Annotated in this window: 51 protein-coding genes and 1 tRNA gene (1 of these 52 cut by a window edge); 28 read left to right on the forward strand and 24 right to left on the reverse strand. The window is 60.7% G+C overall.

Annotation, left to right across the window (positions count from 1 at the left end; all coding sequences use genetic code 11):
* Positions 1-76: 76 nt before the first annotated feature.
* Positions 77-1,276, reverse strand: coding sequence for a tyrosine--tRNA ligase (gene tyrS, locus ACK59H_RS11960; protein WP_060477496.1), 1,200 nt, complete (start codon positions 1,274-1,276; stop codon positions 77-79).
* A gap of 215 nt (positions 1,277-1,491) precedes the next feature.
* Here tyrS and ACK59H_RS11965 point away from each other — a divergent pair, with 215 nt between their 5' ends.
* The gene (locus tag ACK59H_RS11965; protein ID WP_060477495.1) at positions 1,492-2,910 is read left to right on the forward strand and encodes a peptidoglycan DD-metalloendopeptidase family protein; all 1,419 of its coding nucleotides are present in this window, start codon (positions 1,492-1,494) and stop codon (positions 2,908-2,910) included.
* A 3-nt stretch (positions 2,911-2,913) separates the two neighbouring features.
* Positions 2,914-4,005 (forward strand): anhydro-N-acetylmuramic acid kinase, encoded by a 1,092-nt coding sequence (locus tag ACK59H_RS11970; RefSeq protein WP_060477494.1) that lies wholly within the window; start codon positions 2,914-2,916, stop codon positions 4,003-4,005.
* Between the two features lie 55 nt (positions 4,006-4,060).
* On the opposite strand, the gene erpA is transcribed toward ACK59H_RS11970, so the two are convergent.
* Together erpA and argC are read right to left on the reverse strand one after the other, a co-directional pair.
* Entirely contained in the window at positions 4,061-4,411 is a 351-nt protein-coding gene (gene erpA, locus ACK59H_RS11975; RefSeq protein ID WP_015268740.1) for an iron-sulfur cluster insertion protein ErpA, read from the reverse strand.
* Positions 4,412-4,556: 145 nt separating this feature from the next.
* Positions 4,557-5,591 carry an N-acetyl-gamma-glutamyl-phosphate reductase gene (argC, locus tag ACK59H_RS11980; protein WP_060477493.1) on the reverse strand — a complete coding sequence of 345 codons (1,035 nt, stop codon included), beginning with the start codon at positions 5,589-5,591 and terminating at the stop codon, positions 4,557-4,559.
* A 142-nt stretch (positions 5,592-5,733) separates the two neighbouring features.
* Here argC and hemJ point away from each other — a divergent pair, with 142 nt between their 5' ends.
* The 5 genes from hemJ to ACK59H_RS12005 all read left to right on the forward strand — a co-directional run bounded on the left by hemJ (position 5,734) and on the right by ACK59H_RS12005 (position 9,203).
* The gene (gene hemJ / locus ACK59H_RS11985; protein ID WP_060477492.1) at positions 5,734-6,159 is read left to right on the forward strand and encodes a protoporphyrinogen oxidase HemJ; all 426 of its coding nucleotides are present in this window, start codon (positions 5,734-5,736) and stop codon (positions 6,157-6,159) included.
* A gap of 94 nt (positions 6,160-6,253) precedes the next feature.
* Complete coding sequence (locus ACK59H_RS11990) at positions 6,254-7,036, forward strand: SDR family oxidoreductase (protein WP_060477491.1); 783 nt, start codon at positions 6,254-6,256, stop codon at positions 7,034-7,036.
* 63 nt (positions 7,037-7,099) lie between these two features.
* Complete coding sequence (locus ACK59H_RS11995) at positions 7,100-7,438, forward strand: histidine triad nucleotide-binding protein (protein WP_012316537.1); 339 nt, start codon at positions 7,100-7,102, stop codon at positions 7,436-7,438.
* Positions 7,439-7,504: 66 nt separating this feature from the next.
* Positions 7,505-8,152 carry a 2-polyprenyl-3-methyl-6-methoxy-1,4-benzoquinone monooxygenase gene (gene coq7, locus ACK59H_RS12000; RefSeq protein WP_060477490.1) on the forward strand — a complete coding sequence of 216 codons (648 nt, stop codon included), beginning with the start codon at positions 7,505-7,507 and terminating at the stop codon, positions 8,150-8,152.
* A gap of 13 nt (positions 8,153-8,165) precedes the next feature.
* A complete protein-coding gene (locus ACK59H_RS12005) occupies positions 8,166-9,203 on the forward strand; it encodes a DUF2157 domain-containing protein (RefSeq protein WP_409264466.1) in 1,038 nt (345 codons plus the stop codon).
* Between the two features lie 39 nt (positions 9,204-9,242).
* Here ACK59H_RS12005 and ACK59H_RS12010 read toward each other — a convergent pair whose 3' ends face one another.
* The gene (locus tag ACK59H_RS12010) at positions 9,243-9,665 is read right to left on the reverse strand and encodes an OsmC family protein (protein ID WP_016715792.1); all 423 of its coding nucleotides are present in this window, start codon (positions 9,663-9,665) and stop codon (positions 9,243-9,245) included.
* A 191-nt stretch (positions 9,666-9,856) separates the two neighbouring features.
* On the opposite strand from ACK59H_RS12010, the gene crp reads away from it, so the two are divergent.
* On the forward strand, positions 9,857-10,501 hold the full coding sequence (gene crp, locus ACK59H_RS12015; RefSeq protein ID WP_060477498.1) for a cAMP-activated global transcriptional regulator CRP: 645 nt from the start codon (positions 9,857-9,859) through the stop codon (positions 10,499-10,501).
* On the opposite strand, the gene ACK59H_RS12020 is transcribed toward crp, so the two are convergent.
* From ACK59H_RS12020 to ACK59H_RS12035, 4 genes are all read right to left on the reverse strand, one after another.
* On the reverse strand, positions 10,498-11,202 hold the full coding sequence (locus ACK59H_RS12020; protein WP_060477488.1) for a lipoyl protein ligase domain-containing protein: 705 nt from the start codon (positions 11,200-11,202) through the stop codon (positions 10,498-10,500). The two genes, crp and ACK59H_RS12020, sit on opposite strands and share 4 nt — an antisense overlap.
* Before the next feature lie 66 nt (positions 11,203-11,268).
* Complete coding sequence (gene trpC, locus ACK59H_RS12025; RefSeq protein ID WP_060477487.1) at positions 11,269-12,102, reverse strand: indole-3-glycerol phosphate synthase TrpC; 834 nt, start codon at positions 12,100-12,102, stop codon at positions 11,269-11,271.
* Positions 12,099-13,148: an anthranilate phosphoribosyltransferase gene (gene trpD / locus ACK59H_RS12030; protein WP_060477486.1), complete on the reverse strand. Its 1,050-nt coding sequence runs from the start codon at positions 13,146-13,148 to the stop codon at positions 12,099-12,101. Before trpD ends, trpC begins: the two co-directional genes overlap by 4 nt.
* Positions 13,149-13,157: 9 nt before the next feature.
* Complete coding sequence (locus ACK59H_RS12035; protein WP_409264467.1) at positions 13,158-13,751, reverse strand: aminodeoxychorismate/anthranilate synthase component II; 594 nt, start codon at positions 13,749-13,751, stop codon at positions 13,158-13,160.
* A 374-nt stretch (positions 13,752-14,125) separates the two neighbouring features.
* On the opposite strand from ACK59H_RS12035, the gene estP reads away from it, so the two are divergent.
* A complete protein-coding gene (gene estP, locus ACK59H_RS12040; protein ID WP_409264468.1) occupies positions 14,126-16,027 on the forward strand; it encodes an esterase EstP in 1,902 nt (633 codons plus the stop codon).
* Between the two features lie 86 nt (positions 16,028-16,113).
* On the opposite strand, the gene trpE is transcribed toward estP, so the two are convergent.
* The 9 genes from trpE to ACK59H_RS12085 form a co-directional block, all read right to left on the reverse strand.
* A complete protein-coding gene (gene trpE / locus ACK59H_RS12045; protein WP_060477484.1) occupies positions 16,114-17,595 on the reverse strand; it encodes an anthranilate synthase component I in 1,482 nt (493 codons plus the stop codon).
* 70 nt (positions 17,596-17,665) lie between these two features.
* A complete protein-coding gene (locus ACK59H_RS12050; protein ID WP_060477483.1) occupies positions 17,666-18,484 on the reverse strand; it encodes a phosphoglycolate phosphatase in 819 nt (272 codons plus the stop codon).
* Positions 18,481-19,155 carry a ribulose-phosphate 3-epimerase gene (rpe, locus tag ACK59H_RS12055; protein ID WP_060477482.1) on the reverse strand — a complete coding sequence of 225 codons (675 nt, stop codon included), beginning with the start codon at positions 19,153-19,155 and terminating at the stop codon, positions 18,481-18,483. The genes ACK59H_RS12050 and rpe overlap by 4 nt, the downstream gene beginning before the upstream one ends.
* A 194-nt stretch (positions 19,156-19,349) precedes the next feature.
* Positions 19,350-20,177, reverse strand: a complete 828-nt coding sequence (locus ACK59H_RS12060) for an ABC transporter permease (RefSeq protein ID WP_060477481.1) — start codon at positions 20,175-20,177, stop codon at positions 19,350-19,352.
* Positions 20,178-20,188: 11 nt separating this feature from the next.
* Positions 20,189-21,436 carry an ABC transporter permease gene (locus tag ACK59H_RS12065; protein WP_186478648.1) on the reverse strand — a complete coding sequence of 416 codons (1,248 nt, stop codon included), beginning with the start codon at positions 21,434-21,436 and terminating at the stop codon, positions 20,189-20,191.
* Between the two features lie 60 nt (positions 21,437-21,496).
* Positions 21,497-22,531, reverse strand: a complete 1,035-nt coding sequence (locus tag ACK59H_RS12070; RefSeq protein WP_060477479.1) for an ABC transporter substrate-binding protein — start codon at positions 22,529-22,531, stop codon at positions 21,497-21,499.
* Positions 22,532-22,571: 40 nt separating this feature from the next.
* Positions 22,572-23,696 carry an ABC transporter ATP-binding protein gene (locus ACK59H_RS12075; protein ID WP_060477478.1) on the reverse strand — a complete coding sequence of 375 codons (1,125 nt, stop codon included), beginning with the start codon at positions 23,694-23,696 and terminating at the stop codon, positions 22,572-22,574.
* Between the two features lie 292 nt (positions 23,697-23,988).
* A complete protein-coding gene (locus ACK59H_RS12080; protein ID WP_060477477.1) occupies positions 23,989-24,618 on the reverse strand; it encodes a response regulator transcription factor in 630 nt (209 codons plus the stop codon).
* Between the two features lie 10 nt (positions 24,619-24,628).
* Positions 24,629-27,016: a sensor histidine kinase gene (locus ACK59H_RS12085; RefSeq protein ID WP_060477476.1), complete on the reverse strand. Its 2,388-nt coding sequence runs from the start codon at positions 27,014-27,016 to the stop codon at positions 24,629-24,631.
* A 95-nt stretch (positions 27,017-27,111) separates the two neighbouring features.
* Here ACK59H_RS12085 and ACK59H_RS12090 point away from each other — a divergent pair, with 95 nt between their 5' ends.
* Entirely contained in the window at positions 27,112-28,113 is a 1,002-nt protein-coding gene (locus ACK59H_RS12090) for an alpha/beta hydrolase family protein (RefSeq protein ID WP_060477475.1), read from the forward strand.
* A 27-nt stretch (positions 28,114-28,140) separates the two neighbouring features.
* Here the strand turns inward: ACK59H_RS12090 and ACK59H_RS12095 are convergent, their stop codons facing one another.
* From ACK59H_RS12095 to ACK59H_RS12105, 3 genes are read right to left on the reverse strand one after another with little or no spacing between them, the layout of a single operon-like run.
* Positions 28,141-28,905: a TerB family tellurite resistance protein gene (locus ACK59H_RS12095; RefSeq protein WP_060477474.1), complete on the reverse strand. Its 765-nt coding sequence runs from the start codon at positions 28,903-28,905 to the stop codon at positions 28,141-28,143.
* A gap of 1 nt (position 28,906) precedes the next feature.
* Entirely contained in the window at positions 28,907-29,578 is a 672-nt protein-coding gene (gene murU, locus ACK59H_RS12100) for an N-acetylmuramate alpha-1-phosphate uridylyltransferase MurU (protein WP_060477473.1), read from the reverse strand.
* Complete coding sequence (locus ACK59H_RS12105) at positions 29,575-30,594, reverse strand: phosphotransferase (RefSeq protein ID WP_060477472.1); 1,020 nt, start codon at positions 30,592-30,594, stop codon at positions 29,575-29,577. The genes murU and ACK59H_RS12105 overlap by 4 nt, the downstream gene beginning before the upstream one ends.
* 130 nt (positions 30,595-30,724) lie before the next feature.
* Between ACK59H_RS12105 and ACK59H_RS12110 the strand changes: the two genes are divergently transcribed.
* The 11 genes from ACK59H_RS12110 (at position 30,725) to ACK59H_RS12160 (ending at position 44,696) form a co-directional block, all read left to right on the forward strand.
* Positions 30,725-33,556 (forward strand): LPS-assembly protein LptD, encoded by a 2,832-nt coding sequence (locus ACK59H_RS12110; RefSeq protein ID WP_186478640.1) that lies wholly within the window; start codon positions 30,725-30,727, stop codon positions 33,554-33,556.
* Positions 33,537-34,856, forward strand: a complete 1,320-nt coding sequence (surA, locus tag ACK59H_RS12115; protein WP_060477470.1) for a peptidylprolyl isomerase SurA — start codon at positions 33,537-33,539, stop codon at positions 34,854-34,856. Before ACK59H_RS12110 ends, surA begins: the two co-directional genes overlap by 20 nt.
* Positions 34,853-35,842 (forward strand): 4-hydroxythreonine-4-phosphate dehydrogenase PdxA, encoded by a 990-nt coding sequence (pdxA, locus tag ACK59H_RS12120; RefSeq protein ID WP_060477469.1) that lies wholly within the window; start codon positions 34,853-34,855, stop codon positions 35,840-35,842. The genes surA and pdxA overlap by 4 nt, the downstream gene beginning before the upstream one ends.
* A complete protein-coding gene (gene rsmA / locus ACK59H_RS12125; RefSeq protein WP_060477468.1) occupies positions 35,839-36,639 on the forward strand; it encodes a 16S rRNA (adenine(1518)-N(6)/adenine(1519)-N(6))-dimethyltransferase RsmA in 801 nt (266 codons plus the stop codon). The genes pdxA and rsmA overlap by 4 nt, the downstream gene beginning before the upstream one ends.
* Positions 36,640-36,772: 133 nt before the next feature.
* Entirely contained in the window at positions 36,773-37,153 is a 381-nt protein-coding gene (gene apaG, locus ACK59H_RS12130; protein WP_060477467.1) for a Co2+/Mg2+ efflux protein ApaG, read from the forward strand.
* Positions 37,153-38,037 carry a symmetrical bis(5'-nucleosyl)-tetraphosphatase gene (locus ACK59H_RS12135; RefSeq protein WP_060477466.1) on the forward strand — a complete coding sequence of 295 codons (885 nt, stop codon included), beginning with the start codon at positions 37,153-37,155 and terminating at the stop codon, positions 38,035-38,037. Before apaG ends, ACK59H_RS12135 begins: the two co-directional genes overlap by 1 nt.
* Positions 38,034-38,363, forward strand: a complete 330-nt coding sequence (gene glpE, locus ACK59H_RS12140) for a thiosulfate sulfurtransferase GlpE (protein ID WP_186478637.1) — start codon at positions 38,034-38,036, stop codon at positions 38,361-38,363. The genes ACK59H_RS12135 and glpE overlap by 4 nt, the downstream gene beginning before the upstream one ends.
* 283 nt (positions 38,364-38,646) lie before the next feature.
* Positions 38,647-40,569, forward strand: a complete 1,923-nt coding sequence (locus ACK59H_RS12145) for a PrkA family serine protein kinase (RefSeq protein ID WP_060477464.1) — start codon at positions 38,647-38,649, stop codon at positions 40,567-40,569.
* Between the two features lie 141 nt (positions 40,570-40,710).
* Positions 40,711-41,982, forward strand: coding sequence for a YeaH/YhbH family protein (locus tag ACK59H_RS12150; RefSeq protein WP_060477463.1), 1,272 nt, complete (start codon positions 40,711-40,713; stop codon positions 41,980-41,982).
* Positions 41,979-43,547, forward strand: coding sequence for a SpoVR family protein (locus ACK59H_RS12155; RefSeq protein WP_060477462.1), 1,569 nt, complete (start codon positions 41,979-41,981; stop codon positions 43,545-43,547). Before ACK59H_RS12150 ends, ACK59H_RS12155 begins: the two co-directional genes overlap by 4 nt.
* Positions 43,548-43,601: 54 nt before the next feature.
* On the forward strand, positions 43,602-44,696 hold the full coding sequence (locus tag ACK59H_RS12160) for a multifunctional CCA addition/repair protein (protein ID WP_060477461.1): 1,095 nt from the start codon (positions 43,602-43,604) through the stop codon (positions 44,694-44,696).
* Positions 44,697-44,743: 47 nt separating this feature from the next.
* On the opposite strand, the gene folK is transcribed toward ACK59H_RS12160, so the two are convergent.
* Complete coding sequence (folK, locus tag ACK59H_RS12165) at positions 44,744-45,253, reverse strand: 2-amino-4-hydroxy-6-hydroxymethyldihydropteridine diphosphokinase (RefSeq protein ID WP_060477460.1); 510 nt, start codon at positions 45,251-45,253, stop codon at positions 44,744-44,746.
* Positions 45,244-45,600, reverse strand: a complete 357-nt coding sequence (gene folB / locus ACK59H_RS12170) for a dihydroneopterin aldolase (protein ID WP_060477459.1) — start codon at positions 45,598-45,600, stop codon at positions 45,244-45,246. The genes folK and folB overlap by 10 nt, the downstream gene beginning before the upstream one ends.
* Positions 45,601-45,674: 74 nt before the next feature.
* On the opposite strand from folB, the gene plsY reads away from it, so the two are divergent.
* Positions 45,675-46,244 (forward strand): glycerol-3-phosphate 1-O-acyltransferase PlsY, encoded by a 570-nt coding sequence (gene plsY / locus ACK59H_RS12175; RefSeq protein WP_060477458.1) that lies wholly within the window; start codon positions 45,675-45,677, stop codon positions 46,242-46,244.
* Between the two features lie 15 nt (positions 46,245-46,259).
* Here plsY and tsaD read toward each other — a convergent pair whose 3' ends face one another.
* On the reverse strand, positions 46,260-47,285 hold the full coding sequence (gene tsaD / locus ACK59H_RS12180) for a tRNA (adenosine(37)-N6)-threonylcarbamoyltransferase complex transferase subunit TsaD (protein ID WP_060477457.1): 1,026 nt from the start codon (positions 47,283-47,285) through the stop codon (positions 46,260-46,262).
* Between the two features lie 204 nt (positions 47,286-47,489).
* Here tsaD and rpsU point away from each other — a divergent pair, with 204 nt between their 5' ends.
* From rpsU to ACK59H_RS12205, 5 genes are all read left to right on the forward strand, one after another.
* On the forward strand, positions 47,490-47,705 hold the full coding sequence (gene rpsU, locus ACK59H_RS12185; RefSeq protein ID WP_003255575.1) for a 30S ribosomal protein S21: 216 nt from the start codon (positions 47,490-47,492) through the stop codon (positions 47,703-47,705).
* Between the two features lie 283 nt (positions 47,706-47,988).
* Positions 47,989-49,971 carry a DNA primase gene (gene dnaG, locus ACK59H_RS12190; protein ID WP_060477456.1) on the forward strand — a complete coding sequence of 661 codons (1,983 nt, stop codon included), beginning with the start codon at positions 47,989-47,991 and terminating at the stop codon, positions 49,969-49,971.
* A gap of 67 nt (positions 49,972-50,038) precedes the next feature.
* A complete protein-coding gene (gene rpoD / locus ACK59H_RS12195) occupies positions 50,039-51,886 on the forward strand; it encodes an RNA polymerase sigma factor RpoD (protein WP_060477455.1) in 1,848 nt (615 codons plus the stop codon).
* 118 nt (positions 51,887-52,004) lie between these two features.
* Positions 52,005-55,748: an EAL domain-containing protein gene (locus tag ACK59H_RS12200; protein WP_060477454.1), complete on the forward strand. Its 3,744-nt coding sequence runs from the start codon at positions 52,005-52,007 to the stop codon at positions 55,746-55,748.
* A 16-nt stretch (positions 55,749-55,764) separates the two neighbouring features.
* Positions 55,765-55,841 (forward strand) — tRNA-Ile (locus ACK59H_RS12205).
* 68 nt (positions 55,842-55,909) lie between these two features.
* Here ACK59H_RS12205 and ACK59H_RS12210 read toward each other — a convergent pair.
* Positions 55,910-56,593 (reverse strand): CatB-related O-acetyltransferase, encoded by a 684-nt coding sequence (locus tag ACK59H_RS12210; protein WP_081016611.1) that lies wholly within the window; start codon positions 56,591-56,593, stop codon positions 55,910-55,912.
* A 238-nt stretch (positions 56,594-56,831) separates the two neighbouring features.
* On the opposite strand from ACK59H_RS12210, the gene ACK59H_RS12215 reads away from it, so the two are divergent.
* Positions 56,832-56,878, forward strand: the 5' end (the start) of a protein-coding gene (locus ACK59H_RS12215; protein ID WP_060477453.1) for an Lrp/AsnC family transcriptional regulator. It continues 415 nt past the right edge of the window; only the first 47 of its 462 coding nucleotides appear in the window; its start codon is at positions 56,832-56,834; its stop codon lies beyond the right edge, outside the window.

The raw sequence follows: 56,878 nt of genomic DNA on the forward strand, positions 1-56,878 counted from the left end.
CAATAACCTTCAATAAAACGAAGCGGGGAGGCCTACTGGCCTCCCCGCTTCTATATATAGCTACGCCGCGTGGCAATCACTCAGCCTTCAAGGTTACCCGGCCAAACGACTTCTTGCCCGCCTGACACACATGAGTCGCACCAAGGACAAACATGAAATCCTTGTCGACCACCGCACCATCGACCTTGACAGCACCACCACTGAGCAAGTCGCGAGCCTGCGCCGAGTTTTTCACCAGGCCGGCTCGATTCAGAACGGCCGCGATCGGCAGATCCTCAGCTGCAGCCACTTCGATTTCAGGCAGATCCTCAGGCAGCTCACCATCCTTCATCCGGTTGCCCGCAGCACGGTGTGCATTGGCTGCTGCCTCTTCGCCATGGAAGCGAGCGACGATTTCTTCGGCCAGCTTGATCTTGATGTCACGCGGGTTCGCGCCATTGGCAACATCAGCCCGGAACTGCTCGATCTCTTCCATCGAACGGAAGCTGAGCAGCTCGAAATAACGCCACATCAGCGTGTCCGGGATCGACACCAGCTTGCTGTACATGACACCGGGCGCTTCTTGAATGCCGACATAGTTGCCCAGCGACTTGGACATCTTCTTCACGCCATCGAGGCCTTCGAGCAGCGGCATAGTGACGATGTTCTGCGCTTCCTGCCCATAGGCACGCTGCAGTTCGCGCCCCATCAGCAGATTGAATTTCTGGTCGGTACCGCCCAGCTCCACATCTGCCTTGAGCGCCACCGAATCATAGCCCTGCACCAGCGGGTAAAGGAACTCGTGAATGGCAATGGGCTGGTTGGTGGTGTAACGCTTGTCGAAGTCATCACGCTCGAGCATGCGCGCGACGGTGTACTGCGAGGCCAGACGAATGAAGTCGGCAGGTGTAAGCTTGTCCATCCAGGTGGAGTTGAAAGCAACCTCGGTCTTGGCTGGGTCGAGAATCTTGAACACCTGCTGCTTGTAGGTTTCGGCGTTGTCCAGCACCTGCTCGCGGGTCAGCGGCGGACGCGTGGCACTCTTCCCGCTTGGATCACCGATCATGCCCGTGAAGTCACCAATCAGAAAAATCACCTGGTGGCCAAGCTCCTGGAACTGACGCAGCTTGTTGATCAGCACCGTGTGTCCCAGATGCAGGTCAGGCGCAGTTGGGTCGAAGCCTGCCTTGATACGCAGAGGCTGGCCGCGCTTGAGCTTCTCGACCAGTTCCGACTCGACCAACACCTCTTCCGCGCCGCGCTTGATAAGCGCCAGCTGCTCTTCAACCGACTTCATAGAAAGACCCGCAAGGCTCAGATTCAAAGGGAGCCAACCATACAAGATCGGCCACCAATTACAAGTTTGGAAATGAATTGTGACCCGACCGAGGTGTCACAGCGTCTACGCGCCCTTGCGCGAAGATGGATTTGGTTATATTTTATACAGTTATTTCATCTTCATCATGTCATTCATCTTTTCCATATTCATTTTTCCTCAAAGTTACCCTATCTATGACCAACGAAACGCCTAAAGCGCCCCCGCTTTATCCGAAAAGCCATCTGTTGGCCGCCAGCGGCATCGCCGCCCTGCTCAGCCTGGCCCTCCTTGTATTCCCATCCAGCGAGGTCGAAGCCAAGAAAACGACCCTGAGCCTGGAACTGGAAAGCCCTGCCGATCAACTGAAGGACGAATCCAACGCAGCACCGCTGGTACAGGCTCAGGGTGATCAGGGTTCGCCCTTCGCCCAGATCGACGGTGCTGCCTCCGATACCGAACAAGCTGCACAGCAAGCGCCTGCCAATGATAAAACCGCCGAAGCCAAGGTGCCCGGCCACCGCGAGGTGACCGTAGCGCGTGGCGACACCCTGTCGACTCTCTTTGCCAAGGTGGGATTGCCAGCCAACGCGGTGCACGACCTGCTGGCCAGCAACAAGCAGGCCAAGCAATTCAGCCAGCTCAAGCATGGCCAAGTACTGCAGTTCGAACTCGACAAAGATGGCCAATTGACCAGCCTGCACAGCAAGGTCAGCAACCTTGAAACCATTCGCCTGACCAAGACCGCCAAGGGTTACTCGTTCGATCGCGAAATCAGCAAGCCGGTGGTTCGCTCCGCTTATGCACATGGGGTGATCAAAAGCTCGCTGTCGGCATCGGCTCAACGCGCCGGCCTTTCCCACAGCATGACCATGGATCTGGCCAAGGTACTGGGTTACGACATCGACTTCGCCCAGGACATTCGCCCTGGCGATGAGTTCGACGTGGTCTATGAACAGAAGGTCATGGACGGTAAGGTTGTCGGCACCGGCAATATCCTGTCCGCACGCTTCACCAACCGCGGCAAGACTTACACCGCCGTGCGCTACACCAACAAACAGGGCAATACCAGCTACTACACCGCAGACGGCAATAGCCTGCGCAAGGCGTTCATCCGTACCCCTGTCGACTTTGCCCGTATCAGCTCGCGCTTCTCCGCTGGCCGCAAGCATCCGATCCTCAACAAGATCCGTGCACACAAGGGTGTCGACTATGCAGCGCCACGCGGCACGCCGATCAAGGCAGCGGGGGATGGGCGCATCGAATTGGCTGGCCGCCGTGGCGGTTACGGCAACACTGTGATCATTGCCCACGGTAATAGCTACAAAACCCTTTACGGGCACATGCAGGGCTTCGCCAAAGGCATCAAGACCGGCAGTAACGTCAAACAGGGCCAGATCATCGGCTACATTGGCACTACCGGCCTGTCGACCGGCCCCCACTTGCACTACGAGTTCCAGGTCAACGGCGTACACGTAGACCCGCTGAGCCAGAAGGTGCCAATGGCTGACCCGATCGCCAAGAACGAACGCCAGCGGTTCCTGCAACAAAGCCAACCGCTGATCGCCCGCATGGACCAGGAAAAGGCCACCATGCTCGCGGCGAACAAGCGCTGAGCCATGGCGCTGTACCTTGGAGTGATGTCCGGTACCAGCCTCGATGGGCTGGACATCGCTTTAATCGAATCAGGCAAGCGAGTGGATCTGCTTGCCACATGCTATCTACCGATGCCGCCCGATCTACGTCAGGCGCTGCTGAACCTGTGTAGCAGTGGCCCCGACGAGATCGCCCGTGCCGCTATGGCTGAAAATCGCTGGGCTAGCCTGGCAGCTGAAGGCATACGGCAACTGCTCGACCAGCAGGGGCTGCAAGCCAACGCCATCCGTGCCATTGGCAGCCACGGGCAAACCATACGTCATGAACCCTCCTGCGGCTTCACCGTGCAAATTGGCAACCCGGCGCTTCTTGCCGAATTGACTGGCATTAGCGTGGTTGCCGACTTCCGTCGGCGAGATGTTGCTGCTGGCGGCCAAGGTGCGCCATTGGTACCGGCCTTCCATGAAACCCTGTTCGGTCACTTGGGGCAGCGTCTGGCAGTGCTCAATGTCGGCGGCTTCAGCAACCTGAGCCTTATCGAGCGCGACGCACCCGTGCAAGGGTTCGACTGCGGGCCCGGCAACGTGCTGCTGGACGCCTGGATAGAGCGCAAACGTGGTCACACCTACGACGCTGACGGTGCATGGGCTGCCAGCGGTCAGGTGAAGCACGACTTGCTGGCCAGCCTGCTGAGTGACCCATTCTTCGCCGGTAGCGGCCCCAAAAGCACCGGCCGCGAAGTATTCAACCTACCATGGCTGGATGGTCATCTGGCACGCCTGCCCGCCTACCGCGAAGAAGATGTCCAGGCCACGTTGCTGGAACTGACTGCGCGCAGCATCATCGAAGCGCTGCAGAACGCCCAGCACAACACTCAGGCGCTGCTGGTGTGTGGCGGTGGTGCTCGCAATGGCGCCTTGATGGCGCGGCTTGCCCAACTGCTGCCTCAGGCTCAGGTCAGCAGCACCGGCGCCCATGGCGTTGACCCGGACTGGGTCGAGGCGATGGCCTTTGCCTGGCTGGCCCACTGCTGCTTGGAGGGTATTGCTGCCAATCGCCCCAGCGTGACGGCGGCCAAAGGGCTGCGAGTACTCGGGGCGATCTACCCCAGGTAGACGAGGCAAAATGCAAAACGCCGCGCAAATGCGCGGCGTTTTCATTGAATCTGTTTTAGATAGAGAATGAAGAACCGCAACCGCAAGTAGTCGCGGCATTCGGGTTCTTGATCACGAAACGAGAACCCTCCAGGCCCTCCTGGTAGTCCACTTCGGCCCCGGCCAGGTACTGGAAACTCATCGGGTCGACCACCAGCGAAACGCCTTCGCGCTCGACGATGGTGTCGTCCTCGGCAACGTCCTCATCGAAGGTGAAACCGTACTGGAAGCCCGAGCAGCCACCGCCAGTGACGAAAACACGCAGTTTGAGGCGATCATTGCCTTCTTCGGAAACTAGATTCTTCACCTTCTGCGCGGCACCGTGGGTGAACTCCAAAGCCGTGGGGGTGAAGGTTTCGACGCTCATGTTGATTCTCCCGGCGCAGTAACCGCCATAAAACTCGATGAAGCGCATTATCCGCTTCTCCGAGAAAATTGGTCAAGAATTGTGCGGCTTTAGTCGTGACATACGAAAAGGCCCGCACTCGGCGGGCCTGTTGATCAGCGAACGCTTACGGCAGCAAGCCTGCGTGGGACAGGCCCATGCGCTCATCCAGCCCAAAGAGAATGTTGAGGTTCTGTACTGCCTGGCCCGAAGCGCCCTTGACCAAGTTATCGATGACCGACAACACCACCACCAGGTCGCCGCCCTGCGGGCGATGAACGGCAATACGGCAGACGTTGGCGCCTCGCACGCTGCGGGTTTCAGGGTGGCTGCCAGCCGGCATTACGTCGACGAACGGCTCATCGGCGTAACGCTTTTCGAACAAAGCCTGCAGGTCGACCGACGTATCCACCACATTTGCATAGAGCGTCGCGTGGATCCCACGGATCATTGGCGTCAGGTGCGGCACGAAGGTCAGGCCGATATCGGTGCCTGCGGCCAGGCGCAGGCCCTGGCTGATTTCGGGCAGGTGACGGTGACCTTTGACCGCGTAAGCCTTCATGCTTTCGCCAGCCTCGCAGAACAGCGAGCCGACCGCAGCACCACGGCCAGCACCGCTAACCCCCGACTTGCAGTCGGCAATCAGGCGGGAAGGGTCGGCCAAGCCAGCCTCGAGCAACGGCAGGAAGCCGAGCTGGGTGGCCGTCGGATAGCAACCCGGCACGGCAATCAGACGGGCCTGGCGAATCTTCTCGCGGTTGACCTCTGGCAGACCGTAGACGGCATCCTTGAGAAGCTCCGGTGCCCCATGAGGCTGACCATACCATTTGCCCCACTCGGCTGCGTCTTGCAGGCGGAAGTCTGCAGAGAGGTCGATGACCTTAGTCCCGGCGGCGAGCAACTCGCCAGCCAGTGCATGGGCAACACCGTGCGGGGTGGCAAAGAACACCACGTCGCACGCCCCAAGGGCTTTACTGTCGGGCACGCTGAACGCCAGGCCATCATAGTGGCCGCGCAGGTTCGGATACATGTCGGCTACCGCCACCCCCGCCTCGGAGCGCGAAGTAATGACCGCCACCTCGGCCTGTGGGTGCTGCGCCAGCAGACGCAACAGTTCGACGCCGGTGTAACCCGTGCCGCCGACGATACCGACCTTGATCATAACGCTTGCCCCTTCTCAACGAGCCGTCTGGAAAGCGCACGATAATAGGGGCGCGAAGCGCCTGTAACAACTCTTGGGGTGCCCCTTCGGCCCTCTGGGCTCTACTATCTGACGACCGTGATTAGCTCAAGGAACTCACTCCATGCTTTACCTATGGATCAAAGCGCTGCATATCGTCAGCGTGGTCTGCTGGTTCGCCGGCTTGTTCTACTTGCCCAGATTGTTCGTCTACCACGCCCAGAGCCAGGACCAGATCAGCCAGGAACGCTTCATCACCATGGAGCGCAAGCTGTACCGCGGCATCATGAACCCGGCAATGATCGCAACTTATGTCTTCGGCGCCTGGATGCTTTACCTCACCCCCGGATGGCTGAGTCAGGGCTGGCTGCACGCAAAGCTCACCTTGGTGCTTGTACTGACCGGCTACCATCACATCTGCGGGGCGCAGCGCAAACGCTTCGCTGCCGGCAACAACACCCGCAGCCACGTTTACTATCGCTGGTTCAACGAAGTGCCCGTGCTGCTCCTGCTAGCCATCGTAATACTGGTTGTAGTCAAGCCCTTCTGACGCCAAACCGGCGTCCCATGCCTTGTAGCAAAAGGCAACAACTCGCCCAGCCAGGCTGTACACTAGGCGCCCATTTGCGCCCCAGGAGCCTTGCATGACCCGTTACGCCATGATCACCGGAGCTTCCAGCGGGCTGGGCCTGGCCCTGGCGGAAGCCCTGGCGAGGCGTGGGCGCAGCTTGATACTGGTGGCACGCCATCGCGAAACCCTGGAGCCCGTTGCACTGGAGCTGGCCCAGCGCTTCGGCGTCGAAGTGCTGCTGCGCGCCTGCGACCTCAGCCAGCCCCTGCGCCTGTCAGGGTTTGTGCTGGAACTGGAAGAAGGTGAGCGACGCATCGACCTGCTGGTCAATTGCGCAGGGCAACGCACCTATGGGCCATTCCTGGCCCACGAGTGGGCCGATGAGCAAGATCTGCTCGAGGTCAATGTCCTTGCGCTAAGCCGCCTGTGCCATGCCATCGGCAACCTGATGGCCGTGCAAGGTGGAGGGCAGATTCTCAACGTCGCGGGCTTGGCGGCAGTGGCGCCTGGCCCAGCCATGGCCACTTACGCTGCCAGTAAGGCCTATGTCATGCATTTCAGCGAAGCCCTGCGCGAGGAGCTCAAGCCAGCCGGCATCAAGGTATCGGTCCTGTGCCCCGGCCCAGTGCGCTCAGCGCGACGCCCCATCCCCCGGCTTGAAAACCACAGCGGTTGCCTGAGCCCGGAAGAGGTGGCGCTGTATACCGTGCGTGCCTTGGCTCGAAACCGTGCAGTGATCATGCCGGTGCTTCGCAACCGCTGGCTGGCATTCACTACACGCCTGCTGCCACGCTGGTTGACCCGCAAGCTGGCCGGCTTCATTCACCGCCGATACTGCCCGGTCGGCGTGGAATAGCCACTGGGCGAGTGGCCCGCGGCTGAGTACACTCGGCCCGACACTCACCATGGAGAACGTGCTGTGGACGATTTATTCATCAAGATCATCAACCGGGAAATCCCGGCCAAGATCATTTACGAGGACGACCAGGTTCTGGCGTTCCACGACATCGCGCCGCAGGCGCCAGTGCATTTTCTGGTTATCCCGAAAAAGCACATCCGCACCCTCAACGACCTGACCGAAGAAGACAAAGGCCTGGCCGGTCATATCCTGTTCACTGCCCAGCGCCTGGCAAAAGAGCTGGGCTGCGAAGACGGTTTTCGTGTGGTCATGAACTGCAACGAGCAAGGCGGTCAAACCGTCTACCACATCCATATGCATGTACTGGGTCAGCGCCAGATGCATTGGCCACCGGGCTGACCCAAGGCAAGCCCCATCCGGACTATTGAGGTAAACTGTCGGGCATCACTTCAGCGGAGGTGCCCGATGGCCACCGAACGTCACTACTCGCCGCTCGACCGCTTGTTGCTGCAGGCCGATACCGCCATGCGCACCTTGCTGCCCTTCAGCGGCCAACCCTCCCGCCCGTCGCCAGCGATCATCCAACCGGATACTCAGCTCGATGACGACCAGACTCGCCACATCGCCGGCCTCATGCGCATCAACCACACAGGTGAAGTCTGCGCTCAGGCGTTGTATCAGGGCCAAGCCCTGACCGCCAAACTGCCGCAGGTACGCAAAGCGATGGAACAGGCGGCCGAGGAAGAAGTCGACCACCTGGCCTGGTGCGAACAACGCATCCGTCAGTTGGGCAGCCACCCCAGCGTGCTCAACCCGTTGTTCTATGGGATGTCGTTCGGCATCGGTGCCCTCGCCGGCTTGGTCAGCGACAAGGTCAGCCTGGGTTTTGTCGCTGCTACCGAACACCAAGTGTGCAAGCACCTGGACGAACACCTGGAGCAGTTGCCCGAACAGGACGAAAAATCACGCGCCATCCTCGAGCAAATGCGGGCGGATGAAGAACAGCACGCTGAAACTGCGCTCGAAGCGGGCGGCTATCGTTTCCCCAGGCCTGTACGGTTTGGCATGAGCCTGCTGGCGAAAGTCATGACCAAAAGTACCTACCGCATCTAAAGGCGCACAGACGATGGAACGTATCGACGCCAAGGATCTGGCGCGCGCCGTACAGGCAGGCATTCTCCAGCCTGGCCAGGACCAGGCCCTGCTGGCGTTCTTGCGCCAGCAGCCCTGCGCCCAGGGTAGCTTCCAGCTAGCCCATGTCGCTTTTTATTTCGGTGCACTGTTGATCATGGGCGCGATGGGCTGGCTGCTCACCGAAGCCTGGCTGTCGATCGGTGACGGCGCATTGCTGGCTGTCGCTGCGCTCTATGTCGCGGTCCTCACGTTGCTCGCCCTGAGGCTGCAGAGCCGTGCGCAAACCGTTGCTGCCGGGGTTCTGGCTGCCGTTGCCGTCAGCATCGTGCCGTTGGCGGTGTTCGCCATCGAACGGTTGATCGGCTGGTGGCCACTGGATGACGCTCAAGGGGACTACCACCAGTACTACACTTACGTACAGGGCGGGTGGCTGGCGATGGAGGCGGCGACCGTGATCGCTGGGCTACTGATGTTACGCCTGGTGCCCTACCCGTTCGTGGTGATGCCCATTGCCGTTGCTCTGTGGTTCATGTCAATGGACCTTAGCGAATGGGTTTACGGCTCGGCGTTTTCGTGGGAGCAAAGGCGCACCGTATCACTTTGGTTCGGGCTCGCCATGCTACTGGTCTGCCTGGTGGTCGACAGGCGAACTCGCCAGGACTACGCCCATTGGGGCTATTTGGCTGGCCTGGCAGCGTTCTGGGGTGGGCTGACGATGATGGAAAGTGACAGCGAGCTGGGCAAAGCGCTTTACTGCCTCATAAATCTAGGTTTGATGGGTGTAGCCGTGTTGTTACGCCGGCCTGTCTTCATGGTGTTCGGGGCGATGGGCGTAGCAGCTTACCTTGGGTATCTGTCTTACGAAGTATTTGCCGAGTCTTTGATGTTCCCAATCGTGCTTACCCTTATCGGCCTGGGCTTGATCGGCTTGGGAGTTGGATATCAGAAAAAGCGTGAGCAACTGAGCCAGGCGGCTAGGGACTGCCTGCCACAATGGTTGCTCAATGCCCTGCCGGCCTTGCGAGGCTGACCGGCGCCAGGGCTGCGATGCAGCCCTGATTCCCAACACTCAGCCCAGCTCTACGATTTCGTAACCGTGGGTGATTTCAACGCCGGCACGCTCGAGCATGATCGAGGCCGAGCAATACTTCTCGGCCGACAGCTCCACAGCCCGCTTGACTTGCGCTTCTTTCAAGGCGCGGCCTTTGACCACGAAATTCATATGGATCTTGGTGAACACTTTAGGGTCTTCACTGGCGCGCTCCGCTTCCAGAAACGCTTCGCAGCTTTCCACAGCCTGGCGTGACTTCTTCAGAATACTGACCACATCGAAACTGCTGCAGCCACCAAGGCCTAGCAAGAGCATTTCCATTGGCCGTACGCCCAGGTTGCGACCACCGGCCTCCGGAGGCCCGTCCATCACCACGACGTGGCCGCTGCCCGACTCACCGAGGAACATCGCTTCACCGGCCCACTGGATGCGTGCCTTCATCTGTCCGTACTCCTGGATTTCGCAAAAGGGTGCCAGCTTAAGCTTTGTATGCCTGTCGGAAAAGCTCAATGCGATTCGCTTTAGTGCCAAATATTCCGGCACTGTCTGATAAGCTGGCGCCAATTGACTGGCGCGTCGCGTTGGTCAAGGTCAAACAAGCGCCTATGCCTCGCATCGAACAGGATTTCGTGATGGTTGCCTCCGCCCTACCCGCCAAGATCAAGAACATCGACAAGCTGCTGATTCACTGCCAGCGCCGGCGCTACACCGCCAAAAGCAACATCATCTGCGCCGGTGACCATGCCGAAACCCTGTCCTTCATCATCAAAGGCTCGGTAACCATTCTGATTGAAGATGACGAAGGGCACGAGATGATCATCGCCTACCTCAACAATGGCGATTTTTTCGGTGAGTTGGGGCTGTTCGAGCCAACAGGTGGTGGGCAGCAACGTAGCGCATGGGTGCGCGCCAAGACCGAATGTGAAGTGGCCGAGATCAGCTATGACAAATTTCGCGAACTCGCCCGCCACGACCCGGAGATTCTTTACGCCCTGGGCAGTCAGATGGCCCAGCGCCTGCGCAACACTACCCGCAAGGTCGGCGACCTGGCTTTCTTCGATGTTACCGGCCGGGTAGCCCGCTGCCTGCTGGATTTGTGCAAGCAACCGGATGCCATGACTCACCCCGACGGCATGCAGATCAAAATCACCCGCCAGGAGATTGGCCGCATCGTCGGCTGCTCTCGGGAAATGGTCGGCCGCGTGCTCAAGGACCTTGAAGAACGCAGCCTCGTGCAGGTCAAGGGTAAGACCATGGTGGTCTACGGTACCCGTTAATCCTTGGGCAGTGCAGCCAGCACCTCTTGGTAGGCCACCGACAGGCGCTCGAACCAGGGCGCCTGGGGCGCTACTTCGTGCAGAGCGATATGGCTATCGGCGCGGCAGCGCTGCTGCAGATTGCAACATTCATTGAAACGATTGACCGCCGCGACCATCGACTCGCGCTGGTTGTCCAGCAGCAGTGCGCCATGCACCAGTACTACCGGGCGTTTGCCGCCCATGCCCTGGCGCCAGCGCTGGGCCGTGCCGACCAGCTTGCGGCCATTGAGGTTGACGTTGTAGCGGCCATCGCAAAAGGCGCCGTCGATCTCCCCCACCGACGCGACGCCCCCCCACTCACGCAGCACCTCGCACAACGGCAGGCACAGGCGCTCATAGGCGTTTTCGATACGGCCATGGTCGCCTTCGCTGCGCGGGGCCACGTAAACCAGTGCCACGTTCACCGTGGCATGCGACTGGGGCACAGGCTCGCCCCCGGTTTCGCGCAACAGCACCGGCCAACCGGCGATAGCCAGCTCCGCACAGGCTGCTTCGAAATTGTCCAGCCGGCTCATGCGCCGGGGCATGACCAAGGCGTGGTCAGTGGGGCGCCAGAACAGCACGCCGGCATCGCGTTCGCCACGGCAAACCGCGGCCAGCAGCTCTTGCTCGGCATGCAGCCCTTGCTCGACGGTGAGCGCCAGGGGTTGATCGGTCATTGATCCACCTTCGCTAGGGTTTTTGGCAGGCATGAAAAAGCCGGCACGAAGCCGGCTTGGTGTCGATCAGTCCAGAGGCTGAACGGTTTTCTTCACCTGATCTGGGAAGAACAGCCGCTGCAGCTCCAGCCCTGGGTTCGGGGCGCGCATGAAGGCCTCACCGACCAGGAACGAGTAGACGTCGTTGATTTCCATCAATTCGACATCGGCGCGGTTGAGGATACCGCTCTCGGTGATTGCCAAACGGTCACGTGGGATCCGAGGCAGCAAATCGAGGGTGGTTTCCAGGCTGACCTCGAAGGTATGCAAGTTGCGGTTGTTGACCCCGACCAGCGGTGTATCGAGGGTCTTCAACGCGCGCTCGAGTTCATCGCCATCATGGACCTCCACCAGCACGTCGAGGCCAACATCCCTGGCCACCGAAGCCAGTTCGGCCATTTTCACGTCATCCAGCGCCGACACGATCAACAGCACGCAGTCCGCGCCCAAAGCGCGTGCCTCGACGATCTGGTACGGATCGACCATGAAATCCTTGCGGATGACCGGCAGTGAAACAGCTGCGCGAGCCTGTTGCAGGTACTCGTCCGCGCCTTGGAAGTAATCCACGTCGGTCAGCACCGACAGGCAGGTCGCGCCGCCCTTCTCGTAACTGACGGCACAGTCTGCCGGCACAAAATCCTCACGTATCACGCCTTTACTGGGCGAAGCCTTCTTGATCTCTGCAATCACCGCCGCTTGCTTGCGTTTGGCCTGTGCAATCAGCGCTGCAGCAAAACCACGTGGAGCATCAGCGGCTTTGGCCAGCCCTTCAAGTTCGGCAAGGCTGACCCGGGCGCTACGCTCGGCGACTTCCTGGAATTTGCGGGCAATGATCCTTTCCAGCACCGTCGGCACACTCATGCTTCGTTCTCCACCTTAAATACTGCAGTAAAGGCACCCAGCTCCTGCAGCTTCTCCCAGGCCAGCCCGGTATGCAGAACGTCGTGGGCCAGCTCCACGCCACTTTTCAGGCTCATGGCATGGTCAGCGGCGTAGAGCGCCGCGCCGGCGTTGAGTACAATCATTTCGGCCGCCTTCTGGCCATTTTCGGTCTTGCGCCGACCGAGAGCATCACGGATCAGCTCCAGGGAGGCCTGCGGGGTTTCCACCGCCAAGCCATGCAAACTCTGGCTTTTCATACCGAGGTCTTCGGGTTCGACCCAATACTCGGTGATTTGATCGTTCTTGAGTTCGGCAACGAAGGTGGGCGCTGCCAGGCTGAATTCGTCCAGGCCATCCTTGGAGTGCACCACCAGCACATGCTTGCTGCCCAGGCGCTGAAGCACCTCGGCCAGCGGGCGGCACAATGCCTGCGTGAACACGCCAACCACCTGATGCTTCACACCGGCCGGATTCGTAAGCGGGCCGAGCATATTGAACAGGGTGCGCAGCCCCAGATCGCGACGCGGGCCTGCAGCATGCTTCATGGCGGTGTGGTGGCTTTGGGCGAACATGAAGCCTATGCCCAAGCTGTCGATGCAACGGGCAACCTGGGTCGGCGTAAGGTTCAGGTATATGCCAGCGGCTTCCAGCAGGTCGGCGCTGCCGCTCTTGCCCGAAACGGCGCGGTTGCCATGCTTGGCTACGGTGCAACCTGCAGCGGCGAGCACAAACGACGATGCGGTGGAAACATTGAAAATGTTGGCCCCGTCACCGCCAGTCCCGACGATGTCGACGACGCCATCGAGGCTTTTCAGCTCGACTTTGTCGGCCAGCTCGCGCATCACCGACACGGCGCCGACGATCTCATCGATGCTCTCGCTCTTCATGCGCATGCCCATCAGGAAGGCGCCTATCTGCGCCTCGCTGCACTGGCCGGTCATGATCTGGCGCATGACGTCGCGCATTTCATCGGTACTCAGGTCCAGGTGGCCGACGATGCGGCTCAACGCGCTCTTGATATCCATGGTCGATCCTTAGCGGTGGCCGCCGGTCTGCTTGAGGAAGTTGGCGAACAGCTCGTGGCCCTGCTCGGTGAGGATGGATTCGGGGTGGAACTGCACCCCTTCGATGTTCAGGGTCTTGTGGCGCAGGCCCATGATCTCGTCGACCGAACCGTCATCATGGGCAGTCCATGCGGTGATTTCCAGGCAATCGGGCAGGGTCTCGCGCTTGACTACCAGCGAATGGTAACGGGTGACCGTGAGGGGGTTGTTGAGCTGGGCGAACACGCCGAGATCGCGATGGTGCACAGGGCTGGTCTTGCCATGCATGACCTGGCGGGCACGCACTACATCACCGCCGAAAGCTTGGCCGATGGACTGGTGGCCAAGGCATACCCCCAGGATCGGCAGCTTGCCGGCGAAATGCAGGATGGCATCGATGGATACGCCGGCTTCGCTTGGACTGCATGGCCCTGGCGACACGACGATACGCTCAGGGTTGAGCGCTTCGATTTCGGCGATGGTCATTTCGTCATTGCGAATGACCTTGACCTCGGCACCGAGCTCGCCAAGGTACTGAACGACGTTGTAAGTGAATGAGTCGTAATTGTCGATCATCAGTAACATCGGGCTAAACCTCTTGAATCTACTGACTTCAGATAACGAACCTTCCTACAGCAACTGCGGGCGCGGATTGGCCACAAGGGCAGTCACTAAATAACAAGGAAGGCAAACGGGGGCGGGCCGGACGGGCCGGCAGGAGATAAAGTCAGGCGCGCCAACGCCAACGGGCGTGGGCCTTGATAACGCGCATCAAGAGTTTGCTGACGATCAACACAGAATAGGTCTCGCTCATACTTGCACGCACAGTAGCCTACCGGGACGACGGGCGCAATATGCCCGTAAACACGGTGAAACCAATCGACTTGGGAGGCATGCCCGGCGATTTGCTAAGGTCAAGCAGCTAGTTCACATAAAAACAATGAAAAGGATGTTCAACGATGCGAAAAGCACCTTTGCTGGGCCTTGCCCTCGCCACCCTAGCCCTGGCCTGCAGCCAAGCCCTGGCGGCGCCATCCCCCTACTCCACTTTGGTAGTGTTCGGTGACAGCCTCAATGATGCGGGGCAATTTCCTGACCTGACCGGTGGCACCTTGGGCATGCGCTTCACCAACCGTGATGCCGATGGCCAATACGCCCCGGTATCGCCGATGATTCTCGGTGGCAAGCTGGGCCTGAGCGCCGCCGAGCTCGGGCCGTCGACCTCGCTGAGCCACCAGGCCCTTGGCCTGCCCGACGGCAACAACTGGGCAGTTGGCGGCTATACCACCCAGCAGATCCTCGAGTCGATCACGACTACTTCCAGGGCTGTCATACCACCCGGCCAAATTGGCGCGGGAACATCGCTGCGCGATCGGCCTGGCTACCTGGCCAACGGCTTGAGCGCCGATCCAAATGCTTTGTATTACCTTGCCGGTGGCGGCAATGACTTCCTCCAGGGCCTGGTCAACAGCCCTGCCGATGCCGCTGCGGCCGGTGCTCGCCTGGCCTCAAGCGCCCAAGCGCTACAACAGGGCGGCGCCCGCTACATCATGGTGTGGATGCTGCCAGACCTGGGGCAGACGCCAAACTTCAGCGGCACACCACAGCAGACTGCACTCTCGCAGCTGTCCAGCGTGTTCAACCAGTCGTTGGTCAGCCAGCTGGGCCGTATCGACGCCGAGATCATCCCGCTCAACATCCCGGTGCTTCTCAGCGAAGCGGTAGCCAGCCCGGCGCAGTTCGGCTTGGCGGCCGATCAAAACCTTATCGCCACCTGTTACAGCGGTAACGGCTGTGTGGAAAACCCACTCTATGGAGTTAACGGCACCCTACCTGACCCGAGCAAGCTGTTGTTCAACGACTCGGTGCACCCGACCATCGCCGGGCAGCAACTGATCGCAGACTACGCCTACTCGATCATATCCGCTCCATGGGAACTGACCCTGCTGCCAGAGATGGCCAATGCCAGCCTGCGCGCGCATCAGGATGAACTGCGTAATCAGTGGCAATCACCATGGCAGGCTGTCGGCCAATGGCAGGCTTTCGTCAGCACGGGCGCCCAGCACTTGGACTTTGACGAGCAGCACGGCGCTGCCAGCGCGGACGGGCGTGGCTACAACCTGACTCTTGGCGGCAGCTACCGGCTTAACGATGCCTGGCGCGTCGGCCTTGCCGGTGGCGTATACCGGCAGAAGCTGGAAGCCGGTGAACAGGACTCGGACTACAAACTCGACAGCTATCTGGCCAGTGCCTTCGCCCAGTTCAGCCAGAACCGCTGGTGGGCCGATGCTGCACTCAGTGCCGGCCAATTGGACTATCGTGACCTCAAGCGGACCTTCGCGCTGGGCATCAACGACCGTAGTGAAAAAGGTGACACCGATGGCCAAGCCTGGGCCGTTACTGCGCGCCTAGGCTACAACCTGGCGGCCGACGGCAGCCGCTGGCAATTGGCCCCCTTCATCAGCGGCGACTACGCGCGCGTGAAGGTTGATGGCTATGACGAAAAGAGTGGCCGCTCGACAGCGCTGGGCGTCGATGACCAGGACCGTACATCACGGCGCCTTGGGCTTGGGCTGTTGGGCAGTGTTCAGGTAATGCCGAGCACCAAGCTGTTCGCCGAGGTGGCGCAAGAGCACGAGTTCGAAAATGACCAGCAGGATGTGACCCTGCACCTGACGACAGTGCCGGGCAATGACTTCACGCTGACAGGTTATACGCCCCATAGCAACCTGACCCGGGCGAGCCTGGGGGTGAGCCATGAACTGGTGGCGGGGGTGCACCTGCAAGGTAACTACAACTGGCGCAAGAGCGACGAGCTCAGGCAACAAGGTGTGAACCTGAGTGTCAGCGTCGATTTCTAGAGAGGCGCGACCCAGTCATGGGTGAACCCGCTCCTACAGGCAGCACAATTGTCGAGTACGGCAATCGCCTGTGGAGCGGGCACCTGTTACTTAGCAGAGGTCTGTTCGGCCAAGGCCACTGCGCGGAACATGGCCCGGCGCTTGTTGATGGTTTCTTCCCACTCCAGCGCGGGCACCGAGTCGGCGACGATACCACCACCCGCCTGCACATGCAGCTCCCCATCTTTGATGACTGCGGTACGGATGGCAATCGCGGTATCCATGTTGCCGTTCCAGGCGAAGTAACCCACCGCACCACCGTAGACGCCGCGCTTGACCGGCTCCAGCTCGTCGATTATCTCCATTGCGCGGATCTTCGGCGCACCCGACAACGTCCCTGCCGGCAAGATCGCCCGTAGCGCGTCCATCGCCGTCAGGCCCTCGCGCAAGTGGCCTGTTACGTTGGAAACGATGTGCATCACGTTCGAATAACGCTCGATGACCATTTTCTCGGTCAGCCGCACACTACCAGTGGAGGACACTCGGCCAACGTCGTTACGGCCGAGGTCGATCAGCATCAAGTGCTCGGCGATTTCCTTGTCATCCGAGAGCAAATCGTCTTCCAGCGCCCGGTCGGCCTCCTCGGTCGCGCCGCGCGGGCGAGTCCCGGCAATTGGCCGCACCGTCACCAGATTGTCTTCCACGCGCACCAGCACTTCCGGCGAGCTGCCAACCACATGGAAGTCGCCGAAGTTGAAGAAGTACATATAAGGCGTCGGGTTGAAGCAACGCAGTGCCCGGTAGAGGTCGATCGGTGCAGCCTTGAAGTCGATCGACATGCGCTGGGAGGGCACTACCTGCATGCAGTCACCCGCCAGAATGTATTCCTTGATTCGCCCTACCGCATTTTCATAATCGTCGCGGGTATAGCTTGAGCGGAACTCAGGCTCGGCTGCCATCGGGCCACTGAGGTCCAGGCCCCGGCGTGGGGTGATGGGCTGACGCAGTTTCTCCAGCAAGCCTTGCAGGCGGGCCTGCCCTTGCTCGAAGGCCTGCTCCTGGGCAGGGTCGACCAATACAATGGCGTGCATCTTGCCCGCTAGGTTATCGAATACCACCACCGCATCGGAAACCATCAACAGGATGTCCGGCACGCCCAACGGGTCTGGGTTGGGGCTTGCACCGAGGCGTTTTTCCACATACCTGACACAGTCGTAGCCGAAATAGCCAACCAGGCCGCCATTGAAACGTGGCAGCCCAGCAATGTCGGCGACCTTGTACCGCTCCTTGAAGCGCTCGACGAAGGCCAGCGGGTCTTCGACGTCATGGCTTTCGACCTCTACGCCATCATGCAGAATGCTCACGTGATAGCCATGCACGCGCAACACGGTGCGCGATGGCAGGCCAATCATCGAGTAACGGCCCCACTTCTCGCCGCCCTGCACAGACTCGAGCAGATAGGAGTTGGGTTGATCGGCCAGTTTCAGATAGATCGACAGCGGTGTGTCGAAGTCGGCCAGGGTTTCACAGGCCAAAGGGATGCGGTTGTAGCCGGTAGCGGCCAGGCGCAGAAATTCTTCGCGGGTCATGGGTAGCCTCGTGGCAAGCAGCAATAGGGTCGGGCAAGCGGACGGGCCGGCAGGCGCCGGCGGGCAGGAGTCAGGCGCGCCAGCGCCAACGGGCCAGGGCCTTGATGACTTTCATCCAGAATTTGCCAGTGACCGCCACGGGGGACTCTCTGTCTTGGGAGGCTTGAAGGTCCGCCAACGTTATCCCAGTGGCCGGGTCTGCGCAACCGGGCAGCAATGCGCGAAGGTCGTCGACTACCAGGCTGGGGGATTCTTCGGTGATCGGCCGGCCGTGGTTGTAGCCGTAGGTCAGGCCCACCGATTGCACGCCTGCCGCCTTGGCCGCCTGCACATCGCTGCGCGAGTCACCGACGAACAACGACTGCTGGGGGCTGACGCCGGCCATTTGCATGACGAACAGCAGCGCCGCCGGGTCGGGCTTTTTCTGCGGCAGCGTATCGCCGCCAATGATCCAGCGGAAATACCGGCCGATTTTCATCTGGTCGAGCAACGGCGCGACGAATCGCTCCGGCTTATTGGTAATCAGCGCCATCTCAACGCCCTGCTTGTGCAGCCAGCGCAAAGTATCCTTCACACCCGGATAAAGCACGGTGAGCTCATGGCTTTGGGCATAGGCCTCCATGAACAACGCCAGGCCTTTTTCGGCCAAAGCATCATCCACGGTATCGTGCTCGATGCCGCCTGCCAGGGCACGGCGCACCAGCACCTGGGCGCCATTGCCAACCCAGTGGCGTACTGCCTCTAGGCCTGCCGGTGGGCGCCCAAGTTCGAGCAGCATGCGGTCCACGGCAGCGGCCAGGTCAGGTACCGAGTCGATCAGGGTGCCGTCCAGATCAAACATCACCAGCCTGGGCAGCGCCCCCGGGAACAGCTGCTCGAAGCCGCTCATGGGCGGGCCTGAGCCAGTTCGGCGCGCATCTTGGCGATGACTTCCTGATAGTCCGGCGCGTTGAAGATCGCCGAGCCCGCCACGAAGGTATCCGCGCCAGCGGCAGCGATTTCACGGATGTTGTTGACGTTGACGCCACCGTCGATTTCCAGGCGGATGTCGCGGCCACTGGCGTCGATCAAGGCGCGGGCTTCGCGCAGCTTGTCGAGGGTGCCTGGGATGAACTTCTGCCCGCCAAAGCCTGGGTTCACGCTCATCAGCAGTACCATGTCGACCTTGTCCATCACGTACTTCAAGGCATCCAGGCTGGTGGCCGGGTTGAACACCAGGCCGGCCTTGCAACCGCCATCCTTGATCAACTGCAGCGAGCGGTCGATGTGCTGCGAGGCTTCCGGATGGAAGGTAATGTAGGTGGCACCGGCTTCGATGAAGTCGCCGATGATACGGTCGACCGGGCTCACCATCAGGTGTACGTCAATCGGTGCGGTCACGCCGTATTTGCGCAGCGCGGAGCACACCATCGGGCCGATGGTCAGGTTGGGGACGTAATGGTTGTCCATGACATCGAAGTGAACGATGTCGGCACCCGCAGCCAATACCTTGTCGACGTCCTCGCCAAGGCGGGCGAAATCGGCAGAGAGAATGGAGGGGGCAATAGCGTAGGGCTGCATGGCGCACCTGTTGGCAGAATCACGGTGGCGCGCATTGTAACTCAGGGAAGCAGTTGAAGGCTGATTAGCATCAACCTGAACCGGCCTCTTCGCGGCGAAAGCCGCTTCCACGGTTTTCAGCGCGTCTCACTGCCTGCGCAGGCTCGGTGAGAGCGGCTTTAGCCGCGAAAAGGCCGGTTCACGGGGTAACCTGATCAGGCAGGCTGCTGGGTCCTGAGCTTCTCGCTGCGCCCGCGCAGCCACTCCAGCGTCAGCAACAGCACCACCGAGAAGGCGATCAGCAGGGTCGCCGCCGCTGCAATGGTCGGGCTGAGGTTTTCGCGAATGCCACTGAACATTTGCCGTGGCAGAGTCGCCTGCTCAGGCCCGGCGAGGAACAGCGTCACCACCACTTCATCGAAGGAAGTGGCGAAGGCGAACAGCGCGCCTGAAATCACACCCGGGGCAATCAGGGGCAAGGTCACCCGACGGAAGGTCAACAGCGGCGAAGCACCCAGGCTGGCCGCAGCGCGTACCAAGTTGTAGTTGAAGCCCTGCAAGGTAGCCGACACGGTGATGATGACGAAAGGTACGCCCAACACCGCATGCACCAGAATCAATGAGGTAAAGCTGTTGCCCAGGCCCAGCGGCGCAAAGAACAGGTAACTGGCCACACCGATGATTACCACCGGCACCACCATGGGCGAAATAACCAGCGCCATCACCAGCGACTTGCCCGGGAAATCGCCACGGGTCAGACCAATCGAGGCCAGGGTGCCGAACACCATCGCTAGTACGGTGGCCGCTGGCGCGACGATGATGCTGTTCTTCAGCGCACGCATCCACTCGGCCGAGGCGAAGAAGTCGTGATACCACTGCAGCGAAAAGCCCTGCAGCGGATACACCAGAAAGCTGCCGCTGTTGAACGAAAGCGGCACGATCACCAGCACCGGCAGCACCAGGAAAAGCAGTATCAAGCCGCAAAGGATGCGCAGGGTGTAGAACCAAACCCGTTCGACGGGCGACATGTAGGGGCTCAGCATCTCAAGGCTCCTCAGCTCAGGCGCAGGCGGCTGGCGCCGACCAGCCAGCTATAGATCAGGTACAGCAGCACGGTCGCCAGCAGCAACAGCCCGCCTAGCGCGGTAGCCATGCCCCAGTTGATGCTGGTGTTGGTGTAGAAGGCGACGAAGTAACTGACCATCTGGTCGTTGGGGCTGCCGAGCAGGGCCGGGGTGATGTAGTAGCCGATGGCCAGAATGAACACCAACAGGCAACCGGCGCCCACCCCCGCGTATGTCTGCGGGAAATACACCCGCCAGAAGCTCGCAAACGGGTGGCAGCCAAGGGAAATCGCCGCGCGCATGTAGCTGGGCGAGATCCCCTTCATGACGCTGTACAGCGGCAGGATCATGAACGGCAGCAGGATGTGCACCATCGAGATGTAGACCCCGGTGCGGTTGAACACCAGTTCCAGCGGTTGGTCGATGATGCCGATCGCCATCAGAGCACTGTTGATCAGGCCTCCGGACTGCAGCAACACGATCCACGCGGCCACTCGCACGAGGATCGAAGTCCAGAACGGTAGCAGCACCAGAATCATCAGCAGGTTGCTTTGCCGCGTCGGCAGGTTGGCCAGCAGGTAGGCCAGCGGGTAGGCCAGCACCAGGCAGATGGCGGTGATCACCACACCCATCCACAGGGTGCGGGCGAAGATGTCCAGGTAGATCGCTTGGTCCGGCGTGGTCTTGGCCAGCTCGCCGAGATCATCGATGCGGTGGTCGACCGAGGCCAGCAGGTAGAACGGCGTCACCGAGCTGGTGTTGCGGCGGATCGCCTGCCAGTAAGCAGGATCGCCCCAGCGCTCGTCCAGCGCCTGCAGGGCATCCTTATAAGAAGCAGGCTCGGCCTTGAACGGCATTGCCCGTGCAGTTTTGGCCAGCAGGCTGCGGTAACCGGCCAACTCCATGTTCAGGCGTTTGGAAAGGTCGCCCAACGTTTGGTTCTTGCGCGATTCGGCCAGGTCCTGGCTCAGCGCCTTGTAGACGTCTTCGCCTGGCAGGCTCTTGCCGTCCCACTGGCTGATCAACTCGACGGTGCGCGGCAAGCCGCCGACTACCTCCGGGTTGCCGACGCTCTTGTACAGCAGCGCAGCGATCGGTACCAGAAACACCAACAGAAGAAACAGCGCCAGCGGCGCGATCAACGCCTGCGCTTTCCAGCGGTTGACCCGCTCGGCACGTTTGAGGCGCTGTTTAAGATTTGGACCTGCGCCTTCGTTGAGGGGCACTGCAATGGCCATGGCGAACTCCGCGATACAGGCTGAAATTGGGGCCGCCAAGCGGCCCCGCTTCCCGGGTTGTTACTTCTTAGCCGCCCAGGCGTTGAAGCGTTGCTCCAGCTGCTCGCTGTTGTCAGCCCAGAAGGCCACGTCGATCTGCACCTGGTTGGCAATGTTCTCAGGCGTGGTCGGCATATCCTTCTTCACCGCATCGGCCAGCAGTGGTACGGCTTTGGAGTTGGCCGGGCCGTAGGCGATGTTCTCGGAGTAGATCTTCTGCTGCTCAGGCTGCAAGGTGTAGGCGATGAACTTCTTCGCTTCGTCGGCACTCTTGGCGCCTTTGGGGATCGCCCAGGCGTCGAAGTCGTAGATGCCACCGTTCCACACCACCTTGAGGTTGCTTTCTTTCTGCACCGCAGCGATGCGGCCGTTGTAAGCCGAACTCATGACCACATCACCGGAGGCAAGGTACTGCGGTGGCTGGGCACCGGCTTCCCACCATTGAATGCTTGGTTTGAGTTCGTCGAGTTTCTTGAAGGCGCGGTCCACACCTTGTTTGGTGCCCAGCACCTGGTACACGTCTTTGGGCGCAACGCCGTCTGCCATAAGGGCGAACTCGAGGGTGTACTTGGCCCCTTTGCGCAGGCCACGCTTACCCGGGAATTTCTTGGTGTCCCAGAAGTCTGCCCAGCTGGTAGGTGCGGTCTTGAGTTTGTCGGCGTTATAAGCCAGCACCGTCGACCAGACGAAGAAGCCCACGCCGCATGGCTGGATTGCGCCCTTCACATAGTCGGACTCGTTGCCGAACAGCGCAGGGTCGAGCTCTTCGAACATGCCTTCATCGCAGCCGCGGGCCAGCTCCGGCGACTCTACCTCCACCAGGTTCCACGACACACTGTTGGTATCGACCATGGCTTTGACCTTGGCCATTTCACCGTTGTACTCGCCCGCAACGATCTTGCCCTTGCCGGCCTTCTCCCATGGCTCGTAGAACGCCTTGACCTGGGCCGCCTTGTTGGCACCGCCGAAGGAAACCACGGTCAGATCCGCCGCCATGCTTTGGCCAGCGGCGCACAGGCCGAGGGCCAGGGCGGTCAGTTTCAACTGCTTGCGCATTATTATTCTCTCCACAGTACAGGGTTGGTGAAGCAATCGATCAGTGGGCTTCGGCAATCGGATCGAGCGCGCGGGCGTGCTCCACCTCCCAGCCCAGCGGTACCACATCGCCCACGGCCAGCGCCGGGTCGAGTTCGGCGATTGGCTGCTTGACGAAGAAGTCAGCTTTGCCACAGACCTCCAGGCGCACCCGCACGTGGTCGCCCAGGTAAATGAACTCAGCCACCCGGCCGGAGAAGCGGTTGACGCAGTTTTCGCTGTGCCCGTTGAGGCGCACCCGCTCGGGACGAATGGACAGGGTCACTGGCTCACCGGCCTGGCCCACGTTCACTGCCAGTGCCTCGACCTTCTCACCACGGGCCAGTTGCACCTGGCAGCGGTTACCGTCCCGGGACACCAGGGTGCCGTTGATGCGGTTGTTTTCGCCGATGAAGTTGGCAACGAAGGTGTTGCTGGGTTGTTCATACAGTGTGCGGGGGTCAGCGATCTGCTGGATCTCGCCCTGGTGGAACACCGCCACACGGTCAGACATGGTCAGTGCTTCACCCTGATCGTGGGTCACATAGACCACGGTCACGCCCAGGCGCTGATGAATGTGCTTGATCTCCATCTGCATGTGTTCACGCAGTTGTTTGTCCAGGGCACCCAGCGGCTCGTCCATCAGCACCAGCTGAGGCTCGAACACCAATGCCCGCGCCAGCGCGACGCGCTGCTGCTGGCCGCCCGACAGCTGGCCGGGGTAGCGCTTGGCGAATGCATCGAGCTGCACCATGTTCAGCACACGTTTGACCCGCTCGCTGATATCGGTTTTGCTCAGGCCGCGCACGGTCAGTGGAAACGCCAAGTTCTCAGCCACGGTCATGTGCGGGAACAGTGCGTAGTTCTGGAACACCATGCCGATGTCGCGCTTGTGCGGTGGCACATTGTTGATCGACCGCCCGGCCAACTGAATTTCACCGGCGGTGGGGGTTTCGAAGCCGGCCAGCATCATAAGGCTGGTGGTCTTGCCCGAGCCGGAAGGGCCAAGCAGGGTGAGGAACTCACCTTTGCGAATGTCCAGGTTGAGGTTTTTGACGATCAGCGATTCGCCGTCGTAGCTCTTTTGCACACCACGGAAACTGACCAGCGTCTCGCTGGTAGCAGCGTTCGAGTTCGCCTCGCTCATGCCTGCACCTTCTTGTTGGAATGACTGCGTAGGCAAAAGATTAGATGAGCCGCGAACGCTGGAAAATCGGCTGCGCTGAGAGAATGCCATCATCCACATGGAAGATTCGCTGTAGGGATTGCCCTACAAGAGCGGCGCTTTCAGCACAGCCATGAATCGCTATGCAAGCGAGCTCGGCCGTGATCGGGCCAGCCAAAGCCGCGCAGAAGGCAGGCCAGGCGCCTTGCGAGTAAATCGGCCCACTGCAAGGTTGGCCACGCCATACAGGGGGCAGCTGTCGCGATCAGAACAGTCAGACCAATTTGTGCTCCATGGCGTACTTCACCAGCTCCGCCAGCGAATTGACCTTGAGCTTCTGCATCAACCTGGCTTTATGGGTGCTTATGGTTTTGCTCGACAGCGCCAACTGCTGGGCGATGTCGTTGACATTGGCGCCGTGGGCCAGGCGCTCGAATACCGAGAACTCTCGTTCCGACAGCAGCGTGTGCAGCGGGCGGGTTTCGGTCAGCCCCACTTCGAAGACCATACGATCGGCCAGCGCCGGGTCGATGTAGCGCCCACCGCTGGCAACCCGCCGGATCGCGGTCAACAACAAGGCCGGGTCACTGTCCTTGGTCGCATACCCGGCGGCGCCGGCCTTTAGCGCGCGTGCTGCCATCTGTGCTTCATCGTGCATCGACAACATCAGAATCGCCGGGGCATCGTGCAGGGCACGGATGCGCGGGATCGCCTCCAGGCCGCTGACCCCCGGCATGGAAATATCCAGCAGTACCACTTCGCAGGGGCTGTGGCGCAGGGCTTCGAGCAACTGCTCACCATTGCCCGCCTCCCCTACCACTTGCATGTCCTTGGCCAGGCCGATCAGCTGTTTGATGCCCTCACGGACAATGGTGTGGTCCTCGGCCACCAGCACTCGAATCACGCTCACTCTCCTATTCCAAAGGTATGGCCACGCTCAGGCGGGTGCCTTCGCCGGGCTCACTGTCCAGCACCATGGTGCCACCGAGCATCAACACACGCTCTCGCATGCCGACCAGGCCGAACGATGCGGGCCTGGGCTGATCGCAACAGAACCCACTGCCATCGTCACTGACCGTCATGCGCAGTTGCGCGTTCTCACGTATCAGCTCGATCTCCACGCTATGCGCCTTGGCGTGGCGCATCACATTGGTCAGCGCCTCCTGCAGAATGCGGAACAACCCCGTGGCCTTGGCATCGCTCAATGCCGGCAGATTATCCGGTACCTGCACCAGGCAGGGTATGTGCGTACGCGCCTCGAAGCGCCGCGCCTGCCATTCGATGGCCGAAGCGATGCCAGCGTCGAGGATCGGCGGGCGCAGGGCGGTGGCGACATCGCGCACCAACTGGAACAGTTGCCCGATCAGGCGCTTCATACTACCCAAGCGCTCGTGCAACGCCGGGTCGAGCTCGGCGAAGGCCAGTTCGCACATCGACACTTCCAGTTTGAGCACTGTCAGCATCTGCCCCAGCTCGTCATGCACCTCACGGGCAATCCGCGCCTTCTCTTCTTCGCGCACACTCTCAAGGTGAGCCGACAACTCGCGCAACTGCTCCTGGGAGCTGGCCAGTGCCAGCTCGGCGCGTTTGCCTTGGGTGATGTCCCAGACGATGCCGTCCCACGCCACCCGCCCGTTGGGCAAACGGCGGGCGCTGGCCTTGATGTCGGCCCAGCGCTGCTCGCCATGGCGGGTGAGGATACGCCCCTGCCACGACCAGTCCTGATCACCGGCAATGGCTAGATCCTGAACCTGGTGGTAATCGGCCCGGTCGTCAGGGTGAACCAGGTTGCGCAGCCCCATCTGCGGGTGCTGGATTTGCGCGGGGGTGTAGCCGACCAGGGCCTCGCTGCCCTCGCTGATGTAGGGAAATTCCGGCTCCCCTTGCGCTGGCGCCGGCTCAAGGCGGAACACCAGGCCTGGCACGTTGCCCGCGATGCCTTTAAGCCGCGCCTCACTTTCACGCAGCGCTGCCAGGGCGCGATGGCGTTCAGTCACATCGGCCAGATACACCACCAGGTATTCGGCATCGCGAAAGCGCAGGAAGCTCAGCGACAGCTCCACCGGCAGCAGGCTGCCATCGGCCCGCCGGCAGTGCGTCTCGAAACGCCGTGTTTGGTCTGCGCCGGCACGGGCGCCCTTCCAGAGTTCGAGCCAACGGTCCATGTTCAGGTTAGGTTCGAAATCTATCAGTGGCCGCTCCAGCAACTGGGCCTCGGCGTAGCCGAGCATATTTTCGGCTGCCTGGTTGGCATAGCGCACGTGGCTGTCCCAGTTGACCCAAAGAATGCCTACAGTGCTTTGATCGATGGAGAACTGGCTAAGGCGCAGCGCCTGCTCGCGCCCCTGACGTTCAGCCAGGTTTTCCCGCGCCGCCAGCAAGCCGCGCTCCAGTTGCCGTTGCTGGCGGCGCTGCCATACCACTGTGGCCACGGCGCATAGCAGCAACAGGCCGAACAGCAATGCCAGGTTCTGCCAGAACCCAGGTGATTCGCTCAAACGAGGGTACTTGGGCTGCAACCAGCGCTGGTGCATTTGCTCAAGTGACTTGGCCGGGATGGCCTGCAAGCCCCGCTCAAGCACATCGGCCAGCACCGGCCAGTCGCGCCGCGAGCCTACCCGAAGTAACTGCGGCAAGCCGATATCACCTACCACCACCAACTCGGCGAACTCGCTTTCGCGAGACAACCGACTCAACTGGGCTTCATCGAGCACCGCATAACCGGCCTGGCCTGCGACCACCAGTTGCAAAGCCTCGCGCTCACTCGGTACGCCCTGTAGGTTTAGGTTGCTGTAGTTGCCGCGCAGGTAATCGGCCAGGGCACTGGGCATGCGTACCGCAACGCGGGTTTGCCCGTCGAGTTTTTCCAACTCCACGGCCATCGCGCCGGTGCGCGGCCCCACCACCAGCTGTGGAACCCGCATGTAGGGGTCACTGAACAGCCATAGGCGCAGGCTGGCCGGTGTTTGCATCAAGCCGGGCGCAAAGTCGATTTCACCGGCCTGCAGGGCATGTTCAAGGCTGGCCTGGTCAGTAAAGTTACGCCAGGTCAGGTCCAGGCCTAGCGCCTGGCCCAGCTGGGCAACCAACTCGACGTTGGCGCCGTAAAGCTGCTGCAGACGGTGATCGAATTGCGCATACGGCGCCTGCAATACCAGGCCCACCCGCAAGCTGCGGTGGCTGTCGAGCCATTGCTGCTGAGCAGGCTCCAGCACCACAGTCGGCGCCGCTGGCGGCAGTGCCAGAGCGATCAAGGGCAGGCACAACACGCCGATAACCAACAGGTGACGCAATCGCTTCATCAATACGCTCATCTGGGTAAGGGCGGCCATGGGGCGTGGCCGTCGCGGGCAAATACTATTAGGCTGCCGGAATCATTCTGGCCTTGGGTTGATTCATGATCACACTTTATCGCACGACACTGGCAATGTGCTGCCTGGCCTCACTCCTGCCATTTGGCGCCGTGGCTGGCGATGCCGCCAAACCAGAAACCGCTGCCCAGGCCGGCGCAGCACCCGTCACACGCCCACCCCTGCTCGAACGCAGCCAAGAAGATGCGCTGGCCCTGGAGCGGCAAGTACCCAAAGCCGAACAGCAGACCTTGCAAGCTGGGGCAGACAACTTTCTAGCGCTCTGGAAGCCGGCCAATGACAGCGACCCCAAGGGTGCCGTGATCATCGTGCCTGGCGCAGGTGAGAATGCCGACTGGCCCAACGCCGTCGGCCCGCTGCGGCGCAAGTTCCCTGATGCCGGCTGGCACAGCCTGAGCGTAAGCTTGCCCGATCTGCTGGCCGAGGCGCCGCAAGCGCGAGTCGATGCCAAACCAGCGTCAGAGCCTGACAACAAGCCCGGCGAAAGCGCGCCGGCCAAGGACACACCTGCCGACGCCAACGCCAACGTCGCGCAAGCCACCGCTGCCGATGTCGATACCGCAGAAAGCACCGACGCCGTACAAGCCAGCGACCAGAATGACGCAGCCGATGCCGAACGCATCTTTGCCCGCTTGGACGCAGCCGTGGCGTTTGCCCAGCAGCACAATTCGCGCAGCATCGTGCTGATCGGCCACGGCAGCGGTGCTTACTGGGCCGCGCGCTACCTGAGCGAAAAGCAACCGCCGCAAGTACACAAATTGGTGATGATCGCTGCACAGACGCCAGCACGGGTCGAACATGACCTGCAAAGCCTGACGCCGACCCTCAAAGTGCCCACCGCCGACCTTTATTTCGCCACCCGCACTGCCGACCGCAATGCCGCAGCGCTTCGCCTTCAGGCCAGTAAGCGGCAGAAGGACAGCCAGTACAAACAGCTGTCGCTGATTGCCATGCCGGCCAGCCAGGAGGGTGAGCAGGAGCAGGTGTTCCGCCGCGTGAGGGGCTGGCTGAGCCCACAACAGCAGTGAGGTCAAGGCGCGCTAGGCGCCCTGCTGCTAGAAACCGCGCCGCTTGCGCACGATGGCATAGGCCTGGTGCAGCTCGCGAGTGCGCTCGGTCGCCTCGCGCACCTGCGCCTCGCTCGCGCCACTCCCCGCCAGCTTGTCTGGGTGATGCTTGCTGACCAGGCGTCGGTAGGCCTGCTTGACCTGATCGGCTTCGGTGTCCGCCTCCACGCCCAGCAAGCGCAGGGCGGACGCGTAATTCATCACCCCACTTGCAACCTGCGCCTTGCGCGGTTCGTATTCCTGCGACATCGCTTGAACCTGGCGGCGGCTGAGGCCCAACTTGTGTCCCCATTCCAGCAGCAGCTCGCGCTCGTGCCGACCGGCCTTGCCATCGGCCCATGCCATACGCCAGCAAGCCCGCAGCGTGCCCTCGGCGGCATGGGGCTGCATACGGATACGACGCAGATGGCCTGCCAGCCGGTCTTTACCCGCCTTGCCCCGGTTGAACGCCGCAATGGCCCGCAAACGAGCAGCCTCTGGCATGTCGAGGCGGACCATCTCCTGACGAGCCTGCTGAATGTGCTGCTCGGCCACACGGCCATCGCTCTTGGCCAACCGCCCGAGCAATACGAACAGCAGTTCGTCATCCTGTAGGGGCGAGCGACCGCCAAGGCGCTCGCGCATGTCGTCCCAACCCTGCAAACGCAGGCGTCGGTCCAGCGCCTGGCCCAGCAAGGCTCCCAGCAAGGCACCGGGAATGCTGGCGACTGCAAAACCTGCGCCCAGTCCGATCAGCGTGCCTGGCCACCACATCTCAGGCGCGCTCGCTGATCAAGCGCTCGGCCTCGGCCAAACGCTCCAGAGTGCCGACATCCACCCAATGGCCCCGGTAGTGCTCGCCAGTCACCTTGGCTTCGGTCATGGCCCGGCGCAGCAATGGCGCCAGCTTGAAGGCACCGGCCTGGCAGCCTTCGAACAAAGCCGGATGCAATACCGAGAGGCCGCTGAAGGTAAGCGTACCAGGGGCATCGTCGCCATCGATCACCCGGCCGGCGCTCAGGCGGAAGTCGCCCCGCCCGTGATGCCCAGGGTTATCGACCAGCACCAGATGCGCAAGCCCCGGCAACGGTGCGCGCAGGCGAGCAAGATCGTAATCGGTCCAGACATCGCCATTGATCAGCGCAAAGGGCTCATCGCCCAGCATCGGCAAAGCCTTGAAGATCCCACCGCCGGTCTCCAGCGGCTCGCCTTCGGGCGAATAACGGATGCGCAGGCTGAAACGGCTACCATCGCCAAGATAGTCTTCGATCTGCTGGCCAAGCCAGGCGTGGTTGATGACCACGTCGGTAAAACCGGCTGCTGCCAGCGCACGCAGGTGGTACTCGATCAACGGCTGACCCGCGACCGGCACCAGCGGTTTGGGGGTATGCAGGGTCAGCGGGCGCATGCGCTCGCCTTTGCCTGCTGCAAGAATCATTGCCTTCATGCACGCGCTCCGGCTTGCAACTCGCCGATCAGGCGGCCCAGCTCGGCGAGCTCAGGGCGACGGCTGACCACTTCTTCTATATAGGCGAAGAATCGCGGAACGTCGGCCAGATAACGAGGTTTTCCGTCACGGTGGCAAATACGCGCGAAGATCCCGATGACCTTGAGGTGGCGCTGCACGCCCATCAGGTCGCTGGCGCGCAGGAACTCTTCGAATGCCGGCTGCACTGGGATGCCAGCGGCTCGCGCCTGATCCCAGTAGCGACGCAGCCAGCCCTGGACCTGTGCTTGCGGCCAGCTGAGGAACGCGTCCTTGAACAGGCAGGTGATGTCGTAGGTGACCGGGCCGTAGACAGCATCCTGAAAGTCCAGCACGCCTGGGTTGGGGCTACTTTGCATCAGGTTGCGCGGCATGTAGTCACGGTGCACCAGCACTTTGGGCTGGGCCAGGGCGCTGTCGATCAGCAACTGGCTGACGCGCTGCCAGGTGGCCTGCTGTGCGGCGGTGAAGGCAAGGCCCAGCTCCCGCCCCACATACCACTCGGGGAACAGTTCGACTTCGCGGCGCAGCAAGGCGTCATCGTAATGGGGCAGCGGCGCATCCATTGGCAGGCGCTGGAAAGCCAAGAGCGCGTCGATGGCATCGGCGAACAGCGCATCGGCGTTGTCCTGTTGGATGATGTCCAGGTAGGTCTGGTGGCCCAGATCCCCCAGCAGCAGGAAGCCACGTTCCAGGTCCTGGGCATGGATTTGCGGCACATGCACCCCGGCGCCTGCCAGCAAATGGTCGATAGCGACGAACGGTCGGCAATTTTCCTGAGGTGGGGGCGCGTCCATGATCACGAAGCTGCGCCCGGCCCCCTGCCAACGGAAGTAGCGGCGGAAGCTGGCATCACTGCTGGCGGCGGCCAGGCTGCCCTCGGGCACATCGCCCCAGGCGTTGTCGCGAAAGAGTCGATCGAGCTGCTCATGGAGCCAGACAGTCAGTTGTTGCAGGCGTACATCGTGATCAGGCATTACAAGGGTCTCCGACGGCCCTAGCCGTCAAGCGGGTCATGCTTTATTATCCAGCATCTTTTTCAGACCATCGAGAGGCGTGCGGCCCCACACGCGGGCAGATGGCACGCAGGAAGCCCGGACTAATAAGATGGCATTGAAATCCCCCGCGTTTCGTAGAAAGTTTCCGTTGCTGGTAACCGGCGGTCTGCTGGCCATGCAACCTCTGGCCACCTCTTATGTGGTGGCAGCCGAGCAGTTCGACTGCCAAGTGTCCGCCTCCGGTGGTTGGGACTGCAAGCCCAAGACCCCAGTCAGCAATCTGCCTCCGCGCCCGGTGCATGACGGTGCCGCGCTTACGGCCGGTACTGAAGCCGAGCCGGTCGAAGCCCAGAGCGCCGACAAGCCGATGCTGGTCACCGAGGCCAAGGGCCGTGGTCTGAAGTCGCGCAGCGAAGACTACAGCCACCTCGACTGGGTACCCCGCGATAAGCTCACTGCAGCCCAGCTGGCCGAAACCGGCCCGTACTGCGGCGGTGCATACATCGAGCCCATTCGCCCCGGCATGGCTGACACCACGCCCAAGGACGAGTCGCCAACCTACATCAACGCCAAGGTGTCCAAGTACCAGCAGGAGCAGCAAATCGCTACCCTCGCTGGCGACGTGGTCATGCGCCAGGGCAGCATGCAGGCAGAAGCCGACGAGGCCAACCTGTATCAGGCCGAGAACCGTGGCGAGCTCAAGGGCAACGTCAAGATTCGCGACAATGGCTCGCTGGTCGTCGGTGACCAGGCACAGATCCAGCTCGACACCGGTGAAGCCCAGGTCGACAACGCCGAATACGTGATGCACAAGTCGCACATCCGCGGCAATGCCCTGTACGCCAAGCGTGGCGAAAACGCCATCATCCGCCTCAAGGACGGTACGTACACCACGTGCGAACCAGGCAGCAACGCCTGGCAGCTCAAAGGCAACAACATCACCCTGAACCCGGCGACCGGTTTCGGTACTGCGACCAACGTCACCCTGCGGGTCAAAGATTTTCCGGTGCTCTACACACCGTACATCTACTTCCCGATCGACGACCGTCGTCAGTCCGGCTTCCTGCCGCCATCGTTCAGCAGCACCAGCGACACCGGCTTCATGCTGGTCACGCCGTACTACTTCAACCTGGCGCCGAACTATGACGCCACGTTGTACCCGCGCTACATGACCAAGCGCGGCTTGCTGATGGAAGGCGAGTTCCGCTACCTGACCAAGTCCAGCGAAGGCCAGTTCGGTGGGGCGTTCCTCAGTGACGAGAGCGACGACCGCAAGCTACAGACGGACTACAAGAAAGACCGCTGGATGATCAACTGGCAGCACAAAGGTGGCCTGGACGAGCGCCTGATGACTGAAGTCGACTACACCGACATCAGCGACCCGTTCTACTTCCAGGATCTTGAAACCGATCAGATTGGCGTCAAGAGCCGCGATGTGGTCAACCAGCAAGGTGCCCTGACCTGGCGTGGCGACACTTACACCGCTCGCCTGAATGCGCAAGCGTACGAAATGGCGACCTTGTCGCAGATCACTCCGTACGACAAGCTGCCACAGATTACCTTGAACGGTACTCTGCCGTTCAGCCCTGGCGGGTTGAACTTCGGCTACGAGACAGAGGCAGTACGGTTCGATCGCGACCTGAAGAACGACCTGGTCTTCGATAAGGACGGTAACCCGGACCTCACTGCTGGCACAGTCCTAGACGCCAATGGGAATATCATCGGTGGTCGCCGACTGGACCAGAACATCAGTGGTATTGCCCGAGCCAACGGTACCCGACTCAACTTCGCGCCTTCGATGAGCCTGCCGATGCAGGCCAGCTACGGCTACTTCACGCCAAAGCTGAAGTACGCCTACACCCACTATGACCTCGACCTGGACGGCCAGGGCAAGGCGCAAGCGATTGCGCAATCGGCCAACCCGGCTTATGGCAGCTACAACAGCACCCTGAACCGTGACATTCCGATCGCATCGATCGACAGCGGCCTGTACTTCGACCGCAACACCTCGCTGTTCGGCACCAACTATCGCCAGACTCTCGAACCGCGCTTGTTCTACCTCTACGTCCCCTACAAGGACCAGAAGGACATCCCGCTGTTCGACACCAGCGAAACGCTGTTCAACTACGACTCGCTGTTCCGCGACAACCGTTTCTCCGGCACCGACCGCATCGGTGACGAGAACAAATTGTCGCTGGGTGTGACCACCCGCTGGATCGAAGACAACGGCTTCGAGCGCCAGAATTTCAGCATCGGCCAGGCTTACTACTTCAAGGACCGCAAGGTCCAATTGCCAGGCATCGACTATCGCGACCGCAAGGACGCGCAGTCGGATGTATCGCCGTACGCGCTGGTGTACAACTACTACTTCAACCGCGACTGGCGCTTCAATTCGGACTTCAACTGGGACCCAGACAGCCGCAGCACCCGCTCGGGCAGCGCGATGTTCCACTACCAGCCTGAGGACAACCCGAACAAGGTGGTCAACCTAGGTTATCGCTACCGCAACGACACCATCGCCTATGACTCGAGCACCGGTACCTGGAAAGTGGGTGGCGGCGACTACGGCACCCCAGGCGATCCGAACTACATCAAGGACTACTACAAGATCCAGCAGCACGACTTCTCGGTCATCTGGCCGATCGTGCCGCAATGGAGCGTCATCGCCCGCTGGCAGCATGACTACAATCGCAACCGCACCCTGGAAGCCATGGGTGGTTTCGAGTACGACAACTGCTGCTGGAAGCTGCGCCTGATCAACCGTTACTGGATCGATTACGACGACTTCAGCCAGGCTACCCCGCAAAACGAAAAGGGTGACCACGGCATCTTCCTGCAGATCGTGCTGAAAGGCCTCGGTGGTGTAGTAGGCAATAAAGTCGAATCGTTCCTCGACCAAGGCATTCAAGGTTACCGTACACGTGAAGACCAAGCTTATTGATCGACTGCGCCCAGTGTTACTGGGCGCTGCATTGCTGAGTGGCGCGGTACATGCCGCGGTACAACCTCTGGACCGCGTGGTGGCCATCGTCGACAACGACGTGGTTATGCAAAGCCAACTGGACCAGCGCGTCCACGAGGTGCAGCAGACCATCGCCAAGCGCGGCGGCGGCGTGCCGCCGTCCGGCGCGCTGCAGCAGCAGGTACTGGAACGCCTGATCGTCGAGAACCTGCAATTGCAGATCGGCGAACGCTCCGGCATCCGCATCACCGACGAAGAACTGAACCAGGCCATCGCCACCATCGCCCAGCGCAATGGCATGTCCCTGGAGCAGTTCCGCGCCGCCCTGGCCCATGACGGTCTGTCGTTCGACGACGCCCGTGAGCAGGTCAAGCGCGAGATGATCATCAGCCGCGTGCGCCAGCGCCGCGTTGCCGAGCGTATCCAGGTGTCCGAGCAGGAAGTGAAGAACTTCCTCAATTCAGACATGGGCAAGATGCAGATGTCGGAAGAGTATCGCCTGGCCAACATCCTCATTCCGACCCCGGAAGCCGCCAACTCTGACGACATCCAGAAAGCCGCACGCAAAGTGGGTGACCTGTACCAGCAACTGCGCCAGGGTGCTGACTTCGGCCAGCTCGCTATTGCCAACTCGGCCAGCGAAAACGCCTTGGAAGGCGGTGAAATGGGCTGGCGCAAAGCTGCGCAGTTGCCACCGGACTTCGCCAAGATGCTCAGCAGCATGGCTGTGGGCGACATTACCCAGCCTATCCGTATTCCTAACGGTTTCATCCTGCTGAAGCTGGAAGAGAAGCGTGGCGGTGGCGAGAACGTGCTGCGTGACGAAGTGCATGTGCGCCACATCCTGATCAAGCCGAGTGAAATTCGCAGCGAAGCGGCTACCAAGCAGCTGGCCGAGCGTCTGTACGAGCGCATCCAGAACGGCGAAGACTTCGCCGAACTGGCCAAGAGCTTCTCGGAAGACCCAGGTTCGGCGCTCAACGGCGGCGACCTCAACTGGGTAGACCCGAACAGCCTGGTACCGGAGTTCCGCGAGCAGATGGCCAACGCCCAGCAAGGCGTCGTGACCAAACCGTTCAAGACCCAGTACGGCTGGCATGTCCTGGAAGTGCTGGGCCGCCGCGCTACCGACAGCACTGAACAGGCACGCGAGCAGCAAGCCATGAATGTGTTGCGCAACCGCAAGTACGACGAAGAGCTGCAGACCTGGCTGCGCCAGATCCGCGATGAAGCCTACGTTGAAATCAAACTGCCTGGCGCCGACCAGGCTGCACAGTGAAGCCTCTGCGCTTCGCCGTCACTCCCGGTGAACCAGCCGGCATAGGCCCTGACCTGTGCCTGCTGCTCGCCGCCGAGGCCCAGCCCCACCCCCTGATTGCCATCACCAGCCGTGACCTGCTCGCCGAGCGGGCCGCGCAGCTGGGGCTGGCTGTCAGCCTGCTACCGGTAATGCCGGGCCAATGGCCCGAGCAGCCCGCGCCTGCAGGCAGCCTCTATGTGTGGGACACCCCTTTGGCCGCCAAGGTGGTGCCAGGTCAGCTGAATGGCGCCAACGCGGCATTCGTACTGGAAACACTGACCCGTGCCGGCCAAGCGTGCCTCGACGGGCAATTCGCCGGAATGATCACCGCACCGGTGCACAAAGGCATCATCAACGAAAGCGGTATCCCCTTTTCGGGCCACACCGAATTCCTCGCCGACCTGACGCACACCGCTCAGGTTGTGATGATGCTGGCAACTCGCGGTTTGCGCGTGGCCTTGGTGACCACTCACCTGCCGCTGCGCGATATCGCCGATGCCATTACCGCCGAGCGTGTGGAGCGGGTCACCCGTATCCTGCACGCCGACATGCGTGACAAGTTCGGCATCGCCAACCCACGCATCCTGGTTTGCGGCCTCAACCCGCATGCTGGGGAAGGCGGCCATCTTGGCCGCGAAGAAATCGACATCATCGAGCCAACACTGGCCCGCTTGCGTACCGAAGGCATGGACCTGCGCGGCCCGCTGCCGGCCGATACCCTGTTTACCCCCAAATATCTGGAGCACTGCGACGCGGTGCTGGCGATGTACCATGACCAGGGCCTGCCCGTACTCAAGTACAAAGGCTTTGGTGCTGCCGTCAACGTGACCCTGGGCCTGCCGATCATCCGCACGTCGGTCGACCACGGCACCGCCCTGGACCTGGCCGGCAGCGGCAAGGTCGACACCGGCAGCCTGCGAGTCGCCCTGGAAACCGCCTACCAGATGGCCGAGAACCGACCATGAACGAGCAATACCAACACCGGGCGCGCAAGCGCTTTGGGCAAAATTTCCTGCACGACGCGGGTATCATCGACCGCATTCTGCGGGCCATCAACGCCAAGGCTGGCGAACACCTGCTGGAAATCGGCCCGGGCCAGGGTGCTCTGACCGAAGGCCTGCTCGGCAGTGGCGCGCAGCTGGACGTGGTGGAGCTGGACAAGGACCTGGTACCTATCCTGCAACACAAGTTCGCCGGCCGTGACAACTTCCGCTTGCATCAGGGCGACGCCCTGAAATTCGACTTCAACCAGCTGGGCGTTCCGTCGCGCAGCCTGAAGGTGGTCGGAAACCTGCCCTACAACATCTCCACCCCACTGATCTTTCACTTGCTCAGCCATGCCGGGCTCATCCGCGACATGCACTTCATGTTGCAAAAAGAAGTGGTCGAGCGCATGGCTGCCGGCCCTGGCGGTGGCGATTGGGGCCGCTTGTCGATCATGGTGCAGTACCACTGCCGCGTGGAACACTTGTTCAATGTTGGCCCCGGTGCTTTCAATCCACCGCCGAAGGTGGACTCGGCGATCGTGCGCCTGGTCCCGCACGAAGTGCTGCCACACCCGGCCAAGGATGCGCGCCTACTGGAGCAGGTAGTGCGCGAAGCGTTCAACCAGCGCCGCAAGACCCTGCGCAATACTCTCAAAGGCCTGCTCGACAGTGCAGCCATCGAGGCTGCAGGCGTGGACGGCAGCCTGCGCCCCGAGCAGCTTGACCTGGCAGCATTCGTGCGCCTGGCCGACCAGCTGGCAGCCCAACAAGGCTGACCGCCTGCACCGACGTCTTTGCCAGGCAAGCTCGCAAGGACGTCGGCCCCAGTTATCAAGCCCAGCACCGCTGGCCCTCCCCCCTATCAATGGCCTAGACTGCATTATTGCGTCAGTTCCCCAAGGCCTTTGCATGTCCGACCCTCGCTATCAAATCGACGTCAGCGTCGTGACCCGTTACCTGAAAGATCAATCCGACCCCGAAAGCAGTCGCTTTGCCTTCGCCTACACCATTACCGTGCAGAACAACGGCTCGGTCAAAGCCAAGCTGCTGTCACGGCATTGGCTGATCACCAACGGTGACGGTGAAGTCGAGGAGGTACGCGGCGCCGGTGTCGTTGGCCAGCAGCCGACCATCGAACCCGGCCAGAGCCATACCTACAGCAGTGGCGCAGTGATCAGCACGCGCGTTGGTACCATGCAGGGCAGCTACGAAATGTTCGCCGCGGACGGTAAACGCTTCGAAGCGCCCATCGCGCCCTTCCGCCTAGCCGTTCCTGGGGCGCTGCACTGATGGCCACGTATGCCGTGGGCGACCTGCAAGGTTGCCTGGAGCCGCTCAAGTGCCTGCTTGCACGGGTCGACTTCAATCCGGCGGTAGATCGTCTGTGGCTGGTCGGCGACTTGGTGAACCGCGGGCCCGAGTCGCTCGAAACCCTGCGCTATCTTTATTCGATCCGTCAGTCGCTGGTGTGCGTGCTGGGCAACCATGACCTGCACCTGCTGGCCGCTTGGCGCAATGTCGAGCGCTTGAAGAAAAACGACACCTTGCGCGAGATCATCGAAGCGCCAGATGCCGACCGGCTGTTCGACTGGCTGCGCCAGCAGAAACTGCTGCATTACGACGAGCCGCGGGGTATCGCCTTGGTTCATGCCGGCATACCACCACAGTGGACACTGGGCCAGGCCCTGGAACGGGCCCATGAAGTCGAGCAGGTGCTGCGCGACGACAACCGCCTGCCGCTGTATCTGGATGGCATGTATGGCAACGAGCCCAGCAAGTGGAGCAAGAGCCTGGCCGGCGTGGAGCGGCTGCGGGTGATCACCAATTACCTTACCCGTATGCGCTTCTGCACTGCCGGCGGCAAGCTGGACCTCAAAAGCAAAGAAGGCTTGGCCACTGCGCCCAAAGGCTACAAGCCATGGTTCGCGCACAAAGACCGCCGCTCGCGTCATGTGAAGATCATCTTCGGCCACTGGGCTGCGCTGCAGGGCCAGGTCGACGAGCCTGGCATCATTGCTCTGGACACTGGCTGCGTATGGGGCGGCGCCATGACCCTATACAATGTCGACACTGGGCAATACCACCGCTGCGACTGCACTGAAGACGGCAACGCCCGCCAGTCGGCGCCGCCCACTACACTGAACGATCAATCCCCAAGAGAGCCGTACCCATGAGCGAATTCAAACGCATCCCTCCCGAGCAGGCCCTCGCCTTGCGCGCGCAAGGTGCGGTCGTCGTCGACATTCGCGACCCGCAAGCCTTCGCCGCCGGCCATATCACGGGTGCCCGGCACCTGGATAACCATTCGGTTGCAGACTTCATCCGCAATGCCGACCTCGACGCCCCGACGCTGGTGGTTTGCTACCACGGCAACTCCAGTCAGAGCGCTGCCGCCTATCTGGTCGGCCAGGGCTTCTCCGAGGTCTACAGCGTCGACGGCGGCTTCGAGCTATGGCGTACCACCTACCCCGCCGAAACCGCCCAGGGCGCTGCCGAATAAATTTTTTCATTTTCACTGCAGCCCGCGCCGCACGTGGGCTAGCAGCCCACCTGACGAACGGTCGTACGCAACTTCTCGATCTCGCGCCCTTGACCTTGCGCATAACCAACTATCCTTAAGCGCAGGCCATCCAAAAAAGGGGAGAGCCGGTACACCGGCGTGCGGGTCATCGGTAGCGTTTCAGGGTGTTCTGGGGGGTACACAGCAACCGGCGAACCCGGTTGCATGCCAGCATCAGCTGACTGATCCGGCGTCGTCTCAACGTATCGAGCGAGGTGACGTCATGAGTATTTTTAGCCACTTCCAACAACGTTTCGAGTCCACGCGCCAGGAAGAACTCTCGCTGCAGGAGTACCTCGAGCTGTGCAAAGAGGATCGCAGTGCCTACGCATCGGCGGCCGAACGGCTGTTGCTGGCCATCGGTGAGCCAGAGCTGATCGACACCTCTACCAACTCTAGGCTGTCGCGAATCTTCTCCAATAAGGTGATTCGCCGTTACCCGGCCTTCGCCGACTTCCATGGCATGGAAGAGTGCATCGACCAGATCGTGTCCTACTTCCGCCACGCGGCCCAAGGCCTGGAAGAGAAGAAGCAGATCCTCTATCTGCTGGGCCCGGTAGGCGGCGGTAAGTCGTCGCTGGCCGAAAAACTCAAGCAACTGATGGAAAAGGTGCCCTTCTACGCGATCAAGGGCTCGCCAGTATTCGAATCGCCCCTGGGCCTGTTCAACCCTACCGAAGACGGGGCCATCCTTGAGGAGGAATACGGGATCTCCCGTCGTTACCTCAATACCATCATGTCACCGTGGGCTACCAAACGCCTGCAGGAATTCGGCGGCGACATCACCAAATTCAAGGTGGTCAAGCTATACCCCTCCATCCTCAATCAGATCGCCATCGCCAAGACCGAGCCAGGCGACGAGAACAACCAGGACATCTCCGCGCTGGTGGGCAAGGTGGATATCCGCAAGCTCGAGGAATTCCCGCAGAACGACGCGGACGCCTATAGCTACTCGGGCGCCCTGTGCCGGGCCAACCAGGGCCTTATGGAATTCGTCGAGATGTTCAAGGCACCGATCAAGGTGCTGCACCCGTTGCTGACCGCGACCCAGGAAGGTAACTACAACAGTACCGAAGGCCTTGGGGCGATCCCCTATACCGGGATACTGCTCGCTCACTCGAACGAATCGGAGTGGCACACTTTCCGCAACAACAAGAACAACGAAGCGTTCATCGACCGGATCTACATCGTCAAGGTGCCGTACTGCCTGCGGGTTAGCGACGAGATCAAGATCTACGACAAGCTCTTGATCAACAGCTCGCTTTCCAAGGCCCATTGCGCGCCGGACACCCTCAAGATGCTCGCTCAGTTCACCGTACTGTCGCGGCTCAAGGAGCCTGAGAACTCCAACATCTACTCGAAAATGCGGGTATACGACGGCGAGAATCTCAAGGACACCGACCCTAAAGCCAAGTCGATCCAGGAGTACCGTGACGCAGCAGGCGTCGATGAAGGCATGAACGGTCTGTCTACCCGCTTCGCCTTCAAGATCCTCTCCAAAGTGTTCAACTTCGACCCACACGAAGTTGCGGCCAACCCTGTTCACCTGCTGTATGTGCTGGAGCAGCAGATCGAGCAGGAACAGTTCCCGGCCGAGGTGCGTGAGCGCTACCTGCGCTACCTGAAGGAATACCTGGCACCGCGCTACATCGAGTTCATCGGCAAGGAAATCCAGACCGCTTATTTGGAATCCTACAGCGAATACGGGCAGAACATCTTCGATCGCTATGTGCTGTATGCCGACTTCTGGATTCAGGACCAGGAATACCGCGACCCGGAAACCGGCGAAATTCTCAACCGCATTGCCCTGAACGAAGAGCTGGAAAAGATCGAAAAACCCGCAGGTATCAGCAATCCGAAGGACTTCCGCAACGAAATCGTCAACTTCGTGCTGCGTGCCCGCGCCAATAACAATGGCAAGAACCCCAGCTGGCTCAGCTACGAGAAGCTGCGGGTGGTGATCGAGAAGAAAATGTTCTCCAACACCGAAGACCTGCTGCCGGTCATCAGCTTCAATGCCAAGGCCAGCAAGGAGGACCAACAGAAACACAACGACTTCGTCACGCGGATGGTGGAGCGTGGCTACACCGACAAGCAGGTGCGCCTGCTGTCGGAATGGTACCTGCGGGTCAGAAAATCGCAATAAAGCGGCAAGCTACAAGCCGCATGCAGCAAGCTAACCAGCGCCGAGCGCAAGCCCGGCGCTCTAGCTTGCAGCAGCGGTGGCTGCACTTTACTGCAGCCTGAAGCTTGTGGCTTGCAGCTGCTCCCAGCTACCGGAGGGACCATGAGCTACGTTATCGACCGACGCCTGAACGGCAAGAACAAGAGTACGGTCAACCGCCAGCGCTTCCTGCGGCGGTACCGTGAACACATCAAGAAGGCCGTTGAAGAGGCCGTAAGCCGCCGTTCCATCATGGACATGGAGCACGGTGAGCAGATCAGCATTCCTGGACGCGACATCGATGAACCGGTGCTGCACCACGGCCGTGGTGGCAAGCAGACCATCGTCCATCCAGGCAATAAGGAATTCACCGCTGGCGAACATATTCCGAGGCCCCAAGGCGGTGGGGGTGGTGGCGGCCGCGGCAAGGCCGGCAATTCCGGCGAGGGCATGGATGACTTCGTTTTCCAGATTACTCAGGAAGAATTCCTCGAATTCATGTTCGAGGACTTAGAACTGCCCAACCTGGTCAAACGCCACTTGACCGGTGCCGACACCTACAAGACCGTGCGTGCCGGTATCGCTAACGAAGGCAATCCTTCGCGTATCAACATCGTGCGCACCCTGCGCTCGGCACATGCCCGACGTATCGCCCTGACAGGCAGCAGCCGTGGGTTGCTGCGAGAAGCACAGAAGGAGCTAGACCGGCTAAAAGTCGAGGAACCCGACAATTTCACCGACATCCAGGAAGTCGAACAGGAGATCGAACGGCTCAAGGCACGCATCAATCGCCTGCCCTTCCTCGATACGTTCGACCTCAAGTACAACCTGCTGGTCAAACAGCCCAACCCCAGCTCCAAGGCGGTAATGTTCTGCCTGATGGACGTATCTGGTTCGATGACCCAGGCCACCAAAGACATTGCCAAGCGCTTTTTCATCCTGCTGTATCTGTTCCTGAAGCGAAACTATGACCGCATCGAAGTAGTGTTCATTCGCCATCACACAAGCGCGCGTGAAGTCGACGAGGAAGAATTTTTCTACTCCCGCGAAACCGGCGGCACCATCGTTTCCAGTGCGCTGAAAATGATGCAGGAGATCATGGCCGAACGGTACCCAGCCGCCGACTGGAACATCTACGCCGCTCAGGCCTCCGACGGCGACAACTGGAACGACGACTCGCCGATCTGTCGTGAAATCCTGACCAAGCAGATCATGCCGCATGTGCAGTACTACACTTACGTCGAGATCACCCCGCGTGAGCACCAGGCGCTGTGGTACGAGTACGAGCGAATCGGTGAGGCCTTCCCAGACACCTTCGCCCAGCAGCAGTTGGTATCGGCCGGTGATATCTATCCGGTCTTCCGTGAACTCTTTCAGCGCAGGTTAGCCACATGACCGCCAGAGCACAGAGACGCCAACCCATTTCCACCGGGTCCGAATGGACGTTCGAGCTGATCCAGACCTACGACCGGGAAATCAGCCGGCTGGCCGCTAGATACGCCCTGGACACCTATCCCAACCAAATCGAGGTCATCACCGCAGAGCAGATGATGGATGCCTATGCTTCCGTCGGCATGCCTCTGGGTTATCACCATTGGTCCTACGGCAAGCAATTCCTCAGTACAGAAAAGTCCTATAGCCGCGGGCAAATGGGCCTGGCGTACGAGATCGTGATCAATTCCGACCCGTGCATCGCGTACTTGATGGAAGAAAACACCATGTGCATGCAGGCACTGGTAATCGCCCACGCCTGCTATGGGCACAACAGCTTCTTCAAAGGCAACTACCTGTTCCGCACCTGGACGGATGCCACATCGATCATCGACTACCTGGTGTTCGCCAAGCAGTACATCGCCCAATGCGAAGAGCGTCACGGCATCGATGCTGTGGAAGACCTCATCGACTCCTGCCACGCGCTAATGAACTATGGCGTGGACCGCTATAAACGCCCCTATCCCATCTCTGCCGAAGAGGAGCGCCGGCGCCAGAAAGACCGTGAAGAACACCTGCAGCGGCAGATCAACGATCTGTGGCGTACGATCCCCAAAAGTGCGGAAAAGGGCGGCGAGCGCGACGATGCGCGCTTCCCCTCCGAGCCCCAGGAAAACATTCTCTATTTCATCGAGAAGAACGCCCCACTGCTCGAACCTTGGCAGCGCGAAGTGGTGCGCATCGTGCGCAAGATCGCTCAGTACTTCTACCCCCAGCGCCAGACGCAAGTCATGAACGAAGGCTGGGCAACCTTCTGGCATTACACGCTGATGAACGACCTGTATGACGAAGGCCTCATCACCGAAGGCTTCATGATGGAGTTTCTGCAGTCGCATACCAGTGTAGTGTTCCAGCCTGGCTTCGACAGCCCGTACTACAGTGGCATCAACCCCTATGCGCTGGGCTTTGCCATGTACACTGACATTCGCCGCATGTGCGAAAACCCCACCGATGAGGATCGCCACTGGTTCCCCGACATTGCCGGCAGTGACTGGCTTTCAACCCTGAAGTTCGCCATGAGTAGTTTCAAGGACGAGAGCTTCATCCTGCAGTACCTGTCACCCAAGGTGATGCGCGATTTGAAGCTGTTCAGCATCCTCGACGACGATCAGCGTGATGACCTACTGGTGCCTGCCATCCATGACGAAGCAGGCTACCGCATCATCCGTGAGCAGTTGGCCGCCCAATACAACCTTGGCAACCGCGAACCCAACGTGCAGATCTGGAGCATCGACCGTCGTGGCGACCGCTCGCTGACGCTGCGTCACCAGCAGCACAACCGTAAACCTCTGGGTGACTCGACCGAGGAAGTGCTCAAGCATCTGCACCGGCTGTGGGGCTTTGATATCCACCTGGAGACAGTCCAGGGTGACAAAGTGATCAAGACTCACCACATGCCGCCGCGAGGTGAGCACGCCGATAGCGGTGACTATGGGCGTATGGACCTTGCCGTGGTTCACCACCTCTGATGCACCGCCATAACTGCCAACGGGGTATCCTGTTGGCAGTTATGGAGGTTGCACATGCACATCTACAAAGTCGGCGGCGCAGTACGCGACCGCTTGCTCGGGCGCCCGGTCAGCGATATCGACTGGCTGGTGGTGGGCGCTACGGCAGAAGAAATGCACGCCAAGGGCTATCGCCCGGTGGGTGCTGACTTCCCGGTTTTCCTGCATCCAACCACGGGAGAGGAATACGCACTGGCACGCACCGAACGCAAAAGCGGGCGCGGCTATGGCGGGTTCACCTTTCACGCAAGCCCTGACGTAACACTGGAACAAGACCTGATCCGCCGCGACCTGACCATCAACGCGATGGCCGAGGACGAGCACGGCACAGTCTACGACCCTTATCACGGCCAGGCAGACCTTGAGCAACGCATCTTGCGGCACGTTTCTGCTGCGTTCGCCGAAGACCCCTTGCGCGTGCTTCGGGTTGCCCGCTTTGCCGCACGCTACGCGCCCTTGGGTTTTCAAGTTGCCGATGAGACATTGGCGCTGATGCGCCAGATCGCCGAGTCGGGCGAGTTGCAGGCGCTGACAGCCGAGCGCAGCTGGAAAGAAATAGAGCGGGCGCTGATGGAAAGCCAGCCTCAAGTCTTCATTCAGGTATTACGCAGTTGCGGGGCCCTGAGGGAGCTGATGCCCGAGCTTGAGCATGGCGCGGATACAACAATGGCGCTGCAGCGGGCGGCTCAGCACCAGCAGCCACTGGCGGTGCGATGGGCCTGCTTGCTGCGAGCCCTGGAGCCGGCTGCCATCAAAGCGCTCAATCAACGCTTCAAGGTGCCGCGCGAGTGTCAGGAACTGGCTCTGCTGGTGGCTGAATGGGCACCATTGGCCGACGAGGCATTGCAACTAGCGCCGGCAAAACTGCTGGAAATGCTGCAGAAATTCGACGTCTATCGGCGGCCGCAGCGGTTCGAGGATTTTCTTGCAGCGTGCCAGATGGCCGTATCGGTAGGTTATCCACAGGCTGCTTACTTACGCGGGGCAGCGACGGCAGCCCGGGCGGTTGATGCACAGGCCCTGATGCGATCGGGGCTAACCGGCCAAGGCTTGGGCGAGGCGCTCAAGGATGCACGGCTTAAAGCGCTAGAGGCCTACAAAGGCGACTGAACCTGCCGGCCTCTTCGCTGCTAAAGGCGCGAAGAGGCCGGCACTGCTCACAATGCAGTCAGCTGCAACCCACGCCACTCGAAGGCGACAGGCGCCAGCACTTGGTCGATCTGCGCCTCCTGCCATAACTGCGACATGCACTTCCCTGCCCCAGGGTGCACCAAGTCTGGTGCCAACAGCGACAATGGCCACAGCACAAAAGCATTTTTCAGAATCTCCGCCCTGGGCAGCACCAGCCCGTCGAATGTGCCGTGCAGGTCGTCGTACATGAGCACATCGATATCCAGGGGCAAGCCCTTGCGCTCTGGCGCATAGCGGCCGTTGTCCGCCTCGATGAACTTGAGCCGGCGGTCCAGCTCCAGCAGCGGCAGATCGGTCTTGCCGGTGACGACGAAGTTGATGAACGGCCCACTCTTGATGCCTACCGCCTGGCTCTCGAAGGCTGGTGAACAACGCAGATCACTGAGAATGGCGGCCAATGCATCGAGCCCCGCGCACAAGTGCTGGTAGCGATTGATGTTGCTGCCAAGGCCCAGGTAAACCGTGCTCAGAGACATCCGCGCTCGATCTCCACGCCAACACCGCCGCGGGCCGCTGGAACGGCACCCGGCTTGGTCAGCTTCAGTCGCACCCAGGGAATGTTGAATTCTTCCATCAGCGTCGCCACCAGCCGTTCGGCGAAGGTTTCCACAAGCTCGAAGCGCGCCTGCTCGGCGAACGCCTGCACACGCGTCGAAACACTGGCGTAGTCCAGCGCCAGGTTCAGGTCATCACCGGCTGCCGCAGGGCGGTTGTCCCAGGCGAAACTAAGGTCCAGGCGCAGGCACTGGCGGATATCCCGTTCCCAGTCATAGGCACCAATGACGGTATCGACTTCCAGGCCTTCGATGAACACTCTGTCCAAGCACTTCTCTCCACAGCACGACAAGGGCGACGGGCGCCGTTAGAATCAGGGCGTCCTCGCCCGGAATAGTTAGCATGTTTTGGTTACTGGCGCTGCTCGCCTACCTGCTTGGCTCGCTGTCCTTCGCCATCCTCCTAAGCCGCCTTTCAGGCAGCCCGGACCCGCGTTCCAGCGGATCGGGCAATGCTGGCGCCACCAACATGCTACGCCTGGCGGGCCGTAAAATGGCGATCCTGACCCTGCTGGGCGACCTGTGCAAGGGCTTGTTACCGGTTCTGCTCGCCCGCGCTGCCGGCCTTGGCCTGCAGGAGCAGGCATGGGTCGGCGTTTGCGCAGTGCTCGGTCACCTGTTCCCACTGTATTTTCGGTTTCGCGGAGGTAAAGGTGTCGCCACCGCGGCCGGCATGCTCACGGCACTGTATTTTCCAGCGGCGTTACTTGCCGTCGGCGCTTGGCTTCTAACCTTCTACCTCACCCGCACAAGCTCCCTTGCGGCTCTGGTTGCTACCCCGCTGACCCTGCCACTGCTAGCTTGGCGCGAACCAGAGGCACTCCTGCCGATCGCCGTTCTGACAGTGATGATCGTCTGGCGCCACCGCAGCAATTTGCGCGACTTGTTTGCCGGGCGCGAAAGGCATTTCTGACGCCCCCGTAGGCATTCACAAAGGTGGCAACTGCTCCATCGGCCAGCGCGCTTGCACGCTGATCGCCAGGTCCTGCTGCTGGCCGGCGAGCAGGCGCTGACAACCGGCGTAGGCAATCATCGCGCCGTTATCGGTACAGAACTGCGGGCGCGCGTAGTACACATTGCCCTTCAGACCTGCCAGCATCTCTTCCAGCGAGGCACGCAATGCTTTGTTGGCACTCACACCGCCTGCGATCACCAGGCGCTTGAGGCCAGTTTGCTTGAGTGCGCGCTTGCACTTGATGGTCAGAGTCTCCACCACCGCCTGCTGGAATGCCAGGGATACGTCGCAACGGGTTTGCTCGCTGTCGTCACCAGCGCTCTTGCACTGCTGCCAAGTATTCAGAGCGAAGGTCTTGAGGCCGCTGAAGCTGAACTCAAGGCCCGGTCGGTCGGTCATTGGCCGCGGGAACACAAAGCGCCCCGGCACACCCTGCTGTGCCAGGCGCGCGATCTCCGGGCCGCCTGGGTAGTTGAGGCCGATCAGCTTGGCGGTCTTGTCGAAGGCTTCACCAGCAGCATCGTCCAGGCTCTCGCCCAACAAGGCGTACTGGCCGATGCCATCTACCCGCACCAACTGGGTATGGCCCCCGGAAACCAGCAAAGCGACGAACGGAAACTGGGGCGGGTTCTGCTCCAGCATCGGTGCCAGTAAATGGCCTTCCATATGATGCACGCCAATCGCCGGGATATCCCAGGCGAAGGCCAGGGCCTGGGCGCACGATGCACCGACCAGCAGCGCGCCGACCAGGCCAGGGCCTGCGGTGTAGGCGATCGCGTCGATATCTGTTGCAACGCAACCGGCCTCCTCCAGCACCTGGCGGATGAGCGGTAGCATGCGTTTGACATGGTCACGCGAAGCAAGCTCGGGTACCACGCCACCAAATACGCGGTGCAGGTCGATCTGACTGAACAGCGCGTCGGCTAACAAACCGCGCTCGCTGTCGTATAATGCGACGCCGGTTTCGTCGCAGGATGTTTCTAATCCCAGTACTAGCATGGGCTCGTCCCTTGTAGGGGCTGAATTCGAAGCCGCGCATGATAGTCCCCGTGCCGGGTGCCGACCAGCGGTTTTCGATCAGAGGCTTTGCATTCCGGCGTACTAAGGGTTAACATCCGCAACCCTTGAAAACCGACGTTCTCCAGCACACCTTTGTTTTGCCAGGAGCACGTCTACCCCGGTAATGAATTAAGGTAGCCCTGGATGCCAGCCGTCAAAGTTAAAGAGAACGAACCCTTCGACGTAGCTCTGCGTCGTTTCAAGCGCTCCTGCGAAAAAGCCGGTGTACTGGCTGAAGTTCGTAGCCGCGAGTTTTACGAGAAGCCGACCGCCGAGCGTAAGCGCAAAGCAGCTGCTGCTGTTAAGCGTCACGCCAAGAAAGTTCAGCGCGAACAGCGCCGCGCCGTTCGTCTGTACTAATACAGGCGTTCTACGCTAGAGCTTCTGCCTTGCCCGGCTCACCGCCGGGCTGATGGCAGCGGTTTGCTTGGCCTTGAGCAGCTAGCTCGAGGAGCCTGCCGCAACACGCAGCGGGCAAAAGGTTTCAAAGCGTCAGAGCTGGCTTCGGCCAGGCGTGCACGTCCTGACTGACGAGCCCTCGGCAACCTGGGCTGGCGACGAGCACACACCCCCTCGTACTTCTCCTAGCATCGCTCGCCCCCGTTAGCGTTTAGACTTGCCAGTTCCAGATGACGAGACTGCCATGGCCGGGCTGATTCCCCAGAGCTTCATCGACGACCTGATCAACCGCCTCGACATCGTCGACGTGGTGAGTTCACGCGTTCAGCTGAAAAAAACCGGCAAGAACTACTCTGCCTGCTGCCCGTTCCACAAGGAAAAAACCCCATCCTTCACGGTCAGCCCCGACAAGCAGTTCTATTACTGTTTCGGCTGCGGGGCTGGTGGCAACGCCCTTGGCTTCGTCATGGACCACGACAACCTGGACTTCCCCCAGGCCGTCGAGGAACTGGCCCGTGCTGCTGGCATGGAAGTACCCAGGGAGCAAGGCCGTCGCGACAACAAACCGCGCCAGCCAACCGACTCGCCGCTGTACCCGCTGCTGGATGCAGCCTCGGAGTTCTACCGCCAGGCCCTGCGCAGCCACCCTAGCCGCAAGGCAGCAGTGGATTACCTCAAAGGCCGCGGGCTGTCTGGTGAAATCGCCAGGGACTTCGGCCTGGGCTTCGCACCACCGGGCTGGGACAACCTGCTCAAGCACCTGGGCGCCGATAGCCTGCAGCAAAAAGTCATGATCGACGCCGGCCTGCTGATCGAGAACGCCGAAAGCGGCAAACGCTACGACCGCTTCCGCGACCGGGTAATGTTCCCCATTCGTGACAGTCGCGGGCGCATCATCGCCTTTGGGGGCCGGGTATTGGGTGACGACAAGCCCAAGTACCTCAACTCACCGGAAACCCCGGTATTCCACAAAGGCCAGGAACTGTACGGGCTGTATGAGGCTCGCAAACACAACCGCAACCTCGACGAAATCATCGTCGTCGAAGGCTACATGGACGTCATCGCACTGGCCCAGCAAGGCCTGCGCAATGCTGTCGCCACCCTGGGCACCGCCACTAGCGAAGAACACCTCAAGCGCCTGTTCCGAGTAGTACCCAGCGTGCTGTTCTGCTTCGATGGCGACCAGGCCGGGCGCAAGGCCGCTTGGCGCGCACTGGAGTCCACCCTTTCTGCCCTGCAGGACGGGCGCCGAGCGCGATTTCTGTTCCTGCCCGAAGGCGAAGACCCAGACAGCCTGGTGCGCGCCGAAGGCACCGATGCATTCATGGCGCGGATCAACCAGCACGCACAACCACTGGCGGATTACTTTTTCGAGCAACTGAGCAACGAGGCCGACCCACGTTCGCTGGAAGGCAAGGCACACATGGCCACCTTGGCTGCACCGCTGATCGAAAAGATCCCCGGAGCCAACCTGCGCCAGCTCATGCGCAACCGCCTCAAAGAAATCACCGGCCTCGACCCGCAGCAGGTCGAGCAACTGGCACAGCATGCCCCAGCGGCCAGCCCGGTGCCCGATTACGACCCAGGCTATGACTACGATGCCATGGCCAGCTACACACCCGACTACGGCGACATGCCACTGCCCGACTACGCTGCCGTTCATCAGGAACCGGAGTGGAAGCCAAACAAAGGCGGGGGCAAAAAGCCTTGGAGCGATAAGCCCTGGGACAAGAACCGCAAAGGCGGCAAGCCCTGGCAACGGCGCGACGAAGCCCCGCCACGGGTACCGGCGCCAGTCGAACCGCCGACCCTGGCGGCCCTTCGCACCTTGCTGCACCACCCGCTGCTGGCCGGCAAGGTCGAGGACGCCAGCCATTTCGCCGACGAAGAACATTTGTACAGCCAGCTATTGGTAGCGTTGATCGAAGCTGCTCAGAAAAATCCTGGGCTAAGCTCAATGCAGCTGATCGCACGCTGGCACGGCACAGAACAAGGCCGCCTGCTGCGCGCGCTGGCAGAAAAGGAATGGTTGATCGTGGCTGACAACCTTGAACAACAGTTTTTCGACACCATAACTAGCTTGTCCGCCCGCCAACGCGAGCGCAGCCTGGAACAACTGCTCAGGAAATCACGTCAAAGCGAATTGACCAGCGAGGAAAAATCCCAGCTTCTCGCCTTGCTGAGCCGGAATGTTCCCGCACAAACGCCGACCTCATCTGGCGCGTGAGGCCCATGCTCGGGTATAATCCTCGGCTTGTTTTTTGCCCGCCAAGACCTTCAGTGGATAGGGTGTTATGTCCGGAAAAGCGCAACAGCAGTCTCGTATCAAAGAGTTGATCACCCGCGGTCGTGAGCAGGGCTACCTGACTTACGCGGAGGTCAACGACCACCTGCCTGAGGATATTTCAGATCCTGAACAGGTGGAAGACATCATCCGCATGATCAACGACATGGGGATCAACGTATTCGAGAGTGCTCCGGATGCGGATGCCCTTCTGTTGGCGGAAGCCGACACCGACGAAGCAGCGGCCGAAGAAGCCGCTGCTGCGTTGGCGGCAGTTGAAACCGATATCGGCCGCACGACCGACCCTGTGCGCATGTACATGCGTGAAATGGGTACTGTCGAGCTGCTGACCCGCGAAGGCGAAATCGAAATCGCCAAGCGGATCGAGGAAGGCATCCGTGAAGTCATGGGCGCCATCGCTCATTTCCCGGGCACTGTCGACTACATCCTCGGCGAATACGACCGCGTCACCGCCGAAGGTGGCCGTCTGTCAGACGTTCTCAGCGGTTATATCGACCCTGATGACAACATCGCCGCGCCGACCGACGAGGTGCCAGTCCCTGGTGCCAAGGCGCCTGCCGCCAAGGAAGAATCGGAAGACGAAGAGGAAGAAAGTGACGGCGACGACGAGGAAGAGACCGAAAGCGGTCCTGACCCTGTCATCGCGGCCCAGCGCTTCGGCGCCGTTGCCGACCAGCTTCAGGTCACGTCCAAGGTCCTGAAAAAGCACGACCGTAGCGCCAAGGAAAGCATCGAAGCGCTGCAGGCCCTTGCTGACCTGTTCATGCCGATCAAGCTCGTGCCTAAGCAGTTCGACGTTCTGGTCGAGCGTGTGCGCGATGCCTTGAGCCGTCTGCGTCAGCAGGAGCGCGCGATCATGCAGCTGTGTGTGCGTGACGCCCGTATGCCGCGTGCCGACTTCCTGCGCCTGTTCCCAGGCAACGAAACCGACCAGACCTGGTCCGGTGACCTGGCCAAACGCAGCACCAAATGGGCTGCCGCCCTGGGTGAAAAGGACGCCGCGATCGTCGCCTGCCAGCAGAAGCTGATCGACCTTGAGAACGAAACCGGTCTGACCGTTGCCGAAATCAAGGAAATCAACCGTCGCATGTCCATCGGTGAGGCCAAGGCCCGCCGCGCCAAGAAGGAAATGGTCGAGGCGAACCTGCGTCTGGTGATCTCCATCGCCAAGAAGTACACCAACCGTGGCTTGCAGTTCCTGGACCTGATTCAGGAAGGCAACATCGGCCTGATGAAGGCGGTGGACAAGTTCGAATACCGTCGCGGCTACAAGTTCTCGACCTACGCCACGTGGTGGATCCGCCAGGCAATCACCCGCTCGATCGCCGACCAGGCGCGCACCATCCGTATTCCGGTGCACATGATCGAGACGATCAACAAGCTCAACCGTATTTCCCGCCAGATGTTGCAGGAAATGGGCCGTGAACCGACCCCGGAAGAGCTTGGTGAGCGCATGGAAATGCCTGAGGACAAGATCCGTAAGGTATTGAAGATCGCCAAAGAGCCGATCTCCATGGAAACCCCGATCGGTGATGACGAAGATTCGCACCTGGGCGACTTCATCGAGGACTCGACCATGCAGTCCCCAATCGACGTAGCCACGGTCGAAAGCCTCAAGGAAGCGACCCGTGACGTGCTCTCGGGGCTGACTGCACGGGAAGCCAAGGTGCTGCGCATGCGTTTCGGTATCGACATGAACACTGACCACACCCTCGAAGAGGTGGGCAAGCAGTTCGACGTGACCCGTGAACGGATCCGTCAGATCGAAGCGAAGGCGTTGCGTAAGTTGCGCCACCCGACTCGCAGCGAGCACTTGCGCTCCTTCCTCGACGAGTGATGACGAACCCCGGCCCAGGCCGGGGTTTTTCTTATCCGACAAATAGTTGTGTTCAGTTGCTCGGCAGGCGTAATGCCCGGCTACACTCGACTTCAGACCACCTGAATGCGAGGCCCCTATGCTGCCGATGCCGGCCATTCTGTTGTCGTTCCTGATGCTGTGGAACACAGCGGCCGGCGCCCTGACCCTGACAGACGATGAAAAAACCTGGCTCACTGCCCACCCGCAGTTGAGGCTGGGCGTCGACGCCTCTTGGCCACCGTTCGAATTTCGTGACCAGGAGGGCCGGTACCAGGGATTGGCCGCCGACTACATCGCTTTGATCCAGGACCGTCTTGGGGTATCACTCAAACCGGTCGAACCCAGTAGCTGGACCGAGGTGCTGCAGCAGGCACGCGATGGCCGGATCGATCTATTGCCGGGGATCATGTCAACGCCCGAACGCCAGGGTTACCTGGCTTTCACCCGCCCCTACCTCGACTTCCCCATCGTCATCCTGGCCCACGAGAAAGGCCCGCAGCCACGCACGCTCAAGGACTTGTACGGGCTGAAGGTGGCTGTTGTGGAGAACTACGCCCCTCACGAACTGCTGCGTACCCATCACCCTGACCTTAACTTGGTGGCCTTGCCCAATGTGAGTTCTGCTCTGCAGGCCTTGGCCACCGATGCGGTCGACGCCGTGGTCGGCGATCTCGCCTCGAGCATCTGGAGCCTGCGCCAACTCAAGCTGGAAGGGCTGTATGTCAGCGGCGACACGCCTTATCGTTACCAGCTGGCAATGGCCGCCCCACGCGACCAGCAGGCACTGATTGGCATCCTCGACAAAGTGATAGCCGACATGTCCAGCGATGAGGTCAGTGAGATCCAGCAACGCTGGGTGGGCAATGTTGTGGACCAACGCAGCTTCTGGCAGGACACGCTGCTCTATGGCCTGCCCGCCGTGTTGCTGCTGATTGCCATTCTGGCGGCGGTCATTCGCATCAATCGCCGCCTCAGCTCGGAAATTTCCCGGCGCATAGCACTGGAGCAGGAGCTGCGCAGCAGCGAATACCATTACCGCGGCCTGATCGAGAGCCTGTCGGCCATCGCCTGGGAAGCCGACGCCAACGACTTCACTTACAGCTATGTTTCACCCCACGCCGAAGATCTGCTGGGCTACCCGCTGCATGACTGGCTCAAGCCTGGCTTCTGGCGCAGCATTCTGCACCCTGACGATGCACTCTGGGCCCAGGCCTTGTGCGAAAGCGAAACTGCCGCCGGGCGGGACCATAGCCTTGATTACCGGGTTATGCGCGCCGATGGCCAGCCGCTATGGGTGCGCAACATCGTCAGCATGATCGAGCACGGCCCCCGCCCGCTCATGCGTGGCCTGATGATCGACATCAGTGAAACCAAACGTACCGAAGATGCTTTGCGGCTGTCGCAACAGAAGTTCGCCTCGGTGTTCGAGCAATGCCCGGACATCCTGTTGATCGCACGGCACAGCGACGGCGTGCTGCTGGAAGTCAATGAAGCCTTCGAGGAGCAAATTGGCTTAAGCCCGGGTCAGGTGATCGGCCGCACCGCCACCGAGCTCAATTTGTGGGCAAACGAAGGTATGGGCCCGAAGCTGCTGGAGCGCCTGCATCAAGGTGGCATCCGCAATGTGGAAATGACCTTCCGGCGCAACGACGGCGAGTTGTTCACGGGGCTTACCTCAGCCGAAACCTTCGAGCTGGACGGCAGCCTGGCGCTGGTGGTGGCAGTGCGCGATATCAGCCAGCTCAAACAAACCCAGCAACAACTGCAAACCTCCGAAGAGAAGTTCGCCAAGGCCTTCCACGCCTCGCCGGACGGGCTGCTGCTATCGCGTCAAAGCGATGGCTTGCTGCTGGAAGTCAACGAAGGTTTTTGCCGCCTGACCGGTTACGAGTTCAACACACCGATCGACCAGACCTCGTTCGATCTCGGGATCTGGGTCGACCTCAATGAGCGCAAGCGTTTGATCGGCCAGCTGGGCCGAGATGGCTTCGTGCGTGATTTCAGTTGCCACATCCGTCGCAGCGATGGGCAAATCCGCCTTTGCGAGCTATCGGCAAGGCCGCTGCCAATCGGTGGTGTGGACTGCATGCTGACTATCGCCCGTGACATCACCGAGCGCCACCTGATGCAGGAAAAACTGCAGCTGGCTGCGACCGTGTTCGAAAACACCGCCGAAGGCGTATTGATCACCGACACCGACCAACGCATCAGCGCGGTCAACCGCGCTTTTAGCGAAATCACCGGCTACAGCGAGATCGAAGCCCTTGGCCAGACCCCGCGTCTGCTTGCCTCAGGCCAGCATGACAGCGCGTTCTATATCGCCATGTGGCACCAGCTCACCGCTGAAGGCCACTGGCAAGGCGAGATCTACAACAAGCGCAAGAATGGCGAGCTGTACCCCAGCTGGCTGACGATCAGCGCCGTACGCAACAGTGAGCATGTCATCACACACTTCGTCGCGGTATTTGCCGACATTTCCAGCATCAAGCACGCCCAGGCCAAGCTCGACTACCAGGCCCACCACGACCCGCTCACCGGCCTGCCCAACCGCGCGCTGTTCGAAAACCGCCTGCAAGCTGCGTTGACCTGCGCACAAGTGTCCAACCGCCAGGGCGCAGTGCTGTTCTTGGACCTTGACCGTTTCAAACACATCAACGACAGCCTCGGCCACCCAGTCGGCGATCTATTGCTAAAAGGCATCGCGCAACGCCTCAAGGAGCAGGTGCGCGACGTCGACACCGTGGCCCGCCTGGGTGGCGACGAGTTCATCATCCTGCTGCCGGGGCTTCACAAACCCACCGATGCCCAGGCTATCGCCAACAAATTGCTAGCGTGCTTCGTCGCCCCGTTCCAGGCGGGCGAGCACGAGTTTTTCACCAGCGCCAGTATCGGCACCAGCCTCTATCCACAGGACGGCACCGACGTCGCGACCTTGATCCGCAACGCCGACGCCGCCATGTATCGCTCCAAAGCCAAAGGCCGCAACCGTGTGGAAGCCTACACCTGCGACCTGACCGTGCAGGCCAGCGAACGCATCGCCATGGAGCATGAACTGCGCCGCGCCATCGAGCGTAACGAGATGAGCCTGAGCTTCCAGCCCAAGCTGAGCCTCAAGACCCAGACGCTGGTTGGCGCCGAAGCGTTGATCCGCTGGAGCCACCCGACCTTTGGCGAAGTACCGCCTGAGCACTTCATTCACTTGGCCGAAGAGAACGGGACCATCTTGCAGCTAGGGGATTGGGTGCTGGAGCAGGCGTGCCAGCAGATGCACAGTTGGAAGAAGACCTACAGGGCCTTTGGCCCGCTGTCGATCAACCTCGCGGGGGCACAACTACGCCAACCCAACCTTGCCAAACGTATCGAGCACCTGCTCAAGGTCTATCAACTGACGGCAGGCGACCTGCAGCTGGAAATCACCGAAAACTTCATCATGAGCCAGGCCGAAGAAGCCCTGGCCGTGCTGCATCAACTCAAGCAACTGGGCGTACAGCTGGCGATCGATGACTTCGGCACCGGCTATTCATCGCTCAGCTACCTCAAGCGCCTGCCGCTGGACATCCTGAAAATCGACAAATCGTTCATCCGTGGCTTGCCGGATGACCCCCACGACGCCGCAATCGCCCGCGCCATCATCGCCCTGGGGCGCAGCATGCAGCTGACGATCATCGCCGAAGGGGTAGAGAACCAGGCACAGCAGCGTTTCCTTGCCGCTGAAGGCTGCGAGCAGATTCAGGGATACATCGTCAGCCTGCCATTGCCACCTGATGAATTCGCGGCGAGCTTTCTTCGTATAGCACTAAGCGATCTTTCGGATGGCACGGTATCGAAACCCTCGTTATAATCCCGGCACTTACTGAGGGCCTATAGCTCAGTTGGTTAGAGCAGAGGACTCATAATCCTTTGGTCCACGGTTCGAGTCCGTGTGGGCCCACCAAATAAAAAAAGCCGCGCTCTGCGCGGCTTTTTGGTTTCTCAGAGGCCAGCACCCGAACAGCCCAAGGTTCAAACCAGCTCTTGGCACCCTCGCCGCGTAATCTGAATTTTCCGATAACCTACCTTTGGAATGCTCTCCAGCGCTTCAAGGCATGCATCCGGATCGTCCATGGGAAGCGCCTTCAGTTGCTCGATGTCACGCTCCCACCACTGCGACGCCAGCAGGCGCTCGATCACTTCAGGGGGGAATCGGTAGCGGATGACCTTGGCTGGCACGCCAGCAACCACCGCGTAGGGCGGTACGTCCTTGGTGACCAGCGAGCGGGTTGCGATGACGGCACCTGTGCCGACCGTCACACCTTCCATGACCATGGCAGCATGGCCAATCCACACGTCATGGCCGATCGTTGCAAGGTCAAAGCGTGCGGTGTACTCAAGGCCAGTGTCCGTGTACTGAAACGGATGGGTGCTTAGCCAGTTCAACGGGTGTGTATGCTTTTCCTGGCCCAGGACAACACCGGTACTGATCGAACAGAAGCGGCCAATGGAGCCCACCACCTGCAACAGGCATTCGCTGCGGATGTAGGTGTTCGCCCCTACGCTAAGCTCGCGGGTATCGATAGCGACTTCCCCGATTCGCACCCCTTCCTCGATATTGAGGGTGGACTTGCTACTGAGCTCTGAGACAGCGGTGCTGAACTTCAACCCGCGACGGCGAATCCAGCGCTTCCAATACCAATCCGTGACCCGCATCACTGCTCCTGAATGTTCAGCATTCAGCCAGACGGTGGCCGAATGTCTGTCATGAAAACCATCGGGCATGGATTCTAACCCGCCCAGCATCACAAAGGGCGCCGCCGTACCCGCAGACACCGCGCCATGTAAAAGGAGTGAACGAACGCGCTTCGCTGCCTGACTGGCAACGCAAGCTGGGCTTGCCCTGCTGCTATAGCGCTGGATAGGCTAGCGAACCCACCGTAGAGACCCTGCCATGTCGGACGCCCGCCCCATCATTCTCGACGAAATCGACCGCCAGTT

The sequence above is a fragment of the Pseudomonas sp. KCJK9000 genome (assembly GCF_046230725.1).
Taxonomy (GTDB): domain Bacteria; phylum Pseudomonadota; class Gammaproteobacteria; order Pseudomonadales; family Pseudomonadaceae; genus Aquipseudomonas; species Aquipseudomonas promysalinigenes.

What these genes read in the sequence shown, in the direction of transcription:
- rsmA (WP_060477468.1), top strand. Translation starts at nt 35,839, where the DNA reads ATGAACGAGCAATACCAACACCGGGCGCGCAAGCGCTTTGGGCAAAAT.
- erpA (WP_015268740.1), bottom strand. Translation starts at nt 4,411, where the DNA reads ATGAGCGTCGAAACCTTCACCCCCACGGCTTTGGAGTTCACCCACGGT.
- argC (WP_060477493.1), bottom strand. Translation starts at nt 5,591, where the DNA reads ATGATCAAGGTCGGTATCGTCGGCGGCACGGGTTACACCGGCGTCGAA.
- ACK59H_RS11990 (WP_060477491.1), top strand. Translation starts at nt 6,254, where the DNA reads ATGACCCGTTACGCCATGATCACCGGAGCTTCCAGCGGGCTGGGCCTG.
- ACK59H_RS12135 (WP_060477466.1), top strand. Translation starts at nt 37,153, where the DNA reads ATGGCCACGTATGCCGTGGGCGACCTGCAAGGTTGCCTGGAGCCGCTC.
- ACK59H_RS12050 (WP_060477483.1), bottom strand. Translation starts at nt 18,484, where the DNA reads ATGAGCGGCTTCGAGCAGCTGTTCCCGGGGGCGCTGCCCAGGCTGGTG.
- trpE (WP_060477484.1), bottom strand. Translation starts at nt 17,595, where the DNA reads ATGACCCGCGAAGAATTTCTGCGCCTGGCCGCTACCGGCTACAACCGC.
- murU (WP_060477473.1), bottom strand. Translation starts at nt 29,578, where the DNA reads ATGAAGGCAATGATTCTTGCAGCAGGCAAAGGCGAGCGCATGCGCCCG.
- ACK59H_RS12070 (WP_060477479.1), bottom strand. Translation starts at nt 22,531, where the DNA reads ATGCGCAAGCAGTTGAAACTGACCGCCCTGGCCCTCGGCCTGTGCGCC.
- ACK59H_RS12210 (WP_081016611.1), bottom strand. Translation starts at nt 56,593, where the DNA reads ATGCGGGTCACGGATTGGTATTGGAAGCGCTGGATTCGCCGTCGCGGG.
- rpoD (WP_060477455.1), top strand. Translation starts at nt 50,039, where the DNA reads ATGTCCGGAAAAGCGCAACAGCAGTCTCGTATCAAAGAGTTGATCACC.
- ACK59H_RS12145 (WP_060477464.1), top strand. Translation starts at nt 38,647, where the DNA reads ATGAGTATTTTTAGCCACTTCCAACAACGTTTCGAGTCCACGCGCCAG.
- plsY (WP_060477458.1), top strand. Translation starts at nt 45,675, where the DNA reads ATGTTTTGGTTACTGGCGCTGCTCGCCTACCTGCTTGGCTCGCTGTCC.
- ACK59H_RS11970 (WP_060477494.1), top strand. Translation starts at nt 2,914, where the DNA reads ATGGCGCTGTACCTTGGAGTGATGTCCGGTACCAGCCTCGATGGGCTG.
- hemJ (WP_060477492.1), top strand. Translation starts at nt 5,734, where the DNA reads ATGCTTTACCTATGGATCAAAGCGCTGCATATCGTCAGCGTGGTCTGC.
- ACK59H_RS12010 (WP_016715792.1), bottom strand. Translation starts at nt 9,665, where the DNA reads ATGAAGGCACGCATCCAGTGGGCCGGTGAAGCGATGTTCCTCGGTGAG.
- ACK59H_RS12105 (WP_060477472.1), bottom strand. Translation starts at nt 30,594, where the DNA reads ATGCCTGATCACGATGTACGCCTGCAACAACTGACTGTCTGGCTCCAT.
- ACK59H_RS12155 (WP_060477462.1), top strand. Translation starts at nt 41,979, where the DNA reads ATGACCGCCAGAGCACAGAGACGCCAACCCATTTCCACCGGGTCCGAA.
- ACK59H_RS12160 (WP_060477461.1), top strand. Translation starts at nt 43,602, where the DNA reads ATGCACATCTACAAAGTCGGCGGCGCAGTACGCGACCGCTTGCTCGGG.
- coq7 (WP_060477490.1), top strand. Translation starts at nt 7,505, where the DNA reads ATGGCCACCGAACGTCACTACTCGCCGCTCGACCGCTTGTTGCTGCAG.
- ACK59H_RS12200 (WP_060477454.1), top strand. Translation starts at nt 52,005, where the DNA reads ATGCTGCCGATGCCGGCCATTCTGTTGTCGTTCCTGATGCTGTGGAAC.
- tsaD (WP_060477457.1), bottom strand. Translation starts at nt 47,285, where the DNA reads ATGCTAGTACTGGGATTAGAAACATCCTGCGACGAAACCGGCGTCGCA.
- ACK59H_RS12020 (WP_060477488.1), bottom strand. Translation starts at nt 11,202, where the DNA reads ATGACCGATCAACCCCTGGCGCTCACCGTCGAGCAAGGGCTGCATGCC.
- ACK59H_RS12005 (WP_409264466.1), top strand. Translation starts at nt 8,166, where the DNA reads ATGGAACGTATCGACGCCAAGGATCTGGCGCGCGCCGTACAGGCAGGC.
- crp (WP_060477498.1), top strand. Translation starts at nt 9,857, where the DNA reads ATGGTTGCCTCCGCCCTACCCGCCAAGATCAAGAACATCGACAAGCTG.
- ACK59H_RS12150 (WP_060477463.1), top strand. Translation starts at nt 40,711, where the DNA reads ATGAGCTACGTTATCGACCGACGCCTGAACGGCAAGAACAAGAGTACG.
- rpe (WP_060477482.1), bottom strand. Translation starts at nt 19,155, where the DNA reads ATGCAGCCCTACGCTATTGCCCCCTCCATTCTCTCTGCCGATTTCGCC.
- ACK59H_RS12060 (WP_060477481.1), bottom strand. Translation starts at nt 20,177, where the DNA reads ATGCTGAGCCCCTACATGTCGCCCGTCGAACGGGTTTGGTTCTACACC.
- ACK59H_RS12065 (WP_186478648.1), bottom strand. Translation starts at nt 21,436, where the DNA reads ATGGCCATTGCAGTGCCCCTCAACGAAGGCGCAGGTCCAAATCTTAAA.
- ACK59H_RS12090 (WP_060477475.1), top strand. Translation starts at nt 27,112, where the DNA reads ATGATCACACTTTATCGCACGACACTGGCAATGTGCTGCCTGGCCTCA.
- folK (WP_060477460.1), bottom strand. Translation starts at nt 45,253, where the DNA reads ATGTCTCTGAGCACGGTTTACCTGGGCCTTGGCAGCAACATCAATCGC.
- dnaG (WP_060477456.1), top strand. Translation starts at nt 47,989, where the DNA reads ATGGCCGGGCTGATTCCCCAGAGCTTCATCGACGACCTGATCAACCGC.
- apaG (WP_060477467.1), top strand. Translation starts at nt 36,773, where the DNA reads ATGTCCGACCCTCGCTATCAAATCGACGTCAGCGTCGTGACCCGTTAC.
- trpD (WP_060477486.1), bottom strand. Translation starts at nt 13,148, where the DNA reads ATGGATATCAAGAGCGCGTTGAGCCGCATCGTCGGCCACCTGGACCTG.
- trpC (WP_060477487.1), bottom strand. Translation starts at nt 12,102, where the DNA reads ATGAGTGTGCCGACGGTGCTGGAAAGGATCATTGCCCGCAAATTCCAG.
- glpE (WP_186478637.1), top strand. Translation starts at nt 38,034, where the DNA reads ATGAGCGAATTCAAACGCATCCCTCCCGAGCAGGCCCTCGCCTTGCGC.
- ACK59H_RS12110 (WP_186478640.1), top strand. Translation starts at nt 30,725, where the DNA reads ATGGCATTGAAATCCCCCGCGTTTCGTAGAAAGTTTCCGTTGCTGGTA.
- ACK59H_RS11965 (WP_060477495.1), top strand. Translation starts at nt 1,492, where the DNA reads ATGACCAACGAAACGCCTAAAGCGCCCCCGCTTTATCCGAAAAGCCAT.
- ACK59H_RS12075 (WP_060477478.1), bottom strand. Translation starts at nt 23,696, where the DNA reads ATGAGCGAGGCGAACTCGAACGCTGCTACCAGCGAGACGCTGGTCAGT.
- estP (WP_409264468.1), top strand. Translation starts at nt 14,126, where the DNA reads ATGCGAAAAGCACCTTTGCTGGGCCTTGCCCTCGCCACCCTAGCCCTG.
- rpsU (WP_003255575.1), top strand. Translation starts at nt 47,490, where the DNA reads ATGCCAGCCGTCAAAGTTAAAGAGAACGAACCCTTCGACGTAGCTCTG.
- tyrS (WP_060477496.1), bottom strand. Translation starts at nt 1,276, where the DNA reads ATGAAGTCGGTTGAAGAGCAGCTGGCGCTTATCAAGCGCGGCGCGGAA.
- ACK59H_RS12035 (WP_409264467.1), bottom strand. Translation starts at nt 13,751, where the DNA reads ATGTTACTGATGATCGACAATTACGACTCATTCACTTACAACGTCGTT.
- ACK59H_RS12085 (WP_060477476.1), bottom strand. Translation starts at nt 27,016, where the DNA reads ATGAAGCGATTGCGTCACCTGTTGGTTATCGGCGTGTTGTGCCTGCCC.
- ACK59H_RS12095 (WP_060477474.1), bottom strand. Translation starts at nt 28,905, where the DNA reads ATGTGGTGGCCAGGCACGCTGATCGGACTGGGCGCAGGTTTTGCAGTC.